At 49.6% G+C, this 57,671-nt stretch carries 48 protein-coding genes, 1 tRNA gene and 1 riboswitch (1 of these 50 running past the window's edge); of the genes, 20 read left to right on the top strand and 29 right to left on the bottom strand.

Annotation, left to right across the window (positions count from 1 at the left end; translation table 11 throughout):
• The 4 genes from C0081_RS05825 to C0081_RS05810 all read left to right on the top strand — a co-directional run.
• Window positions 1-943, top strand: partial view of an ATP-binding protein gene (locus tag C0081_RS05825; RefSeq protein WP_101532875.1) — the end only. 1,667 nt of this gene lie to the left of the window's left edge; only the last 943 of its 2,610 coding nucleotides appear in the window; the start codon falls outside the window, past its left edge; it ends in the stop codon at window positions 941-943.
• 155 nt (window positions 944-1,098) lie between these two features.
• Window positions 1,099-2,328: a BaiN/RdsA family NAD(P)/FAD-dependent oxidoreductase gene (locus tag C0081_RS05820; protein ID WP_101532874.1), complete on the top strand. Its 1,230-nt coding sequence runs from the start codon at window positions 1,099-1,101 to the stop codon at window positions 2,326-2,328.
• Between the two features lie 104 nt (window positions 2,329-2,432).
• Entirely contained in the window at window positions 2,433-2,930 is a 498-nt protein-coding gene (locus C0081_RS05815; protein ID WP_101532873.1) for an MmcB family DNA repair protein, read from the top strand.
• A 198-nt stretch (window positions 2,931-3,128) separates the two neighbouring features.
• A complete protein-coding gene (locus tag C0081_RS05810) occupies window positions 3,129-3,335 on the top strand; it encodes a cold-shock protein (RefSeq protein WP_101532872.1) in 207 nt (68 codons plus the stop codon).
• Window positions 3,336-3,443: 108 nt separating this feature from the next.
• Here the strand turns inward: C0081_RS05810 and C0081_RS05805 are convergent, their stop codons facing one another.
• Complete coding sequence (locus C0081_RS05805) at window positions 3,444-3,998, bottom strand: ActR/PrrA/RegA family redox response regulator transcription factor (protein ID WP_101532871.1); 555 nt, start codon at window positions 3,996-3,998, stop codon at window positions 3,444-3,446.
• 107 nt (window positions 3,999-4,105) lie between these two features.
• The gene (locus tag C0081_RS05800) at window positions 4,106-5,494 is read right to left on the bottom strand and encodes an ActS/PrrB/RegB family redox-sensitive histidine kinase (protein WP_101532870.1); all 1,389 of its coding nucleotides are present in this window, start codon (window positions 5,492-5,494) and stop codon (window positions 4,106-4,108) included.
• A gap of 350 nt (window positions 5,495-5,844) precedes the next feature.
• Between C0081_RS05800 and C0081_RS05795 the strand changes: the two genes are divergently transcribed.
• Complete coding sequence (locus tag C0081_RS05795; RefSeq protein ID WP_342587666.1) at window positions 5,845-7,260, top strand: polyhydroxyalkanoate depolymerase; 1,416 nt, start codon at window positions 5,845-5,847, stop codon at window positions 7,258-7,260.
• 47 nt (window positions 7,261-7,307) lie between these two features.
• Here the strand turns inward: C0081_RS05795 and C0081_RS05790 are convergent, their stop codons facing one another.
• Window positions 7,308-7,700, bottom strand: a complete 393-nt coding sequence (locus C0081_RS05790) for a winged helix-turn-helix transcriptional regulator (protein ID WP_101532869.1) — start codon at window positions 7,698-7,700, stop codon at window positions 7,308-7,310.
• Window positions 7,701-7,866: 166 nt separating this feature from the next.
• On the opposite strand from C0081_RS05790, the gene C0081_RS05785 reads away from it, so the two are divergent.
• The 3 genes from C0081_RS05785 (at window position 7,867) to C0081_RS05775 (ending at window position 10,808) form a co-directional block, all read left to right on the top strand.
• Complete coding sequence (locus C0081_RS05785; protein WP_101532918.1) at window positions 7,867-8,499, top strand: NAD(P)H-dependent oxidoreductase; 633 nt, start codon at window positions 7,867-7,869, stop codon at window positions 8,497-8,499.
• 434 nt (window positions 8,500-8,933) lie between these two features.
• On the top strand, window positions 8,934-9,374 hold the full coding sequence (locus C0081_RS05780) for a DUF2852 domain-containing protein (RefSeq protein WP_101532868.1): 441 nt from the start codon (window positions 8,934-8,936) through the stop codon (window positions 9,372-9,374).
• Window positions 9,375-9,601: 227 nt separating this feature from the next.
• Window positions 9,602-9,780: riboswitch (FMN riboswitch) on the top strand.
• Window positions 9,781-9,899: 119 nt separating this feature from the next.
• Window positions 9,900-10,808 carry a DMT family transporter gene (locus C0081_RS05775; RefSeq protein ID WP_101532867.1) on the top strand — a complete coding sequence of 303 codons (909 nt, stop codon included), beginning with the start codon at window positions 9,900-9,902 and terminating at the stop codon, window positions 10,806-10,808.
• Window positions 10,809-10,842: 34 nt separating this feature from the next.
• Here the strand turns inward: C0081_RS05775 and C0081_RS05770 are convergent, their stop codons facing one another.
• Entirely contained in the window at window positions 10,843-11,274 is a 432-nt protein-coding gene (locus C0081_RS05770) for a RidA family protein (RefSeq protein ID WP_101532866.1), read from the bottom strand.
• A gap of 180 nt (window positions 11,275-11,454) precedes the next feature.
• Here C0081_RS05770 and C0081_RS05765 point away from each other — a divergent pair, with 180 nt between their 5' ends.
• The 3 genes from C0081_RS05765 to C0081_RS05755 all read left to right on the top strand — a co-directional run bounded on the left by C0081_RS05765 (window position 11,455) and on the right by C0081_RS05755 (window position 16,172).
• Window positions 11,455-13,437: a methyl-accepting chemotaxis protein gene (locus C0081_RS05765; protein ID WP_101532865.1), complete on the top strand. Its 1,983-nt coding sequence runs from the start codon at window positions 11,455-11,457 to the stop codon at window positions 13,435-13,437.
• Window positions 13,438-13,653: 216 nt separating this feature from the next.
• On the top strand, window positions 13,654-14,094 hold the full coding sequence (lysM, locus tag C0081_RS05760) for a peptidoglycan-binding protein LysM (protein ID WP_101532864.1): 441 nt from the start codon (window positions 13,654-13,656) through the stop codon (window positions 14,092-14,094).
• 116 nt (window positions 14,095-14,210) lie between these two features.
• Window positions 14,211-16,172, top strand: coding sequence for a beta-N-acetylhexosaminidase (locus C0081_RS05755; RefSeq protein ID WP_101532863.1), 1,962 nt, complete (start codon window positions 14,211-14,213; stop codon window positions 16,170-16,172).
• Window positions 16,173-16,212: 40 nt separating this feature from the next.
• Here C0081_RS05755 and C0081_RS05750 read toward each other — a convergent pair whose 3' ends face one another.
• Window positions 16,213-17,184, bottom strand: coding sequence for a complex I NDUFA9 subunit family protein (locus C0081_RS05750; protein WP_101532862.1), 972 nt, complete (start codon window positions 17,182-17,184; stop codon window positions 16,213-16,215).
• A gap of 329 nt (window positions 17,185-17,513) precedes the next feature.
• On the opposite strand from C0081_RS05750, the gene C0081_RS05745 reads away from it, so the two are divergent.
• The 6 genes from C0081_RS05745 to C0081_RS05720 all read left to right on the top strand — a co-directional run bounded on the left by C0081_RS05745 (window position 17,514) and on the right by C0081_RS05720 (window position 25,251).
• A tRNA-Leu gene (locus C0081_RS05745) sits at window positions 17,514-17,612 on the top strand.
• A 292-nt stretch (window positions 17,613-17,904) separates the two neighbouring features.
• Window positions 17,905-18,951 carry a site-specific integrase gene (locus C0081_RS05740; RefSeq protein WP_210200408.1) on the top strand — a complete coding sequence of 349 codons (1,047 nt, stop codon included), beginning with the start codon at window positions 17,905-17,907 and terminating at the stop codon, window positions 18,949-18,951.
• Between the two features lie 217 nt (window positions 18,952-19,168).
• Window positions 19,169-20,674 carry a lipid II flippase MurJ gene (locus C0081_RS05735; protein WP_101532861.1) on the top strand — a complete coding sequence of 502 codons (1,506 nt, stop codon included), beginning with the start codon at window positions 19,169-19,171 and terminating at the stop codon, window positions 20,672-20,674.
• Between the two features lie 93 nt (window positions 20,675-20,767).
• Window positions 20,768-21,592: an aldolase/citrate lyase family protein gene (locus C0081_RS05730; protein ID WP_101532917.1), complete on the top strand. Its 825-nt coding sequence runs from the start codon at window positions 20,768-20,770 to the stop codon at window positions 21,590-21,592.
• A gap of 238 nt (window positions 21,593-21,830) precedes the next feature.
• Complete coding sequence (locus tag C0081_RS05725) at window positions 21,831-23,813, top strand: polysaccharide biosynthesis protein (RefSeq protein WP_101532860.1); 1,983 nt, start codon at window positions 21,831-21,833, stop codon at window positions 23,811-23,813.
• Window positions 23,814-24,009: 196 nt separating this feature from the next.
• Window positions 24,010-25,251 carry an O-antigen ligase family protein gene (locus C0081_RS05720; protein ID WP_101532859.1) on the top strand — a complete coding sequence of 414 codons (1,242 nt, stop codon included), beginning with the start codon at window positions 24,010-24,012 and terminating at the stop codon, window positions 25,249-25,251.
• A 93-nt stretch (window positions 25,252-25,344) separates the two neighbouring features.
• Here the strand turns inward: C0081_RS05720 and asnB are convergent, their stop codons facing one another.
• The 12 genes from asnB to neuB all read right to left on the bottom strand — a co-directional run bounded on the left by asnB (window position 25,345) and on the right by neuB (window position 38,746).
• On the bottom strand, window positions 25,345-27,153 hold the full coding sequence (gene asnB, locus C0081_RS05715; protein WP_101532858.1) for an asparagine synthase (glutamine-hydrolyzing): 1,809 nt from the start codon (window positions 27,151-27,153) through the stop codon (window positions 25,345-25,347).
• Window positions 27,154-27,230: 77 nt separating this feature from the next.
• Window positions 27,231-27,785, bottom strand: a complete 555-nt coding sequence (locus C0081_RS05710) for a sugar transferase (protein WP_101532857.1) — start codon at window positions 27,783-27,785, stop codon at window positions 27,231-27,233.
• Window positions 27,786-27,842: 57 nt separating this feature from the next.
• On the bottom strand, window positions 27,843-29,312 hold the full coding sequence (locus tag C0081_RS05705; protein WP_101532856.1) for a DegT/DnrJ/EryC1/StrS family aminotransferase: 1,470 nt from the start codon (window positions 29,310-29,312) through the stop codon (window positions 27,843-27,845).
• A gap of 85 nt (window positions 29,313-29,397) precedes the next feature.
• Window positions 29,398-30,192 carry a formyltransferase family protein gene (locus C0081_RS05700; protein ID WP_101532855.1) on the bottom strand — a complete coding sequence of 265 codons (795 nt, stop codon included), beginning with the start codon at window positions 30,190-30,192 and terminating at the stop codon, window positions 29,398-29,400.
• Complete coding sequence (locus C0081_RS05695) at window positions 30,189-31,136, bottom strand: polysaccharide deacetylase family protein (RefSeq protein ID WP_101532854.1); 948 nt, start codon at window positions 31,134-31,136, stop codon at window positions 30,189-30,191. Before C0081_RS05695 ends, C0081_RS05700 begins: the two co-directional genes overlap by 4 nt.
• Window positions 31,137-31,440: 304 nt before the next feature.
• Window positions 31,441-32,094, bottom strand: a complete 654-nt coding sequence (gene hisH, locus C0081_RS05690) for an imidazole glycerol phosphate synthase subunit HisH (RefSeq protein ID WP_101532853.1) — start codon at window positions 32,092-32,094, stop codon at window positions 31,441-31,443.
• 11 nt (window positions 32,095-32,105) lie between these two features.
• Entirely contained in the window at window positions 32,106-32,861 is a 756-nt protein-coding gene (hisF, locus tag C0081_RS05685) for an imidazole glycerol phosphate synthase subunit HisF (RefSeq protein ID WP_101532852.1), read from the bottom strand.
• A gap of 12 nt (window positions 32,862-32,873) precedes the next feature.
• The gene (locus tag C0081_RS05680) at window positions 32,874-34,202 is read right to left on the bottom strand and encodes an N-acetyl sugar amidotransferase (protein ID WP_101532851.1); all 1,329 of its coding nucleotides are present in this window, start codon (window positions 34,200-34,202) and stop codon (window positions 32,874-32,876) included.
• A gap of 198 nt (window positions 34,203-34,400) precedes the next feature.
• Entirely contained in the window at window positions 34,401-35,657 is a 1,257-nt protein-coding gene (locus C0081_RS05675; RefSeq protein ID WP_101532850.1) for a glycosyltransferase family protein, read from the bottom strand.
• A 93-nt stretch (window positions 35,658-35,750) separates the two neighbouring features.
• The gene (locus tag C0081_RS05670; protein WP_101532849.1) at window positions 35,751-36,416 is read right to left on the bottom strand and encodes an acetyltransferase; all 666 of its coding nucleotides are present in this window, start codon (window positions 36,414-36,416) and stop codon (window positions 35,751-35,753) included.
• Window positions 36,417-36,480: 64 nt separating this feature from the next.
• Window positions 36,481-37,611, bottom strand: a complete 1,131-nt coding sequence (gene neuC, locus C0081_RS05665; protein WP_101532916.1) for a UDP-N-acetylglucosamine 2-epimerase — start codon at window positions 37,609-37,611, stop codon at window positions 36,481-36,483.
• Between the two features lie 103 nt (window positions 37,612-37,714).
• Window positions 37,715-38,746 (bottom strand): N-acetylneuraminate synthase, encoded by a 1,032-nt coding sequence (gene neuB, locus C0081_RS05660; RefSeq protein ID WP_101532848.1) that lies wholly within the window; start codon window positions 38,744-38,746, stop codon window positions 37,715-37,717.
• Between the two features lie 115 nt (window positions 38,747-38,861).
• Between neuB and C0081_RS05655 the strand changes: the two genes are divergently transcribed.
• Entirely contained in the window at window positions 38,862-39,584 is a 723-nt protein-coding gene (locus C0081_RS05655; protein WP_101532847.1) for an acylneuraminate cytidylyltransferase family protein, read from the top strand.
• A gap of 102 nt (window positions 39,585-39,686) precedes the next feature.
• On the opposite strand, the gene C0081_RS05650 is transcribed toward C0081_RS05655, so the two are convergent.
• The 12 genes from C0081_RS05650 to C0081_RS05595 form a co-directional block, all read right to left on the bottom strand.
• Complete coding sequence (locus C0081_RS05650) at window positions 39,687-40,232, bottom strand: nitrous oxide reductase accessory protein NosL (RefSeq protein WP_101532846.1); 546 nt, start codon at window positions 40,230-40,232, stop codon at window positions 39,687-39,689.
• Window positions 40,229-41,047, bottom strand: a complete 819-nt coding sequence (locus tag C0081_RS05645) for an ABC transporter permease (protein WP_101532845.1) — start codon at window positions 41,045-41,047, stop codon at window positions 40,229-40,231. Before C0081_RS05645 ends, C0081_RS05650 begins: the two co-directional genes overlap by 4 nt.
• On the bottom strand, window positions 41,047-41,946 hold the full coding sequence (locus C0081_RS05640; RefSeq protein WP_101532844.1) for an ABC transporter ATP-binding protein: 900 nt from the start codon (window positions 41,944-41,946) through the stop codon (window positions 41,047-41,049). Before C0081_RS05640 ends, C0081_RS05645 begins: the two co-directional genes overlap by 1 nt.
• On the bottom strand, window positions 41,946-43,205 hold the full coding sequence (locus C0081_RS05635) for a nitrous oxide reductase family maturation protein NosD (protein WP_101532843.1): 1,260 nt from the start codon (window positions 43,203-43,205) through the stop codon (window positions 41,946-41,948). The genes C0081_RS05640 and C0081_RS05635 overlap by 1 nt, the downstream gene beginning before the upstream one ends.
• Window positions 43,206-43,216: 11 nt before the next feature.
• On the bottom strand, window positions 43,217-45,121 hold the full coding sequence (nosZ, locus tag C0081_RS05630) for a TAT-dependent nitrous-oxide reductase (RefSeq protein WP_101532842.1): 1,905 nt from the start codon (window positions 45,119-45,121) through the stop codon (window positions 43,217-43,219).
• A 13-nt stretch (window positions 45,122-45,134) separates the two neighbouring features.
• Window positions 45,135-47,354 carry a NosR/NirI family protein gene (locus tag C0081_RS05625; RefSeq protein ID WP_101532841.1) on the bottom strand — a complete coding sequence of 740 codons (2,220 nt, stop codon included), beginning with the start codon at window positions 47,352-47,354 and terminating at the stop codon, window positions 45,135-45,137.
• Window positions 47,345-47,809: a hypothetical protein gene (locus C0081_RS05620; protein ID WP_146006410.1), complete on the bottom strand. Its 465-nt coding sequence runs from the start codon at window positions 47,807-47,809 to the stop codon at window positions 47,345-47,347. Before C0081_RS05620 ends, C0081_RS05625 begins: the two co-directional genes overlap by 10 nt.
• Before the next feature lie 560 nt (window positions 47,810-48,369).
• Entirely contained in the window at window positions 48,370-49,041 is a 672-nt protein-coding gene (locus tag C0081_RS05615) for a DUF1523 family protein (RefSeq protein ID WP_101532839.1), read from the bottom strand.
• 11 nt (window positions 49,042-49,052) lie between these two features.
• Window positions 49,053-50,396, bottom strand: coding sequence for a DUF6638 family protein (locus C0081_RS05610; protein ID WP_101532838.1), 1,344 nt, complete (start codon window positions 50,394-50,396; stop codon window positions 49,053-49,055).
• Window positions 50,393-52,339, bottom strand: coding sequence for an ATP-binding protein (locus C0081_RS05605; RefSeq protein ID WP_101532837.1), 1,947 nt, complete (start codon window positions 52,337-52,339; stop codon window positions 50,393-50,395). Before C0081_RS05605 ends, C0081_RS05610 begins: the two co-directional genes overlap by 4 nt.
• A 9-nt stretch (window positions 52,340-52,348) precedes the next feature.
• The gene (locus C0081_RS05600; protein WP_101532836.1) at window positions 52,349-53,488 is read right to left on the bottom strand and encodes a hypothetical protein; all 1,140 of its coding nucleotides are present in this window, start codon (window positions 53,486-53,488) and stop codon (window positions 52,349-52,351) included.
• Window positions 53,485-54,561 (bottom strand): coiled-coil domain-containing protein, encoded by a 1,077-nt coding sequence (locus C0081_RS05595; RefSeq protein ID WP_101532835.1) that lies wholly within the window; start codon window positions 54,559-54,561, stop codon window positions 53,485-53,487. Before C0081_RS05595 ends, C0081_RS05600 begins: the two co-directional genes overlap by 4 nt.
• Window positions 54,562-54,912: 351 nt before the next feature.
• On the opposite strand from C0081_RS05595, the gene C0081_RS05590 reads away from it, so the two are divergent.
• Window positions 54,913-56,427, top strand: coding sequence for an ATP-binding protein (locus C0081_RS05590; RefSeq protein WP_146006409.1), 1,515 nt, complete (start codon window positions 54,913-54,915; stop codon window positions 56,425-56,427).
• A gap of 43 nt (window positions 56,428-56,470) precedes the next feature.
• Window positions 56,471-57,193: a response regulator gene (locus tag C0081_RS05585; RefSeq protein WP_101532833.1), complete on the top strand. Its 723-nt coding sequence runs from the start codon at window positions 56,471-56,473 to the stop codon at window positions 57,191-57,193.
• Window positions 57,194-57,671: the final 478 nt, after the last annotated feature.

The raw sequence follows: 57,671 nt of genomic DNA, 5'->3' as shown, positions 1-57,671 counted from the left end.
TAAATTGGTGCGGTTAGCAGCCAATCTTTATGATCGACAAGAAGAGGCCGTGAAATGGCAGCCGGTTGAGAAGGAAAAGCAACTCAAAATCCTTGTTGCTGACGACAACCGCACCAACCAGATGGTCATTGAAAAATTGCTTGAGAGCCTTGGGCATGCGGTAAGGTTGGTGGAAAATGGGGAGCAGGCGTTAGCCGAGCTGGCCAATGGTCGTTTTGATCTTGTTTTCTTGGACATCAATATGCCGATCCTGAATGGGCTGGAGACTTCCCGACGCTTCCGAGATACGGCGGGTTCACGCGATCCATCGAATCAGCCACCAATGATGGCGCTCACTGCAGACGCTTCGCCTGAAATGGCGCTCCGGTGTGAAGAGGCGGGTATGGTTGCCTGCCTTCACAAGCCGATTGAACGTGTGCAGCTTAAAAACTTGTTGGACGAATATTGCAATCGTGACAAAGTCGATCTCATTAATGCTCCAGTGATAACGCCCAACCTTAAGCCCATACAGGCATGCGTCCTTGTTGAGAGTACATTGAAGGATCTGACCGATTTGGGGGGGCAAGAGTTCGTCGTCGGTCTTGCACATCAATTCAGCGAAGACGGTATTGCGACACTGAAACGCCTCAGTTCGGCAGTTAACGAGTGCAATGATTCTGAATTTCGTGATGAAGCGCATGCCTTGCGTTCAGCAGCTGCGAATGTCGGGGCGCAAGCCGTCTTTGATTTGTGTTTATCGTGGCGAGATATGAGCGCCGCTGAATTGCACGAAGAAGGCGGAGCTCATCTTCGCGAACTGATTGAGCAAATGACCGCTTCAATTTCAGCGCTTGAGCATCATCTTTCCATCACTCTGCCCAAGTTTAAGATGTCTGAAGCCGGAACAGAGAAAGCCTCTGTCGACGCCGTCCCCACAAACGAAGCCGGAGACATTGCCGTCTGAGGCCTGATAGGGTGAGTGCTTGACCTTGTGATGCCGCTTCGTTATTGGCTGATTGCCGAGGATGGTTGATGCCACCTGTCGGCTAACAGGCTGGCGCAGTGTTGTCACTCAGCCAATTTCAGTCCCATACCTCAAGTGATGTGAACGGGCCCATTATGTCTGAACCAAAGCCTTCCAATTTATCTGCTCCGAATCCTCGTTCCAGTTCTGATTTGTGGGATGCCGTGATTTTGGGGGCAGGGGCGGCCGGATTGATGACTGCCATCGTTGCTGCCCGCCGTGGCAAACGTGTGCTGCTGTTGGATCATGCCAAAAAACCGGCAGAGAAGATCCGGATTTCTGGCGGCGGGCGCTGCAATTTTACAAATATTGGCACAACGGAAAAGAATTTCCTTTCCCACAATCCCCGCTTCTGTATCTCTGCTCTTCGTACGTTCAAGCCAAAAAACTTTATTGCTATGGTCGAAGCGCATGGTATCGCCTGGCACGAAAAAACCTTGGGTCAGCTGTTTTGTGACGATAGTGCCCAGCAGATTATTGATATGCTGCTGGCTGAATTGCGACAAGCTGGCGGCACGCTGCGGCTGGAGACAGTTATAAAGGGCGTTGAAAAACGGGGCGATCTTTTCGTCATTGAGACCAACAAAGGCACTCAGCAAGCCCATTCATTGGTGGTGGCCACTGGGGGGAAGTCCATCCCCAAAATGGGCGCAACTGGTTTGGGGTATGATATCGCACAACAATTTAATGTGCCGATCATACCAACGCGCGCCGCGTTGGTGCCATTTACTTTTTCTGATGCACAGAAAAGCTGGTCTGACCCAATGGCGGGCCTGTCGGTTGACGCGCGGGTGTGTGTGGGCAAAAAATCATTCCGCGAAGGTCTTCTTTTTACCCATCGGGGATTGTCTGGCCCATCGATTTTGCAAATTTCAAGCTATTGGCAAGAAGGTGTGCCGGTCATCATTGACTTGGCGCCTGATGCCAACTGTTTTGACACCTTGGCCGTTGCACGGCAAGAGCACCCCAAACAGGATGTTGCCACCATATTGTCTTCGATCTTGCCAAAGCGATTGGCCAAGGCGGTTTGTGAGCGTGACCATATCCATGGTCACATCGCTCAACTGGGTGACAAAGCCTTGCGCAAACTCGACGATGCTGTGCACCGTTGGACAGTGACGCCTATTGGAACCGAAGGCTATCGCACCGCCGAAGTCACGCTCGGTGGCGTCGACACCAAGGCAATTTCATCCAAAACCATGCAGGCGAACGAGACGCCTGGCCTATATTTTATTGGAGAGGTTCTTGATGTTACCGGTCATCTGGGTGGTTTCAATTTTCAGTGGGCTTGGGCGTCGGGCTATGCGGCGGGCAATGCTCTTTAGGGCATTCTGTTTGTCGCCGCTCCTGTAATAGAGAAGGGCTTGCGGGCCGTTTCTGGGTGTCGTGCAACTGGATGGCACAGAGAACAGACTGTCGGAGGAGCGATATGAACAGAATGATTGAACCGGATTTGAGCGCCCCCGTCGATGGACGACAGTCTCAAAGGGCGCTTGAGATCCAGCGAGGTACGGCGCGGTTGTTGCGGCGCCATGGCTTTGTTTCGCTGCCTGAAATGACCTTGAAGTCTGGACGGCGGGCCGACCTCTTTGCGATCAATGACAAAGGCGAGATCTGGATTGTTGAGATCAAATCGTCGATAGCCGACTTCAGGGCAGACAATAAATGGCCGGATTATTGGGATTATTGTGATCGGTTGTTTTTTGCAACCAATCAGGAAACTCCGGCTGATATCTTTCCTCAAGACGCCGGTTTAATCATCGCAGATGCCCATGGAGCTGAAATCCTGCGCGATGTGGAAGCCCAAAAACTGGCCGCAGCTCGGAGAAAAGCCGTAACTCTCCGGTTCGCTCAATTGGCGGCTGCGCGGTTGCATGCCATTCACGATCCGGGCATTCCAACCCATATTGAGCCAAATAAAATCTAACAGAAATTAGTATTAGGTAGCTGTTTAAAATTTCTATTGTCTCTTGATTTTGCCACAATGCTGTGGCAGTTAAAGCTTGCTAACTTTCCTATTCGACCACTGCTTCTCCTGTTTAAGGGCGTCAGACTATCGATACGGACTTGCGACGCCGCGCTATCGCATACTGCGGATAGTATTTTAAATTTGGAGATAACGGTTATGGCTACTGGCACCGTAAAATGGTTTAACGGAACTAAAGGTTTTGGATTTATTGCCCCTGACGATGGTGGCAAAGACGTGTTCGTACACATTTCTGCTGTTGAACGCTCTGGTCTTTCTGGCTTGGACGAAAACCAGAAAGTTACTTACGATCTGGAAAAAGGTCGCGATGGCCGCGAAAGCGCTGCTAATCTGCAGACTTCCTAAGATCGCTTGCTCGTTTAAAGAGTGAATGAAATTAAGAAACCGGCCTTTTGGGCCGGTTTTTTTGTGCGTAGATTTTATCAAATCTGCCCGTTGTCCTTGCTGTCCGTTTTATCTAGGTGCGCGTTTTGCCAGAATGCGCTGCAAGGTTCTACGGTGCATATTGAGCCGGCGGGCGGTTTCCGAAACGTTGCGATCGCAAAGCTCATAAATACGCTGAATATGTTCCCAGCGGACCCGGTCCGCGGACATTGGGTTTTCAGGAGGCTCCGTCTTGGTGCTGGTTTCATTCATCAGCGCGGCATATATATCATCAGCATCGGCCGGTTTGGCCAGATAGTCGACAGCACCAAGTTTCACAGCGGTAACCGCCGTGGTGATGTTGCCATAACCTGTGAGCATGATGGTGCGTGCATCTGGGTTGGCTTGCCGAATTGCTTCGATGACATCCAGTCCATTGCCATCACCCAATCGCATATCGACTACCGCATAGCGTGGCGGACTGTGTTTGACAGTAGCGAGCGCTTCGGTCACTGAATCAGAGGTCTGAATCGTAAAGCCTCGGCTTTCCATCGCCCTTGCCAACCGAATCAGGAATGGATGATCATCGTCAACCAGCAACAAGTAACCGGGTTGAATGCTTGAAGCCTGTTCTGATGGTATCATGATCGTCCGTCCTCTTCGCTCATATGTCACACCCGAAATGCAAACAGTTGTTGATGAGGGTGTGGCATTCGGTCACGAGATTTAATCTAGCATCAAATCTACTTCTTTTATTGATCTGCCTCAAGTGCAGCTCTCGGCCAGTAGATATCAATTACTGCTCCACTGATTTCATGGTCTTTTTTCGCAGTTCTTGCTTCTTGCTGTGTATCTTTATTGGCAATGCTCACCTTTGCGCCACTCCGTTCGAGCAAGGTCTTGGCGATGAAAAACCCCAGACCCAGTCCCCCTGCGTTCAGGGCATTGCCGGGTGGGACATGAGCCGGCCCTCGATTGGCGGTGTCAGGCTCGTTTGTGTTTTTCGTCGCACGGGTGGTCACGTAAGGGTCCCCTAGGCGATTGCGTATCGCATCGGCAAAACCGGGGCCATCATCACTGATGCGTAAAGAAACGCCGTTGTCTGTCCAACGGGCGCGGATTTCAACGCAACTCTGGGCAAAGTCGACTGCATTTTCAATCAAATTACCAAGACCATAGAGCAGTCCCGGATTGCGCCACAAAACGGGTTGGTTGGAAAGGTCATCGGGGAATGTTTGAATGATTTCGACACCAAATAAGTCGAATGGTTCAACAATTTCGCTAATCAGCGCCGTGATGCGCATCTTGGTGAAATTATTATGCTCGTCTCCTGAAAGGGATCGCAATTTACCAAGGATGTCTTTGCAACGCTCAGCTTGGCTGCGTAAGAGAACGATATCCTCCCTGATCGGGTCGTCTCGTTCTAATTCGCGCTCCAGCTCCTTGGCAACCAATTGAATGGTTGCGAGCGGAGTGCCCAGTTCATGGGCCGCTGCGGTTGCCAGCCCGTCGAGATTGCTCAGGTGTTGCTCATTGGCGAGAACGAGCTCTGTAGCTGAAAGCGCGTTCGCAAGCAGATGTCGCTCTTGGGCAATGCGAAAAGCATAAACACTCATGAACAACATGGTGAGAATAACGGCGATCCAGATCCCCGCCACATAAAGCACAGGCAAATCGGGCGGAGTGCCGCCCGTCCAAGGAAGGGGCTGATGAAAGAAGACCAGTAATGTGGCAATGCCGGTGATCAGAGAGGCCAGAACTATTGTGAAGCGGGCAGGCTGCGTGGTGGCCGATACCACGGCAGGTACGAGGAGCAAAAAGGCAAACGGATTTTGCAATCCTCCGGTCAAATATAGAAGACCACCCAATTGTGCTGAATCATATGCAAGAAGCACCGTTGCTTGAAGGGAAGACAAGCGCACGCTTTTTTGAAACTGGAAATGAAGATAAAAATTCAGCCAGCCAGACAACCCTACAAGCGCCAAACATAGCACTGCTTCAAAATCATATCCGAGTCCCAGCCAGACAAAAACCACTGCCAATGTCTGCCCCAATATAGCCAGCCAGCGCAAGCGGACGAGCGTGTCGAGTTTGATTTGGCGATTGGCAAAGATTTGATCTGACAAAGGAGAAGAAACCATGGCACCGGATCAGTTGGAAGGACGTGGCATTGGCTGATGTTTCAGCTCAGATTGACAGTGTGTCATCAAGCACACCTGTTTCGCAACATTTAAACATGGAAAATGTCCTATGAATATGTTGCAATGCAGCATCTGTGCGGTGGTATTTGGCGAAATATGATTGATTTAGCCTAAAGAGGTAGGCAAATACCTTGCTAATTTTCAATTTCTGGCATTAGGATGCTGCTTTGCACAATAGTTGAGAGCCGTCAGTTTATTTGCGCCATTGGGCAGCCATAATTGAGGTTTGAAAATCTGTGCATAGGGTACCTCTTTTTTTGTGTAGGGGCGTTCTTGATGGAGACGAAACTATGAAATTTGACAGTTTTTCTTTCGAAGGATGGTTCGATCCCAAGAATTATGACCCCAATACACTCATTTCTGGCGCCCCCAAAATGGATGCCTTTGAAATGCCGGATATGATGGAACTGGACATGTCGGCTATTCCGCTCCCTGTCTATCAGTTATATGAATGGAACCACGCCATTCTCAGCCCTTGGCGCGCGGTCGCCGATGCCACCCGTGTTTTCATGCAGAATCCGGTCAATCCGCTGTCCCAAACACCTTTGGGTAGAGGCATGGCTGCTGCTGCGGAACTGTTTGAGCGCACAACACGTCGCTATGGCAAACCCGAGTTTGGATTGCTTGAGACTATGGTTGATGGGCAAGCGACTTCCGTTCATGAAAAAACGGTATGGCATCGCCCATTCTGTAATCTCATTCATTTCGAACGCATGCTGCCAGCGGCTCATAAAAAAGATCCCAAAGTTCTGATTATCGCGCCGATGTCTGGCCACTATGCCACCCTGTTGCGCGGTACTGTCGAGACGATGCTGCCTGATCATGATATTTATATCACCGATTGGATAGATGCGCGTCTTGTGCCTGTTCAGGAAGGGGAATTCAGCCTTGATGATTATATTGAGTATGTCATCGAGATGTTGCATTACCTCGGCCCCAATACCCATGTCATGGCTGTTTGTCAGCCTTCGGTTCCGGTTTTGGCTGCGGTCGCCGTGATGAACGAAGACGGTGACCCGCGTGCGCCGGCTTCTATGACCCTAATGGGCGGGCCGATCGATACACGCATTTCGCCCACCGCCGTTAATGACTATGCCGAGAGTAAGGGTATCGCCTGGTTTAAAAATAATGTGGTGATGGCAGTGCCGTTCCCGCATGCTGGCTTTGGCCGCCGGGTTTATCCTGGCTTCTTGCAGCTGAGTGGGTTTATGGGGATGAATCTGGATCGCCATGTCACCGCGCATCAGGATTTTTACAGTCATTTGATTGTCGGTGATGGTGACTCGGCAGAGAAGCACCGCGATTTTTACGACGAGTATCTTGCTGTAATGGATTTGACGGAAGAATTTTACCTTCAAACTGTGCAAGTTGTCTTTATTGACCATTCTCTGGCTAAAGGCACCTTGACCTATCGGGAGCGTCTGGTGGATTGCACCAAAATTATCAACACCGCGATGCTGACCGTTGAGGGTGAAAAAGATGATATCACCGGAACGGGGCAGACCGAGGCTGCCCACACAATTTGTGCGGGGTTATCCGATGATATGAAGGTGCATTATGAACAGCCCGGTGTCGGTCACTATGGTGTTTTCAATGGTTCGCGTTTCCGTTCTGAAATCGCGCCAAGAATTGGTGATTTCATCAGGACACATGATCAAGACCTGAATTTGATCGCTAGTAAGGCCAAAAAAACCAAGAAAGTCTAAAGCCTTCTTTTGTTCCCGTAGATACAACTGTGAGCTGATCAAGAGCATTAAATCTTGATCAGCTTCTTTTTGTCCAGTTCGGCTTTGCGCTCGTCAAACACCGACCGCGCTGCACGTATTTGTTCGTGATTGCGAAAAACCCATCCGCCCATTGCCTCTATCGGTTCGGAGAAGGAGACACCCAATTCGGTCAGGGCATACTCCACGCTGGGAGGCACTGTAGGATGGACGGTGCGGTTCACCAGCCCGTCGCGTTCCAACGCTCGCAATGTCAATGTCAGCATTCTCTGCGAGATACCCACAACGGATCGCTTCAATTCGCTAAAGCGTGCAGGTCCGTCCCGCAACCTCATTATGAGCAGAACTGTCCACTTGTCTCCAAGACGCGCCAGCATTTCGCTTACGGTTTGGCATTTGCTTTGGTCATAGTGTCCTGCCATCTGAGCACCTCTCTGTAACTTGGTATCAACAATGTGCCTACTTGAACTTCTTTTGAAGTTACGTATGTAGACATGGTTATTAATAGTTACCATGCTCGGCGATTGGAATCCATCCCTTCCAGATGCTCCCCTGCAGTCTGCCGATCACGATCAGAAAGACATGTTTATGCTTATCGAAAAACTGAACTGGCGTTACGCTACCAAAAAAATGGATCCGTCTAAAACGGTGTCTGACGAAAAAGTTGACCGCATTCTGGAAGCGGCTCGGCTTGCTCCGACGTCTAGCGGTTTGCAGCCTTTTGAAATCTTCGTTGTAACCAACCCTGATGTTCGGGCCCGTATTCGTGAAGTGGCTTGGGATCAGTCACCGATCACCGATGGATCGCATCTGCTGGTTTTTGCGGCTTGGGATAATTATACATCGGAACGCATCAATGCCAGTTTTGATCTTGTTAACGACGAACGTGGCTTTACCAATGAAGGATGGGAGAATTATCGTCAGATGTTGCTCTCCACTTATGTGCCTCGCGAAGCGCAAGTGAATTTTGAACATGCTGCGCGCCAAGCCTATATTGCATTGGGTATGACGCTTACCGCAGCTGCTTTTGAAGCAGTCGATTCTACGCCAATGGAAGGTTTTGAGCCGGAGAAGGTGGACGAGATTTTGGGTCTTCGCGAGAAAGGCCTGCGGTCAGTGACTATCCTGCCGCTTGGCTACCGCGCAGAAGAGGGCGACTGGTTAAAGGACCTTAAAAAGGTTCGCCGCGCCAAAGAAGATTTCATCACAGAAATTAAATAATCTGCTTCGCAGACTGCAAAAGCCCCGGCATCTTGTTGGGGCTTTTCTTTGGCATAAGCGGTGCGTTGAAGCTTGCTCAATTGATCGTCCTTGTTAACAAGCTAAGCGTGGCTGGCCGTGCCTAAGTCAATCCCAACAGCCATTTTGCGATCTCAATCGCGATGCGGGTCAACCATGTCCATGCCTGGCGATGTATACCCTCAAGTAATCAGGAGGGGCGCATTATTGGTGTGAAAAGTAAAAAAATCCGCTGTAACTGGGAGTTTTTTAGCCCGTTTCAAGGCCATTATTCAAAATAATTATCAAAAAATATTCTTGAAGTTGCGCTTTTACTTTCCCATCTCTTGTGGTGTGAGAGCGCATTGCACCAAATTGAAACGAATATTTGAGCTGCAATGTGTAAAGGAAACGTAATGCCGAACGAAAGGAAGACGATGTCACATTCAGTTACTGCCAAGTCATCTTGGAAAGCCTCTAATGTGGGGTTGATGATACTTGGTTTTATTTTCTTCTGGCCGCTTGGCCTTGGTATGTTGGCTTATATAATCTGGGGTGAAGAAATGCGAGAGATGTTCAAGGACCTGAAAACCCGCATGGACGGTGAATTCAAAAACTCCGGTTGCGGCCAACGTCGAAGCCGTGGATTTGCTCAAACGGGCAATGTTGCTTTTGACGAATATCGCAAGGCAGAGCTTGAGCGACTGGAAGAAGAGCGCCGTAAACTCGAAGCAGAAAGAGCAGAATTCGATGAGTTCCTGATTGATCTGCGCCGCGTCAAAGACAAGGAAGAGTTCGACCGCTTTATGGCTGCCCGTCATAATTCGCGCCCGACATCTCCAACCGAGCATGCATCTGAAAACAAACAGGAAGGGTAAAGCAGCCTTCTGGTCCGGTCTTTTAAGGACACAAGACTGGGTGTAGCGAGACCTTGTTAGAGACACACCATACAAAGAAACAGGCGGGACCTTGACTCCCGCCTTTTGTTGTTTTGGCAAATCCTCGCTTATTCCCGGCCTAATCAGTATAGTTCTTGTTCCATCTTGCTATTTCATTCAAAAACAGCCATTTTAGCTTCGCTCTGTTCGATCTAGGTCGTGACAGGCATTGTTCTCGGGGCGGGGTGAAAGTCCCCACCGGCGGTAAGGTGCTCAAGCTGTGCTTGAGCCTCAAGCCCGCGAGCGCATTCATGGACACTGCTGATTGGTATTGTGAATGAATGGTCAAGCAGATCTGGTGTGATTCCAGAGCCGACGGTTATAGTCCGGATGATAGAGAACGTGACAGGACTGTTCCCTCTTCCGTTTGGTTTTCGGGGGTGGTTGGCTCTGTCCGTGCGTCCTGATTCACTTGCTCTGGTGGTTTCTTTGTTATGAAGTTTCCGCCTAATTTGGAAAAGCGAAATGAATCAGACTTCCCAAAACACCTCTCTGGCTGCTGCTGCGTTGCGCTCTGGCGCGCTTTGGGGTGCCATTTATATGATCCTGGCTGGCTTGTGTTTTGCGCTCGTCAATACAGGATCGCAATATCTCACTATGTCCCTTGGGCTGGCATCGGGCATGGTTGCCTTTGGCCAATATTTTGTGGCGTTGCTGTTTAGCTTGCCATGGCTCTATAAAGTTGGCTTGCAGGCTGCCAAAACCGACTATGTTGGCAGGCATGTGCTGCGTGTGTTGTTCGCAGTGCTTGGGGTTCAGGCGTGGACAGCCGGCCTTGCTCATGTTCCCATTTGGCAGGCCATCGCCCTGATCATGACCTCGCCCTTCTTTGTCACATTGGGGGCGCATCTATTCCTTAAGGAAAAAATTGGTATCCATCGTTTGGCAGCCACTATCGTTGGCTTCATGGGTGGAATGGTGATTCTGGCCCCATGGTCGGATGCCTTCACATGGTTTGCCCTTTGGCCGGTGATGGCGGCAGTCTTTTGGGCGGCGACGTCCCTGATGACCAAGACTTTGACTGATCAAGAAGCACCCGAGACGGTCACTGTGTATCTGTTGCTGTTGATGACGCCGGTCAATGGTCTTATGGCGCTCGGAGGTGGATTTGAAATTCCTTCTATGAGTGCGCTAGCAATTATTGTTGCTTCAGGATTTTTGGTTTATCTGGCGCAGTTGCTTATCGCTCGATCCTACTCCTCTGCCGACGCTGCTTATGTGCAACCGTTCGATCATATCAAACTGGCCTTCAACGTTGCTGCCGGTTGGCTGGCCTTTGGTTTTGCCCCGGCTGGTCAGTTTTGGTTCGGCGCGTTGCTGATCATCGCTGCATCGTTGTATATTCTATATCGAGAGACCTCGGCGCGACCATAAAAATACAAAGAAAAGGCCCCAGATGGGGCCTTTTTCACTCATCGAACAGTCCAAGTGGATCGGTTGTGCCTGCCCAGCCATCGGCTGCGCTGCGCATCGCTGTCACTTCTATCTCGATTTTCATTTCTTCCTTCAGTAGTTCACAAATGATCAAGGTTGCTGCGGGACGAATATCGCCAAGATAATGGCCGAAAATCGGGAATGCCTCGTTGGCGTAAGCTCGTGATGTGACAAAATACCGAATGCGCACAACATCATTGAGCGAGAACCCAGCTTCCAATAGGCTTTTCCCTATTGTTGCAAAACAATTGTGTACCTGATCTGACAGGGCCGTTGGCATCGCCATCGTGTCATAATCATAGCCGGTGGTGCCGGATACAAAACACCAGTTTCCGTCCACTATTGCTCTACTATAACCGGCTTCTTGCTCCATTGGAGAGCCGGTAGTGATGCGTAATTTGGCCACTGCTTTTCCTATTTATGCTTGTTGATGTGGGCTGTCTTCAATTTCGTCTGTCAAACGATTTTTATTATTTGGTGTAAAAAATTCCCTTACAATTTTGGTCCATAAGACGTTAACCATTTTCTGTTCATATTACTACATATCGGATTGTGTGCATATAATTGACTGGCGGGAAATACTTCAATGACAATTAAACAACGCATCATTTTTTCAATAATGGGTAGCATATTTGCAGTCTTATTATTGATGGCATTTGCGACATCCTTTGTTATCCGGGATTTGATTGCTACCGCAGAGGATCGAGAGCTTAGGATTTATATTGCTGAATTCGAAAGCCTGATTAAAAACTGGAATATGGACGCCGCCAACCGTGCCGCACTTGTTGCGGAAATGCCAGCGGTAAAAAGCGCAATGGCTGACGGGGACCGTGAAACTCTGAGCAAAATGTTTGATTCCGGCTTTGCCAAGTGGAAAGCAGAGAATGGTGTTGAGCAATTCCAGTTTCATCTACCGCCCGCAACGTCTTTCCACCGTGTTCACAAACCGTCCAAATTTGGCGATGATCTATCCGGCTTTCGCCAAACTGTCGTAACGGCTAATGCAGAGCATAAAGCTGTTATGGGGTTGGAGCGCGGTCGGGCAGGGATCGGTGTCCGCGGTCTTTCTCCTATCTCGCTTGACGGCAAACATTTGGGCACAATCGAGTTTGGTCTCTCCTTCAATAAAGGGTTGTTTGAGAAATTTGTAGGCGATCGTGGCCTGCACACTGAATTCTATCTGATGCCAAATACGAATTTCGAACAGTTCAGTGCCAATGCCGATGAAATAAAGCTGTTCGCTTCGACGCTTGGTGAGACCAGTATTGCAAGCAAAGATGCGCTGCTAGGAGCACTTCAGACGACCGTCATTCAGGAACCGCTAACCCATGGCGGCATCAGCTACGCTTCTGCGCTGCATCCGGTCGTTGATTTTTCGGGCAAACCAATTGGCGTGATTCATATTCTGATGCCCGCTGGTTATTTTGTAACAGTATGGAACAATTATCTGATTTCATCTGCAAGTATCTTGGTCTTGCTGTTGCTGGTTGGTGCCGGCATCGGCCTTTGGCAAGCGCGATCAATCAATGCGCCGCTGGCCAGAATGCGCGATATCATGGCGCGGCTATCGGGTGGGGATTTGGAAATTACGATTCCGGATCGGGATCGTAAGGACGAGATCGGCGCTATGGCCGCTGCGCTGGAAGTTTTCCGGGATAATGCGCATAAGGCGCGTGATCTGTCCAAATCGGAAGAAGAAAACCGCCAGCAAGGGGCTCTTCGTCAAGAACGCATAACCGGTCTGATCGGGAGCTTCGATCAGCAGGTTAAGGTGGCTTTGGCCAATGTTACCGAAAATGCCAACCGTATGGAACAAGATGCACAAGCCCTGTCGGGTATTGCAGATGACACCGCTGCTGGGGCGCAAACTGCGGGTAATGCATCCCAGAATGCCGCTGAAAATGTTGGAACCGTGGCCTCGGCCGCAGAGGAACTAACGGCAGCGATTGCGGATATCAATGGGCAGGTGGATCAAACTCAGGCGATTGTAGAGCGTGCTGCGGATGCTGCGCAATCCTCAAATGAAAAAGTGAAAAGCCTTGATTTGGCGTCGTCTAGGATTGGTGAAGTTGTCAATCTCATTCGCGATATTGCTGAACAAACCAATCTGTTGGCACTCAATGCGACGATCGAAGCTGCACGTGCTGGTGAATCAGGCAAAGGATTCGCGGTTGTTGCAGCCGAAGTCAAGGAATTGGCGAACCAGACATCCAAGGCTACAGAAGAGATTTCACAACAGGTCAATGACATTCAGAGTTCAAGCCGTGACGCTGTCGGCTCCATTGGCTCCATCGCTGAAATCATGGAAGAAGTATCCCAATACACCACGTCCATCGCTTCTGCCGTCGGCCAACAAGGGGCGGCAACGTCGGAGATATCCAGTTCTGTCCAGAGCGTTGTGCAAGGGACGCAGACCGTTTCGGATAATGTGACCGAACTCAGCCGAAAAGCAGGTGAGACCACCCATCGCGCATCTGGCGTTCTGCAATCTTCGCGCAGCGTGGCGGAACAGGCCCAGACGCTTGATCTGATGATCAGTGACTTTTTCAAACAAGTCGAAGCTAGCTAACCAACACTTGCCGCTGGAATCGGTCCGAACCAACAAATACCCCCAATCCAAGGTGCTATGCCTTCAGGATAGGGGGTATTTTTTTGTTCGATCACCAGAATAGTTGTCATGACCGCCAAAATCTGCTTTGCCTAGAGGTGGGAGCGCTGGCTATTCACATGGTTCGCAAACATTAACGGACCAAAGCGCAGCAAACAGACGGACGGAGCAACTATTATGGGCGTTTTTGATTTTATTAAATCGGTTGGTGAGAAAATAGGCATCACATCCGAAGACGAATCTCCAAAAGCAGAAGATTTGAAAGCCGAAGTTGCCAAGCATGGCTTGGACGCTGAAAATCTTGAAGTGACTGTCGACGGGGACACCGTGAAAGTGGCTGGTGCAACGGAGAGCAGCTCCATTCGCGAGAAAATCATTCTGGCTCTTGGCAATACTCTCGGTATTTCCAAAGTTGAGGAAGAAATTGCGGTCAAAAATGCAGAGCCGGATGCCACTTTCTACACAGTGAAAAAGGGCGACACGCTGTGGGCGATCTCTTCCAAGCATTATGGCAATGGGGCCAAATACCAAGGTATTTTTGAAGCCAACAAACCAATGCTGAGCCATCCGGATAAAATCTACCCCGGTCAGGTTTTGCGTATTCCGCCACTTGACTAAGCGCGATGTGCGAACGAGACGCAGTGGTTAATTGATTGAGAGGCGGGGCATAGCTCCGCCTTTTTGCGTGTGTATACTGCAATGGTACAAGCATGGTTTGCTAGGGTGGTGGTGATATGAATGCTAACAGCAATTTGGTACTCAAAAGCCTCTGGGAAGATGACGGTAGCAACACGGGAAGGATGCGCCTAACGCTATCAGGAGAATGCAACACGGCATTGCCTGATCGCTTGCGCCTTGCCTATACGGCGATCACCCGTATTCCTCCTGACACCGAGTTGATCGGAGCGCACTTTGTCTCTCGCACTGCCAATTATCACGAGTTGGCGCCCCTTGGGCCTCTGTGTGCCGATGCTCAAGGTGTTCTGTGGGAGATTGTCATACCGGTTTTGTCCCATCGCCCAAACCATTGCACAGATGGGCCAAAATCGGCCTTCCTGATTCTATCGGATGGCAACACTGTGCCGGTTCATTGTGAGCCATTGCAGCCACAGCACCCCCCTGTTATTTCATTCGACCAACAATCCCAAACCAATGTCGTCGGGAAAGCCTCCAAGGGCCGGCCCATGCTCGGTTTGTTGCCCTGTGCCAATGATGTGCAGATCGACAGTTGGGCCGCTGCTGCGCCGGATTGTTTTTCTTTGCAGCAACCCGATCAGGCCGCTAATGCGATCAACGCACTCTGCGAACGTTTGTTTTCCGCCCAGTCGGTGCCTTTTGCATCGGGTTGCCGAGGGATGCCAATCATCATCGAACCCGCTGGTGACGCGGTGACGTCTCACGGGGAGGCTGCTTATGCGTTGCTGTTCTCGCACGACGCCATTACCCTACAGGCAGATAAGGCTGGTCTCTTTTATGGATTGTTGGCGCTCGCGCAGATTTGGCGTGCAGCCAGAGGGGAGGGTGGAGATTTTTCCTTTCCCCTATCGGGCAGACTAGTAGACTGGCCGCAGCATAATTGGCGCGGCATGCATCTGGATGTCTCAAGGCAGTTCTATAATAAGCAGTCAATAGAGGACTTTCTCGATATTCTGGCATGGCATCGGTTCAATCGCTTTCATTGGCATTTTACTGACGATGAAGGCTGGCGACTTGAAAGCCCTGCCTATCCGGGCTTGACGCGTGTTGGCGCATGGCGTGGGCATAAACTTCCCCTCTTGCCGCAACATGGATCCGGTGTTTCTCCCTATGGTGGGTTCTATAGCCAGCAAGATGTGCGTGAGATTTTAGCCCACGCCGAGGACTTGCATATTGATGTGATGCCGGAAGTGGATGTTCCCGGGCATTCCCAATCCGCGTTGGTGTCTATTCCAGAGCTGTTAGACCCTAGCGCTATTCAAGGCGGCGCGTCGGTGCAGGGCTATGTCAACAATGCGCTCAATCCGGGCCTCAACGCCACATGGACTTTTTTGGAAACTGTGTTTGGCGAAATCTGTGACCTTTTCCCCGGTCGCTTTGTTCATATGGGCGGCGATGAAGTGGCTGAATCGGCTTGGACGGGTTCCCGCGCTGCCAACAGTTGGGCGCAGGCAAAGGGGTATCTCGATGCGACAGGCAAGCCGGACACAATGCATATGCAGGCGGCAGTCCTGAGATTTGTGGAGGATCGTCTGGTCAAATCAGGCAAGGTGCCCGTTGCATGGGAAGAAGCAGCCAAAGGCGGGGGCTTGGACCCGGACAAGAGCATTCTGATGGCTTGGATGAAAGCTGAAAGGGGCGTGGAACTGGCGCAGAAGGGCTATCGGATCATTATGTGTCCGGGGGAGGCCTATTATCTCGATATGGCGCAGTCACCAGAGTGGACTGAGCCGGGCCTGAGCTGGGCCGGAACCGCCAGTCCCTATGATGCCTATCAGTTTGACCCCGCCGCTGGGTTTGAAAATTCTCCGCAGATGATTGGCATTCAAGGCTGTATTTGGAGTGAGAATTTGGTGTCACGCAGCCTGTTTAATCACATGGTCTTTCCGCGTCTTTCTGCGGTTGCAGAGAGTGCATGGAGCAAGCCAGAGCAAAAGGACTGGCATTCCTTTTTCAACCGAGTGGCTTTGATGCCTAAAATGCCGCCAGAGATCCTCTGACGGCAGGATGGATTGGTCTTTTTTCGTATCACGGGGACGTTTAGCGCAGTCGATTGGCTTCATATTGCCCTGTAGTACGATAGCTCCACAAATAACTCGGGATCACGGCTTCTATCGCCAGTGGTTCTATGCCCAGCCCCTCAAATGTGCGCCCATCGGCTTTTGCTGCTTCTGAGACGACATTATCGGTTTTGAGCAATTTGACCTGATCTCGGGTTAATAGTGGCTTGGGCAGTTTTTCGAACACCGTACCCAAAAGATTGGCAATCCAAAAGGGAATTGGCAACAAAAACCGCCGTTGATGAGTCTCGGCTAGTAGTAGCTCAAGCAGCTGTCGGAAGCTCTTTGCCTCGGGCCCACCCAGTTCATAGGTGGTTCCTTTCGCCAAAGTGCCATCAACACCCCTTGCAATCACCTCAGCCACATCACCAACAAAGGCGGGCTGAAATAGCGTGTCTCCGCCTCCTACCAATGGCAGGAAGGGGGACAGTTTGCCCATTTCAGCAAATTTGTTGAAGAACTCATCTTCAACGCCAATCAACAAGGATGGGCGTATGATGACTGCGTCCGGCATGGCAGCCAAAACGGCCTCTTCGCCCTCTGCTTTGCTGCGTGCATAATCAGAAGCGGATTCTTTATTAGCCCCGATCGCAGAAATCTGAACCAGCTTTGAGATGCCCGCTTTGGCTGTTGCCTCTGCAATGCTCTTGGCGCCATCCCGGTGAACAACATCAAAGCTTTGCTTGCTGGTTTGAAACAAGATGCCAGCCAGATTGACCACTGCATCACAGCCAGCCACGGCACGGGCCACAGAATCTGCATTGCGCAGATTGGCCTGCATCGGCATCACCTGACCCACATTGCCCAGCGGTTGCAAAAAACCGGCCAGATCCGGACGACGCACAGCCACCCGCACCCGATAGCCGCGCTTTGCCAGTGCACGCACAACATGACGGCCAAGAAAGCCCGAGCCTCCGAAGACGGTTACGATCTTGCCTGTTGAATTGGTCATCAATGTTTCTCCATACTTCGGCATTGTGCGCCCGGCATCGGTCTTTTTGCAGTATTAAGCAGTCTAACGTCTTTTCAGTCTTCTGTCTGTCTTGCACGCGCAGTAAATCTGAGATCTTACCAGCAGAAATAATATTATAAACGATGCACCACAGGTGGCATCCCTATTTTCCTAGTCGTTAACGGCGCAGCTGTGAAGCTGGAAGTTAGGATTTGTCCCATGCTCATTGTCCTCATTGGGATGAATGGTGTGAATTGTTTGCTTTTTCTATGATCCTACGTTGACAATATAGTGCTGGAGCCGTAAATACCGCCTCACACCTGATAGATGCCCAGGTGGCGGAACTGGTAGACGCGCTAGCTTCAGGTGCTAGTTTCTGTATGGAAGTGGAGGTTCGAGTCCNAAAAACCTACTTCTCCTGGGCACCAAAAATTCTCATAAATTATTGTTCCTGCTCCAGCTTTTAGCAATTGCTAAGAGCTGTGAACCATGTCAGAGACCATTTCACACTCGGACACCTTCGTGAAAGCTGGCAATTTTTACTTTTCCCACCGCATCCTCTAAGAACTAAAAACCCACTACACATCGCCACGGATAGCTTATTCGTGCAGCACGAGGTCTCCCAGAATCGCTCGGGCTTGAGCCAGAAGGGCTGCTGATCGGCTTGACGAGTATTGGTACCATCTTCGGTGCCAAGACGGAGTGTTGCCAGGCAAACATATGCTAAGGCTTCAGCGGGAAGTCGGAACGCACGTCGCTGATCCAACGCCTGATCTTTCTTCATCATCTGTTCTTTCTTCATCATCTGTTCTTTTGTCAGAAGCGGTTGGGATTTATCTCAAGCTGAAAGGGAAGGGTCGCCCTGCTACCTTCCATCAAGCCGCAGAAAGAGCCTGTGGTTACGTCATCGACGTTTGCGGGGACAAGCCCCTCGATGCGTATACCAAGGCAGATGCAAACACCTTTCGCGATTCCCTGATTGCGCGTGAACTTGCAGGGAGCAGCATCACGCGGGTCTTTGGGACTGTTCGGGCAGTAACTAACTTTGCCGCTAGCGAACAGGGCTTAACTATCACCAACCCATTCTCAGGCGTATACTATGACCGGTCGGCAGGCGTCTCAGACCGTACCCCGATTCCTCAAGAAGCCATTACCTTGGTGCAGTCGAAGTGCCGTAGTTTTGATGATGACTTGCGCTGGCTTGTTTCACTCGTTTCGGACACGGGAATGCGCTTGGCAGAAGCAGCAGGGATGACCCGAGACGACATAATTAGAGCCGATGATGGTTCCCTTTACGCGCGTGTTCGCCCACACCCTTGGCGTCGTCTCAAAACAAAAGGCAGCGAGCGTGACGTCCCACTCGAAGGTGAGGCCAGATGGGCGGCATTGCGCATCCTGAATCAGGATACTGCATCAAGGTTTGCATTTCCCCGGTACAACAAGTCCGAGACGACAAATGCAAATTCAGCGAGTGCAGCCTTGAACAAATGGATGAAGAAATACGTGCCTGAAGGATGTTCGATGCATAGTTTCCGTCATTCGATGAGGGATCGCCTCAGGGCTGTTGAATGCCCCGCCGATATTGTTGATCAAATTGGAGGGTGGCAGACCGACGGTGTTGGCCACAGTTACGGTTCAGGATATCCGCTGGAGGTGCTTAGGAAGTGGATGAAGGCCGTAACGAGTGNAAGAGCCTGTGGTTACGTCATCGACGCTTGCGGAGACAAGTCTCTCGAAGCATACACCAAGGCAGATGCGAACGCCTAGACTCTGTAACGAGGAGCATGGGCTCTAAAATGGCGGTGTAACCGTTGAATTCGACGATGAAATTGTCTTTTATGGTGGCGGATCCCTTGATGTTGGTGGATTCGCCTTGAAAAGGCGCTCCCACAGGATGACTTGCCGTTTTCAATTCACTCAATTAGCAGAATAAACAAGAAATTTATTGTTCTCACGCAGGAGGCCTATTAGGGCTCTAAACTCCATGAAATCCCTTTTTGTGACCATGTCCCTTGTCAGTTTTGCATTGCTTCTCGGACGCTTGTCTGGCTTTCTGCGTGATTTAATTCTGGCCGGTCGTTATGGCGTGACGGAACAGGCCGATATTGTCATCGTGCTGCTTAGCTTGCCGGATTTTACAGTGGGCCTGCTGTTGGCAGGGGGATTCAGTGCGGTCCTGACCCCTCGCTTGTGCAAAGCACACGGTCAAGAGCGTCAGGCGCTGGCCAGATATATTGCTGTCGTTGTCGGATTGGCATTTTCCCTTCTGGCAGGGTGTCTAGCCTTGTGGTCGGGGCCTCTGCTCGCTTTACTGGCGCCCAGTGCATCGTCGCAAGCCTTGTCTATATATGAAATGGCGATGACGATCACGCTGATCTCGTTGCCTGTTGCGGCACTGACCGGTGTTTTTGTGTCCTTTTTGAATGCTAATGAAATTTTCGTTCTGCCAAATCTGGGGACCTTGGCCTTCAACGCCTCTATTTGCGTGTTTTTGATTGCTTGGTGGCAGAATGATGAAAAATTACTGGCATTTGCCAGCGCTATTATTGGTGCCAGTCTTATCCGACTGTCTCTCTTGGGCTTCAATTCGAGAGGGTTGTTCCGACGCTCGATACAGCTTGGCTCTAGCAAGCCCGGGCTGCCGTTTTGGAGCGATTTTGGCGCTGGTGTCCTCAGTCTTAGTTTGCTGGTGGCCATGCCAATCATCTTCCGCACAATCTACGCGACTGGCGGAGAGGGCAATCTCGCTATCTTCAATTATAGTTATAAGCTATTTGAATTGCCGTCGGCTCTGATTTTTGGACCTTTGGTGACGATCTTGTTGCCTCGGTTGTCTAAAATTCCAGACAATGAGTTAGAGAAATTTCAGGCACAGGTGCTTAACGCCATAAAGGGTATTGCCGTACTTTCTGCTGCAATCATAGGTGTTTGGCTGTGCGTTGGGGAGGGATTGACCAAGCTGATTTTTCTCCGAGGGGCTATGTCTCTTCAGGATGTTTTGCGGATTGCAGAAACATCTCAATATTTGTTTCTGGCGTTACCTTTCGCTGGGGTGACTTTTATGACGACAATTGGATTGAATGCATTGGGTTTGCCCCGGCTTGTTTTGCGAAATTCAATCATTGCTGCGGCTCTTGCGACTGGCTCCCAATTTGTGGTCATCAATTATGGTCAGGTCAATCAAACATGGCTTCTGTTACCGTTTTTGGTGTTTTATTTTGTTCATTCAGGGCTCAACATAGTCAATTTGTCAAAAGGCAAGTGGACCTTTGTCACGGAAACTGTAAAACAACTGATACTTGTTGCCTGCATCACTTTTGTTGTGAGTGTGCCGCTGTTATGGGGATTGTCGCGCTGGATCCCAGAGCCGTCTATTTTGCTCTCTTGCTTCTTGGCTGTCGTGATCGGTATTTTGCTCGTTGCCGCTAATGCTCTGACCGTGTTGCCTTTGATGCGGGCTGCCTTGGCGGAAAGCAAAGAAAGGCGATAAATGTGTTGTGCGACAAGAACCTCTTTGCTTTGTTGCGAAGGAAATATTTTAAGGATCCTTTGGCTCTGAATAGAAATGTGGATTAGTCCCAGTATGTTGAAACTAATGCTGATTACCAACGATCCTGATTTTGCAAAATTTGCGGAGGGTGTGGGTGTCAACAGGATCTTTGTTGACTTGGAAATCAACGGCAAACTTGCGCGCCAGCAACATCTTGATACCTTTATCACGAGCCACAAGATGGACGATGTTGCCAAGGTTAAACGAGCGCTTTCAAAGGCTGAATTGCTTGTCAGGCTGAACCCGCTTTACGATGGGACCGAACGTGAAATTGATCAAGCGATAGAGGCCGGCGCTGATTTTTTGATGTTGCCGATGTTCACGTCTGCAACGCAGTTGCAGCAGTTCAGCACTATGGTGCGGGGAAGAGCCGGTATTGTTCCCCTGATTGAGACAGCTGCGGCCTTTGAGGATTTGGATAGGATTGCTCAGGTCCCAGGCGTGACGGAATTGTTTGTCGGCCTGAATGATTTGCATCTGGATATGGGGATGGACTTCATGTTTGAGCCTCTAATCGATGGTAAGATTCAGCATTTTGCAGAGTGCTCCAAACAGTATGACAAGCCATTTGGATTTGGTGGTGTGGCGCGCATGGGCGAAGGGCTGGTCTCAGGGCGCGCCGTTGTGTCCGAACATGTTCGCTTGGGGTCTGAGTTGGTAATTCTGTCGCGTACCTTCTATAGAAAAGAAGACGATGGTCAGCATGATCTTGAAGCCTTTGCCGAGGCGATTGCCCAATTGCGCGAGGCGGAACGTATTTTGATGCAAAGAAGTTCTGAACAGGTTCGGGATGATCAGGAGGAATTGAGGAAATCGGTCAATATTGTTGTTGAGAAAAAGCGCGCGCTTGCGCAATGAATGATGGTTATACGCACTCTCCTCGGTTCGTTGCATTGCAAAGTATGTGCCTATCGCCTTGGTTTAAAATATTCGTGTCGGGCAATTATAAAGATTCAATAACCGGATTGATAAACGCTTGAAAAATGCAACTATCTTTATAATCAAAGCTATATTGGCTTCTTCTTCGAGCTATACAATATATCGGACCAGCGATATAAAGCGGACATCTAAATTATAATTTGAAGGCCGAGAATAAATGTTTTCTTCGTTACACGAGAAACAGAAAGACTTGCTGCAAGTCCGCCGAAGCATCAAGCGCAAGGTTATGATGGGGCTCGATGCTTTGTTTCTACCAATCTGCTTGTGGGCTTCCTACGTCTTACGTTTGTCAGACTGGTGGCCGGAAAGCTATATCGTCCCGAATTGGTGGATTTTCCCTCTGGTGTCGGTCGTCGGTGTTGCCATTTTCTCTGTGAACCGGGTCTATCGCACGATCCTGCGTTTTGCCGGGGCGCAGACGGTGACACAATTGTTTCGGTCCGTCTTCTTCCTTGCCCTTTTTGTGATGGCACTCGATTTCTTCAAATCGGGACAGTATATTCCACGTTCAATTCCTATCATATTTGCGCTGGTGACGCTGTGTTATGCAGGGCTTAGCCGTTTCATTTATCGCCATTATTACCACTGGATTTTGAAAAATATTCTGCCTCATGAGACGATTGCCATTTACGGTGCTGGTGGTGCCGGTGTGCAGCTTGCTGTCGCCCTTGCGGATAGCCGGGAATACAAGACGGTTGCCTTTATTGATGATGATCCAAATTTGCATAATTCTATCATTCAAGGCATTCGGGTCTACCCCTCCAGCGCATTGCCAGATTTACAGGATCGGTTTGATTTAAAACGCGTTCTTCTCGCTATCCCGTCAGCTTCTCCTGCGGAAAAACGGCAGGTTTTGGAGCGCTTGAGTAAGGGAGATATCAATGTTTTGACGGTTCCATCGATGATGGAAATTGTTACCGGAGCCGCGACCGTTGATGTCTTGCGTGAGGTCGAAATCGACGACTTGCTTGGGCGTGAGACCGTACCTCCGCGTGAAGATTTACTGCAGAATAGCATTAAGGAAAAGTCGGTTTTGGTCACTGGGGCAGGGGGCTCCATCGGCTCTGAACTGTGCCGCCAGATTCTGAACATTGGACCTGATCGTCTTGTTCTTTATGAAAATTGCGAGTTTAATCTCTATCAGATTGAGCAAGAGCTTTCCCAGATTATCAAGAAGCGGAATCTATCCATCACTATTGTTCCGATCATGGGGTCTGTTTGTGATTTCGATCGTCTCAATAGGGTGGTCTCTCATTTTGACATTCAAGTTTTTTACCATGCCGCCGCTTACAAACATGTGCCTCTGGTCGAACAGAATGTGTTTGTCGGAATTGAAAACAATATCAAGGGCACTTTAAATGCTTGTGAGGCAGCGTTTCAGAACAACATTGAGCGCTTCATACTCATCTCAACGGATAAAGCCGTACGGCCAACCAATGTGATGGGGGCCACCAAGCGCGTTGCAGAATTGATTGTGCAGGCCAAAGCTGCAAATCCAGATACAAAAACCATTTTCTCTATGGTGCGTTTTGGCAATGTTCTGGGGTCATCAGGGTCCGTCGTTCCGCTTTTTCGGCGCCAAATTGCAGAAGGCGGTCCGGTTACTGTCACACATCGCGATGTCACCCGCTATTTTATGACTATTCCAGAAGCAGCCTTGCTTGTAATTCAGGCTGGATCATTAGCCAAAGGTGGTGACGTATTTGTGCTGGATATGGGGCAAGAAGTTAGAATTCAGGACATGGCGCGGGAAATGATCCATTTGTCTGGTTTGGACGTCCGAGATGAAAACAATCCTGATGGAGATATTGAAATCCAATATACAGGTCTGCGACCCGGAGAAAAAGTCCGCGAGGAATTGCTGATTGGTGATTGTGTTACAAGAACACGGCATCCTTTGATAATGCGCGCAATGGAAGAAGAGATGTCACAAGAAGCTCTTGATATTCACCTGGACGCATTGAAAAGCGCCAGCGAAGCCAATGATATTGCGCGCGCTCGATCGGTCTTGGCGACCGTCGCAAAGGGCTATAAACCGGATGAGGCAATCGTCGACTGCCTTTCTGCAGCGAATGTGCGCTTGGTTGAAAGTCCAACTTCGAAATTGACTGACGGTATAGTTCGCCAAAGCAAGATCTAACTCCATTGGTGAGGAGTTTGATCTATAATTTTCTGACGGGGCGCCTCCTGCTGAGTTGCAATACTTCTTCTTGTAAACAAAGGCTGCAAAATATAAGCTCCGGGCAAATCATAAAGTGACCCCGCGCTTGGCTGTTCGTGACTGAAAAATCTGCCATAGTTCAATCAAACAAAAATTCTTCACATAGGAAACTGTAATGCAATTTGGCAGAATGCTTGGCACTGAGCTGTCTCCTTCATTGAGAAACCAAATCGCTATATTCTATTGGTTCATCGGTCCATTCGTCGCTTTGTTAGGCAGTGCTGGGTCAGATATTTGGTTAAGCATCGGGGCCATCTTCCTGCTTGTCTCATCCATCGCAACGCGTGATTGGCAATGGTTGCGACATCCTTGGATGATTGCAGCGCTTGTCTTTTGGCTGTGGCTTGTTTTTACAGCGGCAATCTCTGATTGGCCCGGCAATGGATTTGAGGATGCTTTGCCTTGGATCCGCTTCCCACTGTTTGCGATGATCTGCCTGCTGTCTCTGCAGTCAGATGAGAAGCTGCAAGAGAAGCTTATTTGGGCGATGTGCCTTGGCCTTGTTATTGTTTCTGCGATGCTGATTGTTGAGCGTATCGGACAGCCCGATGCCGATAAATTGTTTGGACCATGGCAACAAAATAGAAAAGCAGGATGGTATGTCGTGGGTATGGGACTGCCTGTTTGTTTATGGTTTATGGCGAAGGCTGCGGAAAAAACCATACCTGTTTGGGTGGCGGTTTTATTGTTGGCACTGTTGGTCGGTACATCAGTCAATTCTGGTGAGATCTATATGACTTTGTTGCTGCTTTTGGGGCTCGGGGTATTCACGCTGCTTGCGCGATTGGGTCTGCCTTATATTGTTGCCTGTTCTGTTGTGAGTGCCGTTTTGGTTGGGGTCTTGGCCGTTGCCGTACCCGCAACGGCTGAAGCCTTTATCTCTAATTTACAGAATAATTTGCCGTGGTATCCGTCCAGTGCCTATCACGTCCCATGGATGGAGGGGTTGGGTGTTGCCAAACTCAACCTTCTTGTTGGTGTCGGCGCCGAAAATTTCGAGAATTTTTGTACGAGCAAAGCAATGCTGGTGGTCAGCAGTGCGCCTGAATGCAACAGCCATCCGCACCAGATCTATATTCAAACGGCGGCTGAGTCCGGGCTGATCGGGCTCGGTCTGTTTGTTGTTATGGTTATCTTGTTGTTCAAGGCTGTCTTTGCCTCTGAGACGATCCTGAAGCTTTCCATGAAAACAGCCATTGCTGTTACGTTGTTGGTGACTGTTTTCTGGCCGATTTCCTCCTATTCGGAAGCCTTTGGGCAGCATCGGAATTTTTTCACCTGGTACACCATTGGATTGGCGTTGGCTTTTGCAAAAAGCGCATCTCTGAAAAATTCGCGACTCAAGGATAGGGTGTGATACCTGCCCCTCCAGCTTCAATAGAGGGGAGGAGGGCCCAATCCGTGGGGCCAACTGTCTTTGTTTTTCGGGAGCCGCGCATAGAGCATGCGCTCATGACGGTGAGAAATCGTGTATCTCGCGATCTACAAAGATCCGGTACCAGAGTTCGATGGCTATTAGCGAGCGGATTTGGCGAGTATAATTATGCTCATTGCGAACATGGCTATCGAGCATTTTGCGAACAAAATCCATATTGAACAGTCCGCGGGCTTCCAGACGGCCATCCAGCAGCACATCATTGCAATAAGACTGTAACGTTTCGCGAAACCACTCTCCGATTGGCACCGTAAACATTCTCTTCTTACGGTACGTTAATTCCGTTCCCAGCAAATCATGGACGGCGTGCTTATAAATAGCCTTGGTCTGATTGCCTTCCAACTTCATCCAGCCAGGAACCCGCATAGAAAATTCCGCCATTCTATAATCCAAGAAGGGAGAGCGTACTTCCAGTGAATTGGCCATACTCATGCGATCGGATTTGACGAGATTGTTGCCTGGTAATAAAACTTCTGTCTCGGCTATCAGAACCCGATTGATCGGATCTTGATGGTCGGCTTTTTGAATGCTTTGGCTCAATTCCTTATAGGGATCAATATCACAGAAAGCCTGAGCGAGATCTCCTCGCAGCAACTGAGAAGCCTCGTCTCCCAGCAGAAGGCCCGTTTGCCTGCAAAAGTCATTTTCCCAACCCGTGGCAAGATGATCGGTTTGACCATTGGGGAAGAAATCGAGATATTTTTCATATCCGGCAAATAGCTCATCGCCACCGTCACCGGTCAGGACCATTTTTACATCGCGCACGGCGAGCTGGGCGACCAAATCGGTAGGCATGAAGGAAACATCACCATGCGGTTGGTCACTATACCAAACCACACGTGGCCAGTTTTTTGTAACATCCTGCTCAACACATTTCGAAATATGCTCAGTAGCAAACCGATTGGAGGCCAGTTCGGCATAATAGGTTTCATCAAAGCGGGGGTCAGAAAAGCCGATGCTGAAAGTTTTAATTGGCTTGTCGGTGTGGCGGGTCATTAATCCGACCACAGAGCTGGAATCCAGCCCGCCAGATAAAAAGGCTCCATAAGCCGCGTCGGAGCGCATGCGCAAACGCGTTGCATCATCGAGCAATGAGAATAGCTCTGTCTTGGCATCCTCAACCGTCATGGCGGTATCTTGCTTTGTATCGGATAGCGCCCAATAGGGTTCCATCTCGATGCCTTCTTTTGAGACCGTGACGATATGGGCGGGAGGCAGATGGGTGATCCCCTGAAACGCGGTATGCGGTTGCGGGATGTAGTTCAGGGCAAAAAACTGCGCTAATGCTTGAAGATTGGGCGGATAATGGAGGCCATTGGCCAAAATGGACTTGATCTCGGACCCAAACCAGAGGGCTCCGCTCTCGCGGGACCCCGCCAGAAAAAATGGTTTCACTCCCAGTCTGTCCCGATACAAATGGAGCTTCTTGCTCCGATGATCTGCAATGGCAATTGCGAACATGCCATTCAGGCGGGAGACAAATTTAGGTCCCCATTCTTCATAGGCGCGCAAAAGGACTTCTGTATCTCCAAGAGAATGGAAAATATGCCCCAAGGCTTTTAATTCATCGCGCAACTCAATGTAGTTGTAGATTTCTCCATTCTGGACCACAACGATTTTGCGATCCTGTGAATAGAGAGGTTGATCACTTGCATGTGTCAAATCCAGAATTGACAGGCGCCGGTTGCCAACCACCATGGCGCCGGTCTGGTCATATCCATCTGCGTCTGGACCACGATGCCGAATGGAATTTGACATTGCAGCAAGAATGCCCTGGTCGACAGGTCGATCATCAAATGAATAACGCCCAAAAATTCCACACATATTCTACTTCCCGTTGGGACCTCTGGCGGTCCCAGTTCACCAATTCAGATTTATCAGGCATCTACCACAGAAAGCGGTTAGATGCCTCCTTTGGCAATCACCTGTTTGATTGTGAGCAGGATAACCCATAAATCAAAGCGTAAACTGGACTGATCGACATAGTCCAAATCGAGCTGCAAGCGCTCTTCAATAGTGGCAGTTGATCGTTTTGTGGCCTGCGCCAAGCCCGTAATGCCGGGCTGTACTGAGCATCTTTTGAGATACTGGGGTTCGGTATACAAGGCCCGTTGGGCTGGCACATCTGGCCGAGGCCCTACCAAGCTCATTTCACCTTTCAGAACATTGAACAATTGCGGCAACTCATCCAAACTCGTTTTTCTAAGCAGCCGCCCGATTGCCGTGATTCTGGGGTCTTTGTCGGCCGTAGAAAATCCGCCAAGGTCGGCTGCGTTGACCACCATTGAACGGAACTTATAGATTTCAAACAATCTACCGTTCAGGCCAACGCGGGTCTGGCTAAACAGTGCCGGTCCCTTGTCTGTGAGTTTGATGGCCAAACAGACCAGCAACAATATGGGGCTGGTTAAAAGCAACAGCATGGCCGATACTACAATATCGAATGCTCTTTTCATGACCCCCTTGCCTTCCCCTGTCTCGTCGGGATTTATCCCGAAATCTGCGCACATTGGCTAGGCCAAAATGCTTCGAATTGCCCTGATGACGTACATCTGCATTGTATCTGTCATACTGGAACCCGAGGGCAAACAAATCGCTTGCTCAAACAAGTCATCACAATAGCTGGTATTGGCGGCCGTAAAATATTCTGCGTCAGCAAAAAGGGGTTGGCTGTGCATTGGTTTCCAAGCGCGTCTTGCTTCCATACCCAAATCGGACAGTTTTTGGATGAAATCCTGCGCCTTGATATCCGTATGCGCTGGATCCAGCCGACAGACCGTCAACCAACGGTTGGAGTAGTCACCCTCCAACTCGGGCATCCAGTGTAAGGCTTTGATATCCTTTAGCTCAGACATATAGCGATCAAACAGCTCTCGGCGCCGCTGTGCACGCTGATTTAACACCTTCAGCTGCCCACGGCCTATCCCTGCCAGAATGTTGCTCATACGGTAATTATAGCCAATTTCACTATGCAGGTAATAGGGCGCGTCATCCTTTGCCTGGGTTGCAAGGAAACGGGCTCTGTCGATCAGGGCTTTGTCGTCAGACACCAGCATGCCACCACCGGATGTGGTAATAATCTTGTTGCCGTTGAACGAGAAGACGCCCATTTTACCGATGGTGCCTGTGTGTTTGCCTTGATGGTAGGAGCCCATGGATTCTGCAGCATCCTCAACCACCGGAATGTCATAGGCATTTGCCAGTTCCATGATCGGACCCATACGTGCACTTTGGCCATATAAATGCACCACGATGATGGCCTTGGGTAGAGCTCCCCGCTCTTTGCAAGCCTTGATGGCTCGTTCCAATGCAATGGGACACATATTCCAGGTGTCGGTTTCAGAGTCGACAAAAACCGGCGTTGCACCTTGATAGAGGATCGGGTTGCAGCTGGCGACAAAGGTGAAGCTGGAGCATAAAACGAAATCCCCATGGCTTACATCGAGTAGTCTCAGGGCGAGATGGATCGCGGCTGTCCCCGAGGTGACGGCAAGCGCATGGTCGCATCCCACATACTCTGCGACTTCGGCCTCAAAGGCATCAATATTGGGTCCGACAGGGGCAACCCAGTTGGTATCCAGTGCTTCGTGAATATACTGCCTCTCCAATTCTCCCAAATGGGGAACGGAGAGCAAAATTCGCGGCTGGATATCCTTGCGTAAATGCAACGCAACAGGCTTGTGATCGGCATCCATAACCGGAATATGATCCAGTTCGCGCTCATCCATCAGGGTCAACACATCCACTTCACTTGTGTGTTCAGGTACCCAAACAGATTCCCGTTGTCCCAGAGCCGTGATCGGCTCTTCAAGTGACCCTCCGTTCAACAGAAAACGGCGCACATCCCCATCGGTAACGGTGCGCAAAAAGCGGCCGTCAGGCTGTGTGATCAACAAGATTCCCCGTCCTGTTGCATCCAGCTGCTTTAAAGCCTCATTGAGGCTCTGTTCTGCGTTAATGGAAATAGCGTAAATATCGTTCATTGTGATTTATAGCCTGAGATTGCTTTGGAGACATAAGGGTTGTCAGGGGAATTGATTAAAATATCTCTCAAAATCAAGCGAGGTATTAATACCAATAGGGGTGTAGCAGACTTGGGTATTCGGCCTCTGCGAATGTCGCTCCTAAATCTGTAGCGGATAAATTCCGCTCTAAAAACTGTCCGGCGACCCTGTCGTCAAAGTCTTTGTTTCTGGTATAGCGCACTTCTTGTGTTTTATCCTGTTTATGGGACCCCATTTCATGGATCTTACCACTGGCGATGCGATCGACGAGAGACTCATGTGCCGCTTTTACAGATTTCATCGTGAATTCAAATGGTTCTTCACCATCGAAACGTGGAATTGCATGATAGAGCATTTCACCGCTATCCAGACCCTTTGAAAGCATATGAATAGTCGACCCCACATAGTGAGGATTGTTGTCATACAATGCCCAGAAATTACAAGAAGACCCGCGATAATAAGGGGAAATTCCCATATGGATGTTGATTGCTTTTTTTGCAACGAGCTCATCAATGAGCCATCCCCGAATATAACTTGCGCCAAAGACAACAAATAAATCGGACTGCATTGCTTGCTCAAGAACTTTTGGGGGTAGTCGGCTTAAATCGCCGGTCTTGATCGACAAAGAGCGGACGTTACGCGGAAGAAAGCTTATGTCGCCAAAATAATTGTTTTCCGCAGATATCACATTCCGGAAATATTGCTGCATGATATCGGAGCGCTTAAAGAAATCATCAACCTCACCTGGAAAGACAGTGTTGCATTCTTGGATGGCAAAAACTTCATCAGAAATGCTCGCTAGATTGTTGATCAGCGAAATATGACGAGGCTGGTTGCTTGTGAAAACGGTGATTTTCATTTCCTCATCTCCTTAAAAGCCAGAATATGATCCTGCCGTGGAATTTCAAGATTTGATTTGATTTTTACTTCACTAAGGCTTGAGCGGAAGCCGATTTGTACACCCATCTCTGTGAGCAAATCCAGTGTCTGAGGGGAATAGTTCCCACACGGGTGTGACATGCAATCAATCTGTTTGCCAATAACGCCTTCCAAATGCTCCTTATTAGCGTGGTATTCTTTTCTCTGATCTGGAAGCGGTAGGTTGCTCATAACCGTTGGGTGGTTATAGGAATGCAGGCCAATACTATGCCCTTTGTCTGACAGGTCTTTGACTTGCTTTTCTGTCATCCAAAGCCGGCTGGATGCACCTTTTAAGTCATAATCGCTTTCCTTTAACAACGACCACATAAGATCATTGTAAGTCTGTTGCCCTAGAACTCGATCCCGTAGATATCGGAACCATCGATCTGACTCGGTATAAAATGGGAATTCCTTCAGATAATTCAGCTTCAAATACTCTTCATGCCGATCTGAATAACTCTCACTTAGATGGTTTTTTGCCTGCTTGAAGTAAGAGGCATAGAATTCTTCTATATCAGCAAATTGGGTCGACCGAAAATCCCGAAAAATCTCCAATACATTGAGGTCTCCGAGCAGAGGGGATGTGTAAACAAAGAAATATGCATCAATGTTTCGTGCTTCCAAAATCGGAGCCGCAATATCGTACTGACACAGCAGGCCATCATCGAAGGAAAGGCAAATGTCTTTGCTTTTCAGATTTTGATTGAGCAGCTTCTTCTGAAATTCTCGCGCACCGATCAAATTAAACTGCGATGAGAGCCACTCTAGAAGATCTGCAAAATCTTGAGAGGAAATTGCGCCTTGCCCCTTGGCATGCTGGTCACCATAAAAATGGTGGAACATCACAGAATGAGGGTGATCAAAGAACTGGTAGAGTTGCATGGCAATTTCAATTCAGAAAAATGGAAAAGAAGGATCGATATGGTATTGTAGAAATTGTATTTTAAAAAGGGTCTCGAGGTACAGGATACGCTGACATTAAAGCATCATCGCAATCATTCTGTTGGATGTTTTCCAACGATGATGGTGTCGTCGTACTATTTGAGTTCAGCGAGTGCATCTTAATATTATTTTTGAATGGTGCGGTACTAAATCCACCGTTCCAATGGTGCAATTGTTATCTTGTACACCCAAGCACTCGTGGTGCTTCAAAGAAACTGCTTTGCTGCCCGATGCTATGTTGCTCCTAAATCTGGGTGAAGCGGTTTAACAATTCCAAGCCCGCCTTGCCGCTTCTTTCAGGATGAAACTGAAGGCCCGTGATATTGTTTTTCTTTATTGCTGCGGTTAAAGCATGTCCACCATAAGTGGCTTCTGCCAGCAGGTTGTCCTTATGTACAGGACGTGCAGAATAGGAATGCACGAAATAATAGGCTGGGTTGTGATCGTTTCTTTGGGGGAGGACGCACTGGTTCCAGATATCCTCTGGCGCAGACTTAGGTTTATGCAATTGTGCCCAGCTGATGTGAGGCACAAGCAGACGTGCCCCGTCCGTGGTTTTGGAATCGATCCTGTCCACGATGCCTTCAATCAAGCCCAGCCCCTGATGGGTTCCCATTTCCGTGGAGTGCTGCATTAAAACTTGCATGCCGATGCAAATTCCTAAGAAAGGTCGCTCGGTTTCGACAAAAGCCCGGATGGCATCATCTATTCCTTTGTCCTTTAGCGCAGACATGGCGCGCGAAAAAGCTCCCACGCCGGGTAAGACGATACGATCTGCGGATTTTATTACGTTAAGATCGCCTGATAAAACCGCATCAACATTCACTTCTTTCAGTGCATTGCAAACAGAAAAAACATTCCCGATGCCATAATCAATGACAACAACTTGTTTGGTCATGACAATCCTTTTCAAACAGCACGTACGTTGATGTCTGCTTTTCTTAATTCATTTCGAAGATCGGGAAATGTGAGCGCATCCGTGTGCAATGCCTTAGCAAGTCCAATCGCACTTGCTCCATGTCGGACACCTTCAATTACATCACTGGCCTGACCGACGCCACCAGTCGCTATTACCGGAATGTCTACTTCGCGGGATACAGCGTCTATTAACGCCAAGTCCATCCCTTTCGAGGTTCCATCCTTGTCAATCGACGAAAGCAATAATTCTCCAGCGCCAAGCCGTGCGGCATCAACAGCCCACTTGATGACGTCTAAACCGGTATTGTTCCGTCCATTGTCCGTCATTGCTTCCCAGCCGCCCTGAGGTTGGCTCTTTGCTTCAATAGAAAGCACGGTGGCCTGCGACCCATATGTATCTGAAATTTCGCGTAAAAGTTCAGGTCTTTGGGTTGCTGCCGTGTTGATCGCTACTTTGTCTGCACCCACATCCAACAGTTCTTTGACGCTGTCCAGGGTGCGGATACCTCCGCCGACGGTAATTGGCACAAAGCTTTCGGATGCCACTTCGCGGACGATGTCTTTTAGATTGTTGCGCTCATAAAGTGAGGCAACGACATCCATATAAAGAAGTTCATCGGCACCTTGCGCATAGTATAACTTAGCCCGTTCCGCAGGGTTGCCCATTTTGCGCCACCCTTCCATCTGAACGCCTTTAATCAGATGGGACAGCTTTACATCCAACCGCGCAATCAATCTGATGTTCATGCCACATCCTTATTAAACATTGTTTGCGACACGATGGCGTAGCTTCCATCCTTCATTTCCAAAACTCCAGAGATGAGGAGGACGAAAACGGTTTGACAAAGCCTCGAAATAGTCGCGATCTATGATCGGTGTTTCAAACATCTTCGATGCTTGAGGGTATTCTTCCTCTGGTAAGGACAGATACGCCATCAATTGATCAGAAAACCTCTCTGGATATTCACCATCATACCGATTGCACAGTGCGACACCTTCTTCTCGTTCAATATCACCAGAACGAATTTCTTGCGCAGCATCATGTGTTGCGCGCCCGATGCCAAATTTTATGTGCGTTGTATAATAATGTAGATCGTCAATTCGATCATCAAGCGAATGATATTTGGAATAGGTGCCGGGTGTGCGATGGGGGGAGGCTTCAAAGCCTCCTTTTTCAACGGCGAAGTAATAGGCGGCCTGTGGGTGCCATTTTAAATAATAGCCAAGATAATGCACGTTGATGTCGTTGGCGCGAAGATCGTCGGGGTTGGATGGGCAATAGACCTTGAGGTCCGCGGGGCGCACGCCATAATCATCTTGCAAAGATTGGACGGATGTCCCTCCTAAAAAGATCTCACTATCTGATGAACTTGAAAAATAGGTGTAATTGCGTTGTGCGCTTGTCGTATCAGCAATTGGGTTGCCATACTCAGCTTCGTCTTCCCCATAGAAAACGAGGGGAATTTGCATCTGGATTGCCATTTGGGGGGCATAGGATTTTTGGCCAACTATAAATGGCTGAAAGGGATGGAACAGATTTTCAACGGCCAATCGCGTAATGAGGCGTTTTACACGGCCGTTCGGAGTCATCAAATAATTATCAAACCCCGAGTGGATCCAGCGATCAAAATTCCGCCAACCCCAGTCCGTGTAGATGTGAGGTGCCCACGTAACGGTCAACGGATTCATGCCAAATTCGTATTTCAGCATCCATGATTGATAGAAACTGTCTTTGCCACCGGAGCCTGGAACCAAGCAATCATAAGAGCCATTCCGTGAGCGATATTTGTCACACAGGACTTCCAGCTCACGGCGGCGTTCTTCCCAATCAATGTCTTGATGTTTGCGTTCTGCAACGCGGCAGGCATCGCAAATGCCATCTTTATCAAAGTTGATTGTCTGTTTTTTGCTGGTGGAGGTATGCTTGTGCTCAACAGTTGAATTGGGGCGCTGATTGGAAATCACACACTTCTTACAAAATGTAACCTTCTGCGGCAAACCGTACATCGTTTCCGGTGCCTCTAAGTTTGGCGCATAAAGAGAAAGATCCAAATTATCTTTGCGGGGATCCGAGTGCAAGAAAGCCATAAGCAACCCTATTCATTATATGAACGACGATGTGGTGTCTGTCTCATACCTATACATGCATAGCCATTGCAAGCAATAGCACATCATATTTGCAAAAAAGTGAGGTTTTTACGATCAAGCGCTGTGGCGCGAAGCCTCAGGTTCGGCCTCCAATTGCTGACATTTATAGTCTTTGAACTGTTCAAAAATCAGGCGGCCTTATCGCATGAATGCAAGTATTCTATTTGCAACAGTCTCAGCAGACGAGGCGCTTTCATTGCTGTTTTTCTCGTTGTTGCTTGCCAGTTTTTCACTTAAGGCATTCAAAGTTTTTTCTATTTTTTCGATTGAGAAAACGGCCGTACTAAACCCCAGTTTGCCGAACGGGCTGTCTTGAAGAGAGGAGCACTCAACGCTCAAGACAGGTCTGCCGGCCAACGCAGCTTGAACCGCTACTGTTGATCTTGTTACGACGACCAAGTCAACTGCGTGCATAAGGTTATCGATGTCATCTTTCATGGTACTTTGATGAATAGAGCCATATGTTTTTACATCTTGAGGTTCATTGGGGTGTCTGCGAATGATCAACTCATATTTGTCATCTTTGGTCACAAGGTCAACTAAATGGGCTTCAATCTTACGGGGTAGATCTTCCAGTCCGGGTTCCCCGGTGAAAGGATGGACTGCAGGTTCTGCGCAAGACGCGTAGAGGACAACGATCTTACCATTTTTACCCCACCCTTTCTTTTCGCGTAAGAGACGCCCTGCTTGTATTGTGTCTTCATTTTGCAAACGATCAAAGGCAGGGTTTCCCGTGATAATAATCTCATCTGATGGTCGTCCGCTCTCGGCAACAAATTGCTTTACACCTTCATTCAAGACACATAATTCATTGCCAAAACCCGCTTCTTTTAGCCATGCGACTTCTTGCATGCCGAATAAGTCAAGCATACAGAGCGAATTGATGGTCTTGTTGCCTGCTGCTTTGATTAGGGCTTTTTCGGATCTGGGAGAACTTGTGGTGACGACGACCTTGGGTTGAATGTAGTCGAGAACCTCTTCCATCAAATGTATGGGGTTGAAGGCAAAGCGGCCGTCTTGTTGGTAGATTTCTGCTGCTTTTGCGCTCCCGTTTTGCAAAACCAAATCGCGATAATTGCATCCCAAATAGGCGCTGCTGTGGGCTTTTGACATTGGGCCGCCGTCTGGGAAGCCTGACGCAAGCTCTTGGCCTTTTTCTTTCACTTCTGGTAACTGCGCTTGAGGCAGAGCCATATAGCTGAACCAAGGAAGTCCGCTCGATTGAACCATGCTGACTGCGGTGGTAAAGGCAAAAATACAGACCTTATGGCCCCGTGCCTGCAGTTGTTTGGCCACCGGAATGATCATACGCATATGGCCGCCACCATAAGCGCCTAGCAGAATGTCCACTTCGCCCGCTTTGGGGAATTTTCCTGTTTCAGTGATTAAAGACATTCATCTCATTCCCAAATTCATAAGGCGGGGCCAGACGTGGTTGGTTTCGCGGCAGTGTGACATGATGGATCGGGCAATATTTGCCATCAAATGCTACCTTATAGGCCGAGAGAGCTTCTGGGCGATCTTCGCTGAGTTCACGCCATATGCCAGTGTGAAGGGCGCAACATTGGAGGCGATGACCGCTCCCGCCGCAACAATAGAGCCTTCTCCAACACTCACCCCTGGCAGAAGCGTTGCATTGGCCCCTACCAATGTGCCGTCTCCGACCGAAACATTGCCGCAAATCGTACTGCCGGGGGCTATATGACAAAAGGCACCGATTCTGCAGTCATGATCGACATTGGCATTATGATTGATGATCGTATGCGCGCCAATGCTGCTGGCTGCTGCAATATTGGCCTGAGCCGCGATAAAACAGCCTTCGGCCAGAATGGCTGTGTCGGAGAGACACGCCCTTTCGTGAGTGATGGTGAGGAATTGCATGTGATATTTTGACAAAGAAGAAACGATTGCCCTACGGGCGTCATTGTGACCGATTGCTAGATGTATGGCACCTGTTAGGGGGGGATACTCCCAATATTCAATTGCCAAATCCAGATGGAATCGGCCGCCTGTCTTGTCCTTATCTTGATCAAATATGCGGATATCAGCAATTGAATGCGTCTTGAGAGCGGCTTCCAAAACAACTTTAGCGTGGCCACCGGCTCCAATGATATTGAGCGAAGGGAGGCTATCATTCGTGGTTTGCGCTGTCATATACCCTCACAAAATCGTCTGACTTTTGGATCATTCGTTGGAATGAGCATGCCGATCCGTGCTTTTAATATGCGATAACTTTGTTTAGCAAGTTTGGTGTTAGATCGACACTTTTCAATTTGCTCAAGATGGCCTGTCCCGCAGTGCCATTGCCATAGATGTTTTGGCAAGGGAAGCGCATCCCTTTTAGGTCTTGGAGGGCCTGTTCAAGCCTCTGCTGATCAATGGGCAGATCTGTGACATTGGCATTGCGCTCCCGCAAATTCTGACGGGAGCCAACATTGATAACCGGTATTCCGAAGCAGGCCGATTCAATGATACCGGCGGACGAGTTGCCGATCAAGAGATCGCCATTCTTCAAAAAGCTCAAAAACTCTAGCCGGGGTAAATGTGTTGCAAGCCGCAAGCTACATTTTTCTGTATAGTCTTGCAGTGCCTGGCGCACATATTGGCCGCCGCTATCTGAATTCGGCATTAACGCCAGAATTTGATGATTGCTCGTCTGCAGGGCTTTCAGGATAATTTCAGTTTGTGCTTTTGCCTCATCTGCTTCCTGTAAAACAGGATGAAACAAGAGGATGGCAATAGAGCGCTGGGCGTCGAGATTGTATTTTTCAGCCAGTTGTTGAAGCGATGGTAATTCTATTTCGTCAAGTCCATCGAGACCGGGCGCGCCACTGACAAAAATCGATGTTTCCTGCTCTCCCATTTTGATCAGCCGTTGCTTGCTTTGTTCGGTTGCCGCGAAATGAATATGGGACAATTTGCTTATGGCATGGCGAACCGATTCATCGACTGTTCCGGAACGTTCTCCGCCATGAATGTGTGCGACAGGTATATTGAGGTGGATGGCAGCCAGAGCTCCTGCTAACATCTCGCCTCGATCGCCAAGCAATAAAACAATGTCAGGGCGGTTGGTTGACAAATGGGCTGTGAAGCCGCGCAGCATGGTACCAATATGGAGTGCCATGGCTTCGCCGGACGTGGTCATTTTTTCCAGCTTGATGCGCGCCTCTATCGGCAGTTGCGCCTCTTCGATCTCGTTCACAGTCATTCCGCATGCTGGATCAAGGTGCATGCCGGTTACAACAATACCCAATTCCAGATTTGGGTCGTTATTGAGCAGATGAAGGGTGGACTTCATTAAACCAAAATCTGCACGTGTTCCTGTTATGTAACAAATTTTCCGAGGCAAGAGACTTTCCAATCGGCTTGTTTCAATGCGGTAGCGGCACTGCGGCTGAGCTTAACAGTTGGTCACTCTGCGCGCGATGCACATATTGTATTGCTAGAATGCTCTACGTTATATCTTTCCAATCGAGCAAAGCACCCGATTGCAGAGCGCTTTTTGTTTTTCTCCCCACGATCTCTTCACGGCGAGCTGGAGAAATTCCCGTCCCGGGACGGAGCATAATCAAGTCACTTTGGGATAAAACGGTTCCTTGCGGTATGTCTCTGGCAACCGCAATGCTTTTGCGCGCCACATCCCGAACAGGCAATTCACTTTCGCTGGGTTTTTTCTCGCCAGTGCCAAGAGCTTGTTCAATGATGCGAATATCTCTGATCATGGTAGAAAGCTCACCTTGATCCAGAGAAGCCTTGTGATCTGGCCCCTCCATGGCTTTGTCCAGAGTGTAATGTTTTTCAATTACACTGGCTCCCAAGGCAACCGCTGCGGGCGAGACCACAATGCCCTGGCTGTGATCGGAATATCCTGTTGGACAGCCGGTCTTTTGCGCGATGGTTGTCATGGCGGTGAGATTGAGATCCTGAGGGTGGGCGGGATAATTTGAAGTGCAATGGAGAATGGTCAGAAATTCTTTATCGGTTGTTTTAAAATCGATGTCTTTCCATGCCCTCCGGATACAGGCCACAGCTTGTTCAATTTCATCCAAGTCAGACATGCCTGTAGACAAAATAATCGGCATCATCTTGCGCGCGCAATGGGCAATAAATGGCAGATTTGTAATTTCACCTGAGGGGATTTTAATGCGCTTGATGCCGATGGAAACCAAAAAATCCAGAGACTCCTCATCAAAGGCCGTGGACATGAACTCGATAGCAAGTGCGTCACATCGTGCCTTCAAACGACCAAACTCATCTCTGGTGAGTTCCAGCTTTTTTAGCATGGAAAGCTGATCGCCATCTCCGGTGGTCTCTTGCTGATATTCGGCTTTTTGCGCGCCTACTGCGGCCAATTTTTCTGCACTAAATGTCTGAAATTTTACGGCGTCGGCCCCGCATTGAGCGGCAATTTCAATCAGCCTGAGTGCCAATCCGACATCACCATTATGATTGACACCGGCTTCAGCAATGATGAACGTTGGCATTCCAGAACTCCTGCATTTGCTATTGCTTTACATCCAATTGCAGGTCATGCAATTGAGTAGCTTCAAGCATTATAATCTAATAGTCTGTGGCATATCGTAATTCGGAAGCATTGAAATGAAAATTCTGGCTATTATTCCGGCAAGATCAGGATCCAAACGGATCGTCAACAAGAATATCAAGCTGTTCTCTGATGATGCCCTTATTTGTTGGTCTTTACGCTTTGCTCAAGCGATTTCGGATTTTTCGAATATTATTGTCTCGACGGATAGTGACACAATTGCTTCGGTGGCGAAAACGGAAGGTGTCGATGTGCCTTGGTTGAGACCGGCGACCCTCAGCGGTGATACCGCGACATCTATTGATGTTGTTTTGCATGCTCTTGAGGTCGAGGAGAAAGAGGGGCGTCACTATGACTATGTTGCTCTGCTGCAGCCGACGTCTCCTATACGGCATAAAAGCCGTTGGATTAAGGCCCTTGCGATGATTGAGCAAAGCCATCTGGATGCTGTGATAGGCGTTTCTCCGGCGCGGCATCATCCCTATCATTGCTTTACGCAGAATAGCGACTTGCGTTTATCCCCCTTTATCGACACAGACGTGCGGAAAATGCGCACTCAGGATCTGCCGCCGGCTTTTGCCGTCGCGGGCAATCTGTATCTAAGTCGGGTGCAATCTGTAAAAGATCACTATACATTTTTTCCTGAAAAGACAGGCGGCGTCATCTGCTCTCATCCACTGGAGATGATTGATCTGGACACGGCACATGACTGGACTGTCGGGGAAGCCTTGGCCAAGCACTATGGCGTTGGTTGTGGCAATAGCACCTTTGAGTTGTGATTTTTCTGTTTGATACCCGTATCTCAGGAGGTTGTTGATCCCTGATGTAGCCCTGCGATGGCTACAGCTGCATTTTGGATGATCATGGCTCACGGTTGGTGGTTAGTCGTCCATTGTACGGATTTTTTGAGATGACTGTGTGATGTCGATGGGGGACAAGACGGATTCGGCGGAGATATCAGTGAACGCAAGCACGTTTCCACCTCGTGCGTGCGCGAACTGGTCGGCTTTGTCTCTTGAAGAGAATGGCACAAATTCGGGAGCACCCATGCCGCCAACGGCATCGGAGCCAACCACGTAAAAGGCGCTGTCAGCTTTGATCCAGTTGTCGACCCCCGGTTCCTGCCAGCTTTTGGCAGCACCCATGTCATTGACATAGAGCACCTGAATCTCAGATGTGCGTTCTGCTGACTTCATCCGCGCGAGGCCGTCGCGCACCTGCGAGAACCAGAGAGGGTGCAAATAGGCTGCCATGAACATCTGTGCTTTGGGGCCGGGATGGTCCAGAATTATCATCTGACAATAGTGTCCGGCGGCGTCTTCGGTCAGAGCAATGGGTTCTGGAACAGAGGTAACTTGTGTTTCTTCACCGCAGCCAACAAGCAGAATAAGGAAAAAGGCCAGTAAGAGAGCGTGAAACTGTTTCATGGTTCTGCCTTTTCAAACACCAGACAGGATAAGGCAAGCGCGATTAGGGGCCAAAGCGTCAAGGAGAGGAGCTGTCCGGTGAAGCCGACCACTGAACCTGCGGCGGATACACCCGAGCCTAGAATATTGGCGGTGATATCCGGCGTATTGATCAAACGGAAGGCGTCGGCCGGATTGGCAACTAGCATCCAGGGAAAAACGCTTTTGGCGAAGACCCCTGATCCATTGGCCACCAGCGCGCCCAACAGTCCCAGATCATACAGCACTACGCAGACCAGCCAGATGGCGATGGCGATGCCGGATGCTGCTCCTGTTTGGCGCACCAGAATAGAAACAGCATATCCCAGCCCCAAAAAGCTTGCTCCTAAAGCGAGAGACGTTAAAAGCAAACGTACTAGGGGCAGGATTTCCAGATGTTGAGACCCGTGTTGCACAATCACAAGCGTGGCGGTGAGACCAAGGCCAATACCAATGGCAATCGCCAGAACGCAGATATGAGCCAAGAACTTTCCAATGAGGATTTCGACCCGTGATAAAGGATAAGACAAACTGAGGGTGAGTGTGCCTCGTTCCATTTCGCCCGAGATGGCATCAAAGGAAAGCAAAAGGCCAATCAGCGGCACGAGATAAACTGATAAAGTCGTGATGGAGGTGAGGGCGACCGTAAGCGGGCTAACGCCCAACATGCCCGTTGGCGCATCCCCTGCCATGGTAAGCACCGCATCGAAGAGCACCATAAGAAGAATGGCAATCGCCACCCAAAGATTGCGGCGCGCGATGAGCAACTCCAGTCGTGCAATTGCAAGAATATACATTAGATCTGCTCCCCGTTGGAACCGCTGAAATGCCGGTAGAGTTCTTCAAGGCTTGCCGGTGTTACATCGAGATCTTTGACTGCGGATCCCAAGGCGGTGATCGTAGACAGAAGGGCTACCTTTTCCGGCGGTTGGCACAACAGTTCAAGCGACTGGCCATTGACCCGTTGCCCCCCCAGTTTTGCTGCCATACCTTCGATGGTGTCGGGCGTTGCGGTGACAGTCACTCTAATCGGCAATTGAGCGGATTGGCGCAGGTGAGACAGGCTGTCGTTGGCGACCATCTTTCCCTTGCTTAAAATGGCAACGCGGTCTGTGCGTAATTCTAGCTCGGTCAGGGCGTGTGAAGACAACAGCACCGCTGCGCCGTTGTTGGCTAGTTCATCGACAATGTCATAAAACTCATGCCTTGATACCGGATCAAGACCGCTGGTTGGTTCATCAAGTACCGCGAGTTTGGGGCGCCCTAGCATCACTTGTGCCAGTCCGATGCGCTGGCGCATGCCTTTGGAATAGGTCCTGATTTTGCGGTCGGCAGCGTCTGCCAAACCGACACGCTCAAGAAGAGTGTCGGCTTCGGATTTTGATGTCGATTTGAGACGAGCAAAATGATGCAGTTGTTCGCGACCAGTCAATGCCCCATGAAACGCCACACTTTCGGGTAGAAAGCCAGTTTGTTTGCGGGCGGAGCGGGTGCCTGGAGCGCCCCCCAGAACCCTGATGGCTCCATCTGAAACGGAGGTAAGGCCCAAAATCATGCGAATGATGGTTGTCTTGCCTGCGCCATTGTGGCCAAGCAGAGCCACACGTTCACCCGCAGCAACGTCAAAACTAACGTCCGATACGGTTTCAAGCGCTTTGTAGCGTTTGAAGACATTTTCAATCTCAAGAGCTGGCATCAGAATTCCTCCCATGAAGGGGGCTGGGGCAGAAGAGGGTGCATCATTGGTGCTTGGTCGATGACGCCGCCTGGCAAAAGTGCCGGAAAAGCAGATTGTGACCAGCGGATCAGTTGGATCGCAGGAGATCCAAGTAAAAACTTGGCTGCAGGTTGTGTCCAGAGCACGTGGTCCATGATGTCATTGGGACGATAGGCTGTGTCAGCGATGCCGTTGCCATCAAGATCATAGGCGGCGTGATCTGACCAATAATTGCCATGCCCATCGACGCTCCAGTCGATCCAGCGCGTACCAACATATTTGACCTGGGTACGGTTGCCGACAAAGGCATTTGAGATAAAGTCATTGCGCTCTGATCCCGCAGTGAAATGAATGCCGATGCCACAGCCGGAGAACAGGTTTCCCTTGAAGCTGTTCCGGTGGGCATTATAGATGAAAACACATTTGTCTCCGACCTGCTCAATGTGATTGTTGAGGACCAGAGTCCGGTTGGTATAATTCATCATGATGCCATGGTTGCGGTCACCCTTTGAATAATTGCCTTCAATCCGCACATCATCGGAATACATGATCGCATAACCCAGATGATTGCCGAGCGAGATATTGCCCGATACCACGCTGTTGTTGGCATACATATAATGCACGGCAAAACGTAGATCTCGGAATCGGTTGTTGGAGAATTCATTGTTTTTGGAGGTGTTGACGAAGATGCCGTCACGCCCCCAACGGAAATCGTTCTTGATGACTTTTGCACCCGGTGCATTCCACATATAAACGCCATTGCCGCGGTCGTTCATACGGTGGTCTTGTCGCCCTTGAATTATATTTCTGGTGACAAGGGCATTCTTGGAACCACGCACATCGACGCCAACAAGATTGCCTAGAATTTTATTGTCGGACACCACTGCGTTTTCGGCCTTTTTGCCAAGAAAAACGCCAGCGTCCCGACCGTTCCCTTTGGAGCCGGATCCGGTGATCGTCAAGCCGCGAACCGTCACATTTGGCACTGTAACCGAGATGACGGACCCTATTTCATTGCCGACAATTGCGGCTTTCCCACCACCATCAAGGATGATTGCCTTGTTGATGACAATCGGCCCTTTATATGAGCCGGGCTGAAGGCGGATAATGTCACCCGCCTTCGCGTTATTGAGCGCTTGAGTCAATGCTCCGCTTTGTTCAGAGACGACGATCTCCACTGCGCCGACCATCGTGGTTGGTGCCAGCATAAGGAGAATGAAAATCAAGCGAAGCAACATGCAAATGCCCTTTAAGCAGGTTCAACCAGCATACGGCCACGCATTTCCATGTGGAGTGCGTGACAGAACCATTGGCAATAGAACCAATGCACACCGGGACGGTCTGCGGTGAAGGTTGCCGAGGCCGTTGCCTGTGGTCCAACCTCAAAAGCAATGCCGTGGTTGCCCAAGGTGAACCCATGAGTCAGATCATCCACATCGTCGATATTGGTGATATAGATGGTGACTTCATCACCCTGTTTAACGGTGAACTTCTCAAGCGAGAAAGTCGGTGCGGACGAGTACATATAGACCCGCACTTTGTTGCCATCGCGAATGACCTCGTCATGGCCGTCTTCGAGCTCAACGCCATCGGCTTCTGCCTGCTTGCGGGCATCTTCCCACATAGGATCATCGCGACTCCAGACATTGACTGGATTCACCTTGGAACGATGAACGATAATACAGTCATGTGGCTCGGCAAAGGTTGGGCTGTCATGCACTACAACCGGCGTGTCACCGGTGATGTCGATCAGCTGTTCATTCTCCGGTTTTAGTGGCCCGACATTAAGGAAGCGGTCTTTGGAGAATTTATTTAGAGAGATCAGCCATTTGCCATCCGCTTCATTGGTTTCACCCATCGAAGTGTGGTTGTGGCCGGGTTGATATTGTACATCGACTTTTGACAGGATTGGATCGACTTCTTCACCAGCATAGAGCCGAACAGCTTTGTCGATATTCCATTTCACGACCTGACTGTCGAGGAACAGGGTGGTGAAGGCATTGCCCTGACCATCGAAGGCTGTGTGGAGAGGGCCAAGACCCAGTTCAGGTTCGCCAACAATGCAAGAGCGAGGGTCTGCGCCTTGGAAGACGGCTTCGACTTTATCCAATTCGATAATCGAAACGGTTGGCGACAGCTTGCCATTGACCATCACATATTTGCCGTCTGGTGCGGTGTTTACCCCATGCGGGCTGTTCGGAATAGGAATATAAGCGGTCAATTTGGAGCCCTTGCGGCCATCCAGAACTTTCACCCCGTTGTATTCTTTGTAGTCGCCAGCCTCGACTGCGGCTTCAATGCGCTTGATATCAAAGATAACAGCATGATCCATTTCGGCTTCGGTCATTTCAGCCAGAGTGACGCCGCCTTCGGAGTTGTAGCTGGAGGAAATGGCATAACGGCCCTGATAATCCGCGTCGACATTGTCGAGGTTGCCGTCAACAATCACCTGCCATGCGACTTGCATGGTATCGCCATCAATGGCGGTGAAGATTGCGACATAGTCTTCAGGGCTATCGAGTATGCTGCCATCATTGACCAGAGGCACACGATGCTCTCCGTTGGCAAAGACATATCCTGTGCGCGGGTATTTCTGGGGTCGCAAGCCATGAATATCAGAGGCGTTGGGGATCTCGATGATCTTGTCACATTTCATCACGTCACAGCGTACACGAGCCACACGGGTGTTGGCTTTGTCGTTCATGAACAAATAACGACCATCATAGGTGCCATCGGTGAAGGACATATGCGGGTGATGAAGGTCACCATTGTCATAAGTTTCCATGCCGCGTTTTGCCAAAAACTCTTTGGTTTCTGGCATCAGGCCTTCGGTGAGGATTTTTTTGGATTCATTTGTGCTGCCCCAACCGGTCGCAGAACAACGGTTGAATACAGGGATACGCATCAGTTCGCGCATGGACGGCAATCCAAGAATGCGCATTTCGCCGCACTGTCCTGAAGACCAGAAGCCGTAATATTCATCAAGTTCACCGGGATGCAAGGCGGTTTTATTTTCCGCAGCGACAGCCGGATTCGATTTCATCATCGCAGCACCGCCAACGGCCAAAGACCCGGCTATCGCGACACCCGCGGTTGTTCCACCAAGCAGACCTCGGCGGGAAATGCCTTCTTTTTGTTTGTCATCGGTAGTCATGTGACCACTCCTCCTAGTTTTTAGCGCTTGGCTGGCCAAGCAATTGACTGAATGCATCCGCTGATGTGGCGTTGCTTCTTGCTATTTTTTCCCTGCTTTTTCTTTGTTTGATGCAAACAGGGCATTTTTGGTCGTCTTGATAGAGAACCTGACAGTGCAAGCACGACAGGCATTCGTTGGGGTTGATTTCACCGGTTGGATGGATGGCTTGAACAAAGCACTCATTGGCGCATGTCTGGCACGGGCTGCCGCATTCTTTGTAGCGCTTGAGCCAGTCAAACATGCGAATTCTACCGGGGATGGCCAGTGCGGCACCCAGCGGACATAGATAGCGGCAATAGAACCGTTCGATGAACAACCCCGCACTGAGCAAGGCAACAGCGAACAGAACGTAGGGCCATCCGCGTGCGAACTTGAGAATAATCGCAGTCTTAAATGGTTCGATTTCTGCATATTGTTCCGCAAGGGGAACCGAGACCATCGACAGCCCGACCAAACCCATGAAAATCATATATTTCAATGGCCAAAGCCGCTCGTGTAGACCCCAAGGCAGTGTGATTTGTGGCACTTTGAAGAAGCGTGCTATCTGATTGGAAAGCTCCTGCAAGGCTCCGAATGGGCAAAGCCAGCCGCAAAAAGCGCCGCGCCCCCAGAACAACAAGGCTGCCGCAACCGAGCTCCACAGGATGAACACCAAGGGATCAAGCAAAAAGGCATCCCAGCTGAAACCATCCGAGAAAGATGCGCCAAGTGCCATTAGATTGACGATGGACAATTGGGCATTCTGGCTCCATCCGAGGAATGCCAGTGTCAAGGTCAGGAACCCCATGCGGAACCAATAGAAGGCTTTGGCATTACGCGTGGCTTGTTTTTGGAAAAAGAATGTCCCAGTCAAAACCGTGAGCATCACCAACAGAATGGCTATTTCGACTTTTTTGTCGTTCCAGACCCGCTTCCATAAGGCCGCACGTGCCGCTGCATCTTCGTCTCCATCCACCACACTCGTTGCTAGCGGAGCAACAGGGCGCGGCTCAAGATAAAATTCTGGCAGCTTGTAGCCCAGATCGAAGGTGAGAAAGGTTTTCTCAATCGGTCCGACCGCGCGGTTGACCAGCAATTGCAAGCGCCACGGGTCGCCCACATCAAAGTCTGCGTCCGCCGGAATCTTGAAGATATCCAGCTCATTGAAAGCCGGCGCATCATCTGGTGCCAGAGCCCCGAGACGTTTCTGCTGACGATCGTGGAAACGGACCGAATTGTCGCCTTGAATCAATTGAATGCGATCGAATATGCCGCCGCGCACATAACCAGAACCTTTGAAGGAATAGACACCGCGACCCATGATCAAAATGGCCTGCTCTCCTTCTTTCAGCCACTCGGTCAGGTTTTTATATTCTGCGTCACCGAGCAAACTCAAACCGATGCTTGGCACTGATACCAATGCAGCCTGCATGTCGATATAGGTATCGGTCGGATCACCTGGCTCTGGCCGTTTGATGGCGCGAGCATCACCGGCCTTTTCAAAGGCAGAATTGACTTGCCCAATGTCCAGCGTCATGCGGCGGATGGAACCATCACCCGAGAGGGTTTGCCAATCAGACACAGTAATAAGGTCAGACTTGAGGGCGCGTGGGGGGGTATCACTGCCCGCTTCAACAGTGAGGCCACCCAGCTGCATGGCGCGTGAAACTTTAATCGCAGACCGCACGATAGAATCATCAATGATCATAATCGTGACGGTGGCCCCGGAAATGATATCCAGATCGTGGCCAGATCCGCCGGTTTTTGCTTCATGCACGATGTCCAACCCCGAATAAGTCTCGGTCAGGGCTTGGATTTTGCTGTTGGGAATGCCGATCAGCACGATGGGTTCTGAATGTTTGACAAGATTGGCCTTCAGCAATTTGCCATCAGGGTCAATCGCAACCATCACATGTATGGGCTTGCCCGAATATCCGGTTGTGCTGACAAAGTCGCTGGTGATGAATGCATAGCCCAGCAGCTCATCATTTTTCATGACAGGCGCTATGGGTACGTCGCTTCGGAGCGGACCATAGTCCGTTGCTCCCTCGACCAAGTCAGCCGCGGCTACTTTTGTCAGATATTTCTCGATGACCGGCTGGTTGCCGAGTGCGCTAGCTGGCAATGTGAGGAGAAGGGTGGCGGCCAACAGCACCAACAAGGGGGCAAGCGTGCGCCAAAATTCGGGAAAGAGTCTTTTGCCTAATGCCATGAGATGATCTCCGGCATGACAGGCACAGTGTTTGGTGTCGGTGACACCGACACAGAATAAGTGTGCAACATTGGTTCAACTTGCTTGAATGGAGGGGGCGCGCCAGAAAATGGCAAAAGGTGATCCGGCAATGGAATCGAATTGGCTACCAGTTCGGGTTGAGAAAAACCCTTGCCTGCATGGGGAGATGGCATGTCTGTCGTTTTAACAGGCACGCCGACAAATGAATTGTGATGCGTGAAACAGAGGACGCAGCGCGTGCAATCGTCGTTTGGCACATTTTCATCAGAAGGGATCTGAACAAGGGAGAGGCCGGCGCTTGAACAAATAGGTGTCCACTCGTTCATCGCGCTGGAAGCTGCTGGATAGGTCTGAACCAGCATCATCAGTAGGGACAGCACAACACACAACTCGGTTAGAAAGCGCTTCAGCTCTCCGACCAATATTTGCTTCATTTCAGAGCGCTTGTGAGCGCAAGATGAGGAGCCATGTGAATGTTTCATAGATGAAAATTATGGTGTTCCCTTTAGAGTGACCTTGACTTTCGTCAAGCGTAAAGCGGTAATGAATAGTATGTCAGATAAAGATTTTGAAAGATATATTGAATATAAAGGGCTGGAAGCATAATATTCATTGATATTTTCTATTTTTTATAAATTCATAATCTTTAATGTTGTGAATATTGTAACATTGCCATCTATAGCTTCTATAATGGCATCTCAAATATTTTTGAAATTTCTAAGAATTATTATTCTTAAAATAAATCTCAAATGCATGTTCAGTGTTCGCGGATTCGAAAATTTCAATGCATTCAATGTGTCAGATAAGATCATCGTCCATTTTAGCCTTAGTAAAATATAAGCGTGATGGATAAGTCTTTCTCTAAAAGTATTTTAGATTTTCGTAGAATCCCAAGTTGTTATGCGATAAATCCAGTACTGAACAGGTGTTATATCTTTAAGGCTAAAGGTGTTTCACCAAAAGTTCGTTCAGCGCCGCCTCAAACGCAATTGACCTATTTGACCTCGCCAAACCAGCGTTTGAACCAAGCCTTGATAGCCGCTCGGATAGAGCCCAATCGGCTTTGGGCTTGATCTGTGTAATCGGACATATTGTCGGTCATCTCATCGGCGGTTTGTTCGATCTCGTCAAGGACAGGATCGATTTGCTCGACCTTGAATATCCGGATCATGCGGACGATAAAATAAGCAATTGCAGCGAGGCACATGAAGAAGACAATGTTGAACCATGGGATCAGAAAGACATCCGGTCCTGCAACAGGTTTGATCTTCACCACATTGGGGAAAATAGTGAAGAGCTTGATGCGCCAGCCATAGTGGGTTACGGCCACCCAATTGTCATTCTTTTGTGCCAGTGATTGCGCCTGAGCGGTGAGGTTGCCGCTGTCAAATTTCAGATAAGGTGGCCAGCTCCAATCGGTGTCTTCGTTGCGATAGACATAGGGTTTGCCGTTGGGTAGCTCGGCATTGATAAACCGCACATCTCTGGTATCGACCTTGGTGGTTCCTGCGTCGGGAGAGGCCCAGAACCACGACGCGCCGATATCCATGCGCTTCACATCCGTGCCGACAATCCGGACAATGTCACGGGATGGCAATGTATAGTGCAAGAATAGAACAACCAAAATGGCAATGATGGCGCCAACCGCCCATTTAAGAATTTGCATCAAGTCCCCCGTTATCGATCTGCGGGTATTGGGCCCCACGGTCCTTGCCAGTCATCGTCGTCGTAAGCATCTTCGGCTTCTGCCATGCTTGGCTCTGGTCCGAAAAGCTCTTCTCTTGCACCTGCCTTGTCAACGGCATATTCGTCTTCGAGGAATTGTGCGACAAATTCTCTCTTTGCATCACTCCATGAGCGATAGGCTGAATAAAATGCGGTTTTGTGGCAAATGAACAATTGCCTAAAATCCAATGGGGCCATCTGCGCCAGAAGCATGTTGATCAGATGTTTGTCACGGTGGTTCTTGGAGCGCAACAAATAGAAATAAGCAGGGTGATCTGGCCTGAGCCTGAGTGGAGGGTGGCCGGCTTCATTCTTCATCAGGACTTCTTCCAGAGCATGATATTCCGCTGGCAAGTCTTGATATAATTTTCGCTTCAGTCTGCGCAAATCCCGGCGTGATGTGTTTGATAAATCCTCGCCTTTGTCCGCAGCAACATCAATGACAATGAAATCCAGTTTTTGCCGCAACACCGCTCTGGCCTGCATACCCTGTGCTTCGACAATGGGCTCGACCAATTCGTTGATATTCAAAAAGGCGGCGATTTCAAAGCGATCCTTTAAGGTGCAGGCATATTCCACTGGCAGGTCTTCGGGATTGTCCAGCTTGTCGACCGCGATGCAGGCTGGCTCTTGCATATCTCGGAACAAATAGATGCCACCAAAATGGTCGGTATAGAAATTCTTTTGTTCCAGTGCATGCTCTTCCAAACGAATGGGGTTGCTCGTGATGTCGCCGGTGCGTTTGGAAAGTTCGATCATGTCGGCGATCAAAACATCGTCCCACCAACTGTCCGGCTCATTCATGAAACGCGTTATTTTGTTGGTCAGAATGTTGCTGGCTTCGACATGGGCCTCGATGGTGTCGGCTTCGATTTCGATTGTGCGGATGCTGAACAGATCGAGCGGCGTATTGATAGAATATGCAGAATTGATCAGTTCTCCAACCACCGCATTGCGGGCCGTCAACGCAAACAACTGCTCTTCATGGCGGCTGATATAGTCTTTCAGGATGGTCCGTGACATAGAAAACTGGGCATTGAGAAGTGGCGATTTTCTTTGCTCAATCGAGAGAAAGATGAATTGCCGGTTAAAGCCGTCTGGATTCAAATAGAGAAGATCGTCAAATTCGTCGCCGATTTCGGGCGAGAAACCGGAAATATCAATGTGGAACTCTGCAAGCCTGGTTGTCCTGCCTGTCAGGTGTTTGAGCGCTCGATTGTAGCGCCCGACCAAGGCAGGTGAGGTCACCTCAAACAGGTTGCCAAACATCAATCCGCGCTTTACCAGTCGCATCATTGTGACAATGTCTCCAGATAGCGACGTTTTGCTTCTGCTGTGCGTTGCATGTCGCGCACGGCGGCCTCAATTGCCACTTCATCCGATTTATCCGCATAGCGGAATTCGCTGTCGGCATAGCGATTGATTTCCTGCAGCGCCATTTCAGTGGTGATGGGTTTAGCGAGTTCTGCGATCATGTTTTTCTTGGTTTCATAATCCCGCGCCAAGAACAGCGCGGTGTTTTCCATCCATTCATCCGGCAATTCAAAATCCATCGCCCGTACCTTGATTGCGTCCGTTATGTTCTTGATGGCACGACCGGTGAAGCGCTCATCGGCTTGTTGAATGGCTTTGAGATAACGCCCCAATTTCGCGATGGTATCTAAGGTGCCAATCTCTGAAGACACCCGATCAAAGACATTCAACAAGGCGTCTTCTGTGGGGCGGGAGTGACGGTCATAGGAGGCGGCAACCGCTTTTTTGATCACTTGCGCTTCGAACAAGGCGTGATCTCCAAGAGGAATCTGGTGATTTTTGCCGATGAGCAAGTGCAAAATGTCGATATAGTCTTCTTGTGTCTGTGGTCCATCAACCAAGAACCGCGCCCCTGCGCGTTGGCGCAAAGCATCATCGACATTTTCGGGATAATTGGAAAACATGCCGAATGTGCAGTTCCCGCGCACCACAGTATTGGCCCCAGCAAAGCTTTCCATCAAAACGGCTGTGATTTCCAACTGGCCTGCGGATGACTGTCGATCACCGCGTTTGCCCGCCAGCTGATCGATGTCGTCAACCGTGCCAAAGCCGATTACCTTCGGATCCAGGACATTTTTGATAAAAGCTTTGGCATTTTGAGCAGATTTACCCTGATAACTGTCGATACTGTCGGTCGACAGATTCTGGTATCGGAAAGCATAACCGGCGTTCTGGCAATATTCATTGATCAATCCGGCCATCATCTGAATGAGCGTTGTTTTGCCTGTGCCCGGTTTGCCGTCGCCCATGAAGGTGAAAATAAAGCCGCCAAGCTCGGCAAAGGGGTTGAGCTTGCGATCAAAATCATAAGCCATCAGCATCTTAGACAGTTTCATTGCTTGATGTTTGGCGATGTGGTTGCCAACCACTTCATGGGGCTTTTTAAAGGTCATCGTCAGAGAGGAAGAGCGTGCCCGCGCGGTCGGTATGAATCCGTTGATCTCAAAATCTTCGGCTTCAACACGGTAGTTGACGCTGGTAAAAGGCTCTAAACGACTGGAGGCTTCGGCCCGTCGTGCGACCTTTTCCATCAGTTTTTCGCAAAAAGCCATCACCACTGCTATGAGCTGGTTGTCTGAGTTGGCGAATGATGAGAGTTTTTGGTCCAACTCCCACAAGGCGCCATGCAACGCAAGCTGCGGATTGTCTACGACAATTTCTTCCACATCGCCAATATCGAGATCACTGGCGGGGTCGTTAGAGCTGTTTGCTAGCAAGAAGTCGGTCATGTTGGCGAAAACATGAAGGCTAATGAGCGCGGTGGCGTTGAGCAATTCCTCGAAATCCGCGATTTGGTTGGCAGCAAGGGAGCCGGCAAGATTGTCCCGCATTTTATCGCTTAGGCCAGTTTGATCGGCAAATTGATCGCTGACCACCTGCGCAACAGACAAGGCGCGGCGCAAGGATCGCAAAACCGTGGCTTGTAGCGGGCTCATTAAGGGATCGTCGTCATCGCATTCGGTGATGCGTTCGCTCAGTCGCACGCCTTCCGATGCTGTGTTCGGACGGGTGGTGAAACCTGGTGTGGTCGACCGGAACCTGCGCCGCGTGCCAAGGCCACTGGAGCGTTCGGTGACGGGCTTTGCATTGCGTGTGGTCGCAATACGAGGCGTGTGATCGAACCCGGCCAGCATAACCTCAACCAGTGTATATTTCTCGCGGATATGGTCTTCTTTGAGTTCCATTAGATCTGTCGATATGGTCACGAACAAAGCCTATCTATAGCTCAGAACTCTCCCCGAAGGGCTGACGACATATTTGCGTATGTGATCAAAACCCGGTGGATTGCGTTCTTTCAAAATCTGATAAGGTCGTTGCGGTAAAATCAACGACCGTTGTTGCTCGGTCAAACCATCTGTCTCAAAACCACCCAATGTGCCTAGTGGATCCAGTTGATAGATTTGACGTTCAACGGTGCTAAAAAATCCGGCCGATTGCCGTTCGGATCTCGATGCGACAAGTGTTTCCGCAGTCCACGCCAGTGCCCAATCCAGTTCCGGTACTGTGCTGGATTGTGCCAACACATCGCGCAGTGGTCCGGATTGTTCGGTAAAGGCATGGCTATACATGGGCCCGACAAATATGCGCCTTAGCCGCTTGGGGTGCAGGTCATCAAAATCCTGGTCGAACCCTCGCGCAATGGTCACTAGCTTCATGGAGGCTGATGATTGTGCCATCAAATGGGCTTGAACCCGTGGCCAGCGCCTCTCATCCTTGAGTAATGCGTGCCGGCCGGTATCCTCCACATCCAGGAGATAGATGACGGGAATATTTTGCTGGCTGTCATAAACCGCCCAATGGATATGATAGCTGCGGCGATTCTCGGACATGTCGCCCTGCCAGACAGCGCGTGGATCGTTGTGCGCCCAGAATATCCGGTCACTGCGTAATAGATTGTAATAATGCAACTGCGAGGCGGCAAATTGCTGCTCTATCGGTACGGTGTTTTCAGTCAGGATATGATGGACCATATCCTGCTTGAGTTGTTTCATTGAGGGCAGGGACTTCAGGCGCCGTTCGGCTTGCGTGGCGTCACTGGCCATTTGCAGTAATTCCTGATAGATCGGGAACCCGCTGTCCTGTCTGTCAATATTCAATATGCTTGGCAGCAAGTTGGAAACCCGCCCCGCCAGAAGATATTTATAGGACAGGGCGGTGAAGGTTGCCGATAAAGCGGTCAGATAATCTTTGACAGTGGGCAGCTCGGTATCGAGCGCAATTTTGTTCGAGGTGGCGTTTTCTGCAACCTGTGTCAGGTGGGTGATAATGCGCCCAAATTTGTCAAAATACCGCCGTGTCTCGTGAGCATCCTCAAGAGATCTATGATCAGAGGTTAGATCCACGCGCTCGCTCATGAGCCATAGGTGTTTTTGTCGTGTTTTTCGACGATACTTTCAAACCTGCGCGCAAAGCGATCATCAGATTTGGCTTTTTCTTCCAGAACCTTACGAGCAAACACCATGTGATCTTCGTGTTTTTCCATCATATCGGCCATACGTTGATTGGTGGCAGAGCCGATGGCGGCCATTGCCGTCTGGGCTTCCTGATCTGTTGCAACACCGATTTCATTGATCCGGTGCGCCACATCTTGCTGTTGGGCCGTTTTTAAAGACTTGGTCAAGGCATCATACAGAACAACGCGCTGCTTGGTGTCCGTTTGCAGTTTATTGATGAGAACCATCTGAGTTGCGGCCTGATTTTGCAAGCTATCGACCCAGGTCTTTCCCTGTTCAATATAGCGCTCAAGAGTTTGGCTCTGCGCCAGTTTAACCTGTTCTTCCTGTGCCAGCTTGTTGAATTGTCCGTTCAATTTAGCCAGATCTGTTTCGAGTTTTGTGCGTGCCGCGGCGTCTGTTTCAACTGCAATTTTGTTTTCAAGCGCGATGATATCGGGATCAAGCTTCAAGATCTGGCTTTTGATGCTTTCAAGATCTGTTACCGTTTGCTCTCGATTGGCGAGGGTTTCGGACAGGTTTTGCTCAACTCTGGTAGAATGTTCATTGAGGGTGTTTAGTTGGCCTTGCAGCAGTTGGGTGATCACGTCAGATTTTGAGATCAGGTCCTGTAGCTTGTCGTCGATGTTGGCTGTGCGCATGCGTTCTTGCCGCAAGCTATCGGCACGGGCTTTCGAGAATATGCCAATCGTTGTCTCCCACCCCGAATAGGAGCGCATAGCATCAAAATCTTTGGAAAAGGCCGACGTGACATCGTCGAGACCCATAATCAGCTCCGCAATATTGGCGTTCATGGCCTCTGTGTGAGAATGCACATCTTGAAGGGATGCATTTTCAATATCGATAGAAATATCAATCCCGGAATCGAGCTTTTCTCTCGCCGTTTCAATTTTGGACGACATTTCCGATATCTTCAATTTAGCGGTCTCGATTTCTTCTTTAGATTGTCTAATTTGTGCATCAAAGCTGGACATAAGCTTTCCTTCAAAATTCAACCCTACAACTTCAAGGTAGTATCTAACAATTCATTGTTCAATCAACTACATTACAGCATGATCTCGAAAAGGCTGAATTGACTAGCGAATTCGTCGGTATTTCAATCTGCGTGGTGCAAATTTTGTGAATATCGGCTTTTTGATGCACAGCGTCGAACGTTGAGGCCGCTGTCTGGCTTTATGACACTTGTTTCAATCTTGCTGTCTGGTGGATTATGGGTTTGTTGAGATGCTGAGAGCAGAATAGAAATCCTGTTGCCCGAAATTTGCTGTTGCAACGGTTGTTTGGTGGTCCACGATCCCTTCACATTTGACTGGCATGGTTTGATTATGATTTGGAAGAAGCACTCCCTTGCCACAAAATTGTTTGCCGCCTTTCTCGTCACCAGTATTTTGATCATTCTGGTGATTGCGGGCCTTATTGGCCAAAAAATGCGGTCTGGTTTTTCTGATTATCTGCTTCAGGTTGAGCTTCAGGGCATGGATGAATTGGTCGATCAAATCGCCAAAGCCCATAGCGACCCAGTCGTTTGGGAGCGTTTGAATAGCGCCGCAAATGTTTGGGATGATCTTGTCCGTTCTGGCATGAAGGCGCGAGGGGCTCAGCAGAATCCGCCTATTCTATCTTTGTCTCGTCCTCCGCGGCCGGGGATTGGCCAAATGCCGCCTCGGTTTGAGGCGCCGGACAGGATGTCTCCACCACGCCCTCCCGCTCAACCGGATCCTCTGCACCTGGGTATGCGCCTGAGTTTGCTCACGCCGGATGGGGCATATTTGGCCGGGGCCCGACTGGGGGGGCGGGCCTATGCATCGCGTCCCGTTTATGCCGAAACCAAAGACGGGGTGGAAGGCAAAGTTATCGGGTGGCTTGCACTGTCGAGCCCCCAAGATGGGCGTGCCGCTCGGGATGATCAATTCTTGTTGGATCAGTTTCGCACATTGTTATGGGTTTCGTTGTTGGCCGTTGGTATCTCCGCGCTGGCGGCTTTTTTGCTGGCGCGCAATGTTGTGACGCCCATCCGGGCTTTGGTTCGTGGCACCCGAGATTTGGCGGCGGGAAACTATTCTGCTCGCATGAAAGGAGAGGGGCCTGATGAAATTGGCTCGCTGGTGCGAGACTTTAACTCGATGGCAGAAAGTTTGCAGACGGCAGAAAAAGCCGAACGTCAGTGGATGTCGGACGCCTCGCATGAACTAAAAACGCCGCTTGCTATCCTGAAAGGTCGCATCGAAGGGCTGCAAGATGGCATCTATCAGGCCGATGCCGGTTTGTTGTCTGAGATGCATCAGACTGTTGATCGTTTGAACCGTCTTGTGAACGACCTCAATATGTTGACGCATGCACGTGAAGGGCGGATATTATGCGACCTGTCTGAAGAAAATCTGTCAGCTTTGGTCTGCGATGCGGTCCAGCACATCGGTGGGCGCTATGCCGAGAAAGGCCTGACTGTTGAATTGGACTTGCCTGATGGGCTTCTGGTCTATTGTGATAGAAATCGCATTAGGCAAATGCTGGACAATCTATTGGAGAATGCACGTCGATACACGGATGCCCCGGGTAAGGTGCGCGTTTTCTCGCATTCGGTAGATAAAAGTGCAGATCAAATTACTCTTGTCATAGAAGATAGCTCGCCTCGTCCTGATGAACAGGATATTGGTCACTTATTTGAGCGGTTTTATCGAACAGATCCGTCTCGAGCGCGCCAATCAGGGGGATCCGGTTTGGGTTTGGCCATTTGTCGGGCTATTGTCGAAGCCCACGGGGGTAGCATTCAAGCGAGGCCTTCGTCTTTGGGTGGGTTGGCCGTTGAAATCCACTTGCCAATTGGAATGGATCTAGGCTAACGCGATCGTTATATTTGGCGATTGAAAGGATCGGGAAAACGATATGACGGAATACAATGATGGTTGGCACATTATGATCGTTGAGGATGAACCCTCTCTCGCCATAATCATTCAGGACTATCTGAAGCAGGCTGGCATGACCGCTGATATTTTGCATGAAGGGGCTCATGCGGTGGAAGCAATCCTTGAGCGCGCGCCTGATCTGGTCATTCTGGACGTCATGCTGCCTGGTAAGGACGGTTTGAGTATCTGCCGCGAAGTCCGCGCCAAGAGTGATGTGCCCATTATCCTTGAAACGGCTCGGGTTGAAGAGCTGGATCGGTTGTTGGGGCTGGAGCTGGGCGCTGATGATTATGTCTGCAAACCCTTTTCGCCACGTGAATTGGTGGCGCGGGTGAAGGCTATCTTGCGCAGACAGGAAAAACTCATGTTGCTTTCACAGCAAAAGTCAGCCGACTTTGAGCTTGACGATAGTCCTCTGAAATTGGATGAAGACCGCTGGGCTGTCACATATCAAGGGCAAGAGCTTCCTCTGACAAGACGTGAGTTTCAGCTGCTCGCTACATTACATAAGCGCCCGGGACGGGTTTTCTCACGGACGCAATTGGTCGAACTTACATTCCCAGATGATACTGATGTGTTTGATCGTGTGATTGATACCCATGTTAAAAATATACGCACAAAACTCAGAAAGGTTGCGCCGAGCGCTGAAATCATTCGGTCTGTCTATGGCGTGGGCTATGCCTATGAAGAGGCGGAGGCTTGAATGCGCTCTCAATTGAAGGCCTTTAAAACAGTGGTTCTCTATGGTGCGGGTCAACACTCGGTATCAAAATATCGCCGACTTACCCTCGCGGGGCGGGTGGTTGGCATACTGCTGCACTCAGAAGCTACAGGTCTCATGGACAAAGGTAGCGATCTCTGCAACCCATTATTAGGGCAATAAACCTTGTAATCAGCACTCCTTTTAAGAGGGGTTTCGGACAATTAACGAAATCCGAGTTCCTGAAACTGAGTAAATGCGTTGCGAAAAAGGAATTTTGCGGCCCCTCATGGGACTATGAGACGCTGGTAAGAAAAGCCTAAAGTTGACTCAGATATAAGCGATATTTTCTATTCGGTTATATCGGTGGGGTATGCAATAAAAAGCGCTCATAATTCCAACTTTTCACAGCTTATAAATAGTCGGTAAACGGCGGTTTTATACCGTTCATGAGCGTTTTGTACATCTTTTTTTGAATGAT

It is taken from the genome of Cohaesibacter celericrescens (assembly GCF_002866925.1).
Taxonomy (GTDB): domain Bacteria; phylum Pseudomonadota; class Alphaproteobacteria; order Rhizobiales; family Cohaesibacteraceae; genus Cohaesibacter; species Cohaesibacter celericrescens.
This window is presented reverse-complemented; position numbering and strand designations above follow the sequence as displayed.

Coding starts and splice junctions, on each gene's coding strand:
- C0081_RS05800 (WP_101532870.1), bottom strand. CDS start 5,494: ATGGTTTCTTCTCCTTTGTCAGATCAAATCTTTGCCAATCGCCAAATC.
- C0081_RS05585 (WP_101532833.1), top strand. CDS start 56,471: ATGACGGAATACAATGATGGTTGGCACATTATGATCGTTGAGGATGAA.
- C0081_RS05805 (WP_101532871.1), bottom strand. CDS start 3,998: ATGATACCATCAGAACAGGCTTCAAGCATTCAACCCGGTTACTTGTTG.
- C0081_RS05755 (WP_101532863.1), top strand. CDS start 14,211: ATGAATGCTAACAGCAATTTGGTACTCAAAAGCCTCTGGGAAGATGAC.
- C0081_RS05590 (WP_146006409.1), top strand. CDS start 54,913: ATGATTTGGAAGAAGCACTCCCTTGCCACAAAATTGTTTGCCGCCTTT.
- lysM (WP_101532864.1), top strand. CDS start 13,654: ATGGGCGTTTTTGATTTTATTAAATCGGTTGGTGAGAAAATAGGCATC.
- C0081_RS05810 (WP_101532872.1), top strand. CDS start 3,129: ATGGCTACTGGCACCGTAAAATGGTTTAACGGAACTAAAGGTTTTGGA.
- C0081_RS05700 (WP_101532855.1), bottom strand. CDS start 30,192: ATGAAAATCACCGTTTTCACAAGCAACCAGCCTCGTCATATTTCGCTG.
- C0081_RS05785 (WP_101532918.1), top strand. CDS start 7,867: ATGCTTATCGAAAAACTGAACTGGCGTTACGCTACCAAAAAAATGGAT.
- C0081_RS05610 (WP_101532838.1), bottom strand. CDS start 50,396: ATGATGCGACTGGTAAAGCGCGGATTGATGTTTGGCAACCTGTTTGAG.
- C0081_RS05620 (WP_146006410.1), bottom strand. CDS start 47,809: ATGAAGCAAATATTGGTCGGAGAGCTGAAGCGCTTTCTAACCGAGTTG.
- C0081_RS05765 (WP_101532865.1), top strand. CDS start 11,455: ATGACAATTAAACAACGCATCATTTTTTCAATAATGGGTAGCATATTT.
- C0081_RS05705 (WP_101532856.1), bottom strand. CDS start 29,312: ATGAACGATATTTACGCTATTTCCATTAACGCAGAACAGAGCCTCAAT.
- C0081_RS05735 (WP_101532861.1), top strand. CDS start 19,169: ATGAAATCCCTTTTTGTGACCATGTCCCTTGTCAGTTTTGCATTGCTT.
- C0081_RS05675 (WP_101532850.1), bottom strand. CDS start 35,657: ATGTCTTTAATCACTGAAACAGGAAAATTCCCCAAAGCGGGCGAAGTG.
- C0081_RS05600 (WP_101532836.1), bottom strand. CDS start 53,488: ATGAGCGAGCGCGTGGATCTAACCTCTGATCATAGATCTCTTGAGGAT.
- hisH (WP_101532853.1), bottom strand. CDS start 32,094: ATGACCAAACAAGTTGTTGTCATTGATTATGGCATCGGGAATGTTTTT.
- C0081_RS05650 (WP_101532846.1), bottom strand. CDS start 40,232: ATGAAACAGTTTCACGCTCTCTTACTGGCCTTTTTCCTTATTCTGCTT.
- C0081_RS05645 (WP_101532845.1), bottom strand. CDS start 41,047: ATGTATATTCTTGCAATTGCACGACTGGAGTTGCTCATCGCGCGCCGC.
- C0081_RS05710 (WP_101532857.1), bottom strand. CDS start 27,785: ATGAAAAGAGCATTCGATATTGTAGTATCGGCCATGCTGTTGCTTTTA.
- C0081_RS05625 (WP_101532841.1), bottom strand. CDS start 47,354: ATGGCATTAGGCAAAAGACTCTTTCCCGAATTTTGGCGCACGCTTGCC.
- C0081_RS05635 (WP_101532843.1), bottom strand. CDS start 43,205: ATGTTGCTTCGCTTGATTTTCATTCTCCTTATGCTGGCACCAACCACG.
- C0081_RS05730 (WP_101532917.1), top strand. CDS start 20,768: ATGTTGAAACTAATGCTGATTACCAACGATCCTGATTTTGCAAAATTT.
- C0081_RS05820 (WP_101532874.1), top strand. CDS start 1,099: ATGTCTGAACCAAAGCCTTCCAATTTATCTGCTCCGAATCCTCGTTCC.
- C0081_RS05750 (WP_101532862.1), bottom strand. CDS start 17,184: ATGACCAATTCAACAGGCAAGATCGTAACCGTCTTCGGAGGCTCGGGC.
- C0081_RS05720 (WP_101532859.1), top strand. CDS start 24,010: ATGCAATTTGGCAGAATGCTTGGCACTGAGCTGTCTCCTTCATTGAGA.
- C0081_RS05775 (WP_101532867.1), top strand. CDS start 9,900: ATGAATCAGACTTCCCAAAACACCTCTCTGGCTGCTGCTGCGTTGCGC.
- C0081_RS05795 (WP_342587666.1), top strand. CDS start 5,845: ATGAAATTTGACAGTTTTTCTTTCGAAGGATGGTTCGATCCCAAGAAT.
- C0081_RS05670 (WP_101532849.1), bottom strand. CDS start 36,416: ATGACAGCGCAAACCACGAATGATAGCCTCCCTTCGCTCAATATCATT.
- neuB (WP_101532848.1), bottom strand. CDS start 38,746: ATGCCAACGTTCATCATTGCTGAAGCCGGTGTCAATCATAATGGTGAT.
- C0081_RS05815 (WP_101532873.1), top strand. CDS start 2,433: ATGAACAGAATGATTGAACCGGATTTGAGCGCCCCCGTCGATGGACGA.
- C0081_RS05595 (WP_101532835.1), bottom strand. CDS start 54,561: ATGTCCAGCTTTGATGCACAAATTAGACAATCTAAAGAAGAAATCGAG.
- C0081_RS05640 (WP_101532844.1), bottom strand. CDS start 41,946: ATGCCAGCTCTTGAGATTGAAAATGTCTTCAAACGCTACAAAGCGCTT.
- C0081_RS05655 (WP_101532847.1), top strand. CDS start 38,862: ATGAAAATTCTGGCTATTATTCCGGCAAGATCAGGATCCAAACGGATC.
- hisF (WP_101532852.1), bottom strand. CDS start 32,861: ATGAACATCAGATTGATTGCGCGGTTGGATGTAAAGCTGTCCCATCTG.
- C0081_RS05680 (WP_101532851.1), bottom strand. CDS start 34,202: ATGGCTTTCTTGCACTCGGATCCCCGCAAAGATAATTTGGATCTTTCT.
- C0081_RS05695 (WP_101532854.1), bottom strand. CDS start 31,136: ATGCAACTCTACCAGTTCTTTGATCACCCTCATTCTGTGATGTTCCAC.
- C0081_RS05780 (WP_101532868.1), top strand. CDS start 8,934: ATGTCACATTCAGTTACTGCCAAGTCATCTTGGAAAGCCTCTAATGTG.
- C0081_RS05615 (WP_101532839.1), bottom strand. CDS start 49,041: ATGCAAATTCTTAAATGGGCGGTTGGCGCCATCATTGCCATTTTGGTT.
- asnB (WP_101532858.1), bottom strand. CDS start 27,153: ATGTGTGGAATTTTTGGGCGTTATTCATTTGATGATCGACCTGTCGAC.
- C0081_RS05725 (WP_101532860.1), top strand. CDS start 21,831: ATGTTTTCTTCGTTACACGAGAAACAGAAAGACTTGCTGCAAGTCCGC.
- nosZ (WP_101532842.1), bottom strand. CDS start 45,121: ATGACTACCGATGACAAACAAAAAGAAGGCATTTCCCGCCGAGGTCTG.
- C0081_RS05790 (WP_101532869.1), bottom strand. CDS start 7,700: ATGGCAGGACACTATGACCAAAGCAAATGCCAAACCGTAAGCGAAATG.